We start from the raw sequence: 55,348 nt of genomic DNA, 5'->3' as shown, positions 1-55,348 counted from the left end.
ACAGCACGGTCGTGCCATGGTTGCGCGCCGCGCGGTGCAGGATGTCGATGACGCGCTGGCCGCTTTCGGCATCCAGCGCACTCGTGGGTTCGTCGGCGAACAGCAGCTGCGGCGCCTTGGCCATGGCGCGCGCAATGGCCACGCGCTGCTTTTCGCCGCCCGACAGTTCGGCCGGGCGCATGTGGGCGCGGTGGGACAGGCCGACCTCGTCCAGCGCCTGCTGCGCGCGGCGCAGGGCCTCGTCGCTGCGCAGGCCCATGTAGCCCAGGGGCAGCTGCACCTGCTCGATGGCCGTCAGTGCCGGGAACAGGTTGAAGCCCTGGAAGACGAAGCCCGTGTGGCGCAGGCGAAACTTCTCCAGCGCCCGCGTGCCCAGCTTGCCCAGGTCCTCGCCCAGCGCCATGGCGTAGCCGCTGTCCGGCGCCTGCAGGCCCGACATCAGCGACAGAAGGGTGCTCTTGCCGCAGCCCGAAGGGCCAGAGATCAGGCTCAGTTCGCCCGCGTACAGCGATACCGACAGGCCCTGCAGCACCTGCACGCTGACCATGCCCGACAGGAAGGACTTGCACAGCCGCACGGCTTCCAGGCTGGGCGCCGTGCGGGGCACCGCCGTGGGCGCGGGGGAAGAGGCATTCATCACGTTCATGGTGTCTGGAAGTCTTCAGCGCAGCAGCGTGGCCGGGTCGGCGCGCAGCAGGCTGCGCATGGCGCCCAGGCCCGACAGCAGGGACAGCACGGCCACCAGCACGGCACAGGCCAGCACGGCCGATGCGTTCAGCGCCACGGGCACGCGGTAGGCCGTGGCCACGGCCAGCAGCACGGCGCTGGCCAGCGCGGCCATCACGAAGCCCAGGCCGCCGATCCAGCAGGCCTGCTCCACCACCACGCGGCCCAGGGCCGCGCGGCTCACGCCCAGCGCGTTGAGCACGGCGTACTCGCGCGACGAGGCAGCCACCACGGCCTTGAGCGACTGGCTGGTGACCACCGAGCCCACCAGGCAGACGATGACGGCCATGAACAGCACGCCCGCGCCGGCGCCCGTGTCGAACATCCAGTAGCGCTGCGAGCGCCGCGCGAATTCCTTGGCTGTCCATGCCTCGTAGGGGCCGAAGCTGGGCGTGGACTGGTTCAGGCGCTGCTGGACGGCCTTGGCCGAGGCGCCGGTGCGCACGCGCGCCACGAAGTAGGTGCTGCCCTGGCCCGGGTCACCGGCAATCTCGCGCGCCGTGGCCAGCGAGGCCAGCACGTTCACGCCGCCCAGGCCGCGCAGCCCGTCCACGGCGGCCACCACCTGCACGCGGTGGTTGTTGACCCAGGCCACGCCGCCCTCGCTGGTGCCCAGCGTCTGCAGGTCGGCCCGGTCCACGATCACGGCGCCGGGTTCGCGCAGGCGCTGCCGCTGCCAGGGCTGGAGCACGCGGGAAAACAGCATGGAGGCATCATCGGTGGCAATGCCGGACAGGTAGACCGACACGCCGCCGCCGTGTTCGCTGGCCGCGCCGCCGGCCGGCGTGCTGGAGCGCCAGTCGCCATCGACCCAGACGTAGGGCTCGACGGCAGTGATGTCCGGGTCCATGCGCAGGCGCATGTCCACGTCGCGGCCGATGGTGCGGCCGAAATTCACGCTCTGCGTGCCCGGGTAGCCGATCCACAGATCGGCCGAGGACGCCGTCACATACAGCGCGGCCGATCCGAAGATGCCCAGCACCAGCGCGGCCTGCATGGCCAGCAGCACGCCGGAGAAGCCCACCGCGAAAACGGAGGGAATGAACCGGCGCCACTCGTGCACCAGCGTCTTGCGCGCCAGCGCGATCATGAGGATGCCCCCTGAGCCACGGGCGCAGGGCCGTTGCCGAAATCGTCCTCCGGCCTGTCCTCGACAGGCAGCGGCGCGCCGCCCAGGGCCTTGTACAGCGCCACATAGGCCAGGGCATGGGCGGCCAGGGCGGTGGTCTGCTCGCTGCGCGCCTGCAATGCGGCGCGCCGGGACGCCAGACCACCGAACTCGCTGTCCAGGCCCAGCTTCTGGCGCTGGTGCTGCACGCGTTCGCGCTCGGCCAGCACCTGCTGCGAGTCCTGCAGCGCGGCGATGCGCTGGCGCTGGGCACCGATGGCGGCCAGGGCGGATTCGACCTCGGCCACGCCGTCCAGCACGCTCTGGCGGTAGCCCTGGATGGCAGCCTGCAGCGCCAGCTCGCTGGCATCGGCCTGCGAGCGGCGGCGGCCCCAGTCGAACAGGGGAATGTCGATCTGCGGCCCGAAGGTGGGCGCGTTGTCCTGCGTCGTGCGCAGGTTCTGGGTGATGTTGAACGAATACAGCAGCGAGCCGCCGATCACGAAGCGCGGGTACAGCGCCGCTTGCGCAATGCCCTGCTCGGCTGCGGCGCGTTCCACGCCGGCCTGCGCCACCTGGATGTCGGGGCGCGTGCGCAGCAGGTCGGCCGGAAGGACCGCCACGCCCAGCGCCTGCGGGCCAGGCAGCGGCGCTGTCGCATCGGCCTGCAGCCATTGCGCATCGGGCCGCGTGCGACCCAGCAGTGCGGCCAGCATGTGGGCGCTGCGGGCCTGGGTTTCACGCAGGCCCGCACGCAGGGCAGCGCTCTGGCCGGCCTGCAGCTGCAGCTGGCGCACGGCCTCGGCCGTGCCCAGGCGCTGCTGCTGGCGCACCTGGGCCAGTTGCAGGGCACGCGCATCCAGCTGCGCCTGCTCGTCGATCAGGGCCAGCTGGCGCTGGGCCATGCGGATGTCCAGGTAGCGGTGCACCACGTCGGCCACCAGGGCCACGCGCGCTGCCTGCAGGCGGCCCCGTGCATCGAGCACGGCAGCTGCGGCATTGCGCTCGCCGGCCTCGCGGGCGCCGAACAGGCCCAGGTCCCAGCTCACGTCGATGCTGGCGTGGAAATACGAGTCGATGGCTGCGATGTCCTGCAGCGTGCGCGCACCGGCCGTGAACACGGGCCGGAAGGCAGCGCCGGCCGTGCCCGCCAGCAGCCGCTGCTGGCGCAGGCGCGACTGGGCCTGGGACAGATCGAGGTTGGCGGCCAGCGCCTCCTCGACCAGGGTGTTGAGGGATTCATCGCCCCAGGCCTTCCACCAGCCCTGCAGGTCGGGTGCGGCGGCCGAGCCAGGTGCACCCGGCGCGGCGGCGGGCAGGGGCTGTGTCCACTGCGCAGGCACCGAGCCGTCGAGCTGTGCCGGGGGCGGCGATGAGCAGCCGGCGAGCGCCAGGGCGGCGCCCAGGCACAGGCTGGAGAGGCGTTGCGTCGCGGCGGCGTGGTTCACGGGATGGACAGGCGGGAGGGGATGATCGAGGGAGAGGACCGGGAAAACGAGGCCAGGGAACCATGTCCCCGGATAGCGATTGGACGCGGCCAAGCTTGCGCGAGGTTGCAGGCTTTATGGAGGAAACATGGAGAACGCGGCGCCGTGCGCAAGCCTCTCTTGCCCATCCCGGGCGGGAGTCAGTCGCGGACCGCGCCAGATTCCCGCGGACTCGGATGATTCCGAGTTTATTTTCAGAACACTCCGATTCCAATGCCGCATACAGGTCGGTATATTGACCGGATATCGCGCCCGGTGCCGCCTGTCCCAAGGACATTGATCCATATCTTCCTGGCTGGAGTCCACAGCATGCCTTTCACAGCCATCTTGCGCCATGCATTGGCCATGCCGCTCCTCTTGATTTTCTTCATGGCCCCTATTTCATCCTGGGCCCGTTGTTCCTCCCAGGGCTGGAATGCCCAGTTTCCGGGTTCGGCCAACACCCCCACCATCGTCAACGAAAATTATCCGATTGGCAGCGTTGTCTATTCCAGGACAATGGCTTTGCAAAATACCGGGGCCGGCAGCTACCACATTTCTTGCGACAATGATTTTTATTACATAGAAGGCATTGGAACGGAAAGCAGTGGAATATATTCCACCTCCATTCCCAACCTTGGCATGAGAATCACGTGGGAAAGAGCCGCGCCTTATTCCGGGTCCATGCTGAAACAGGGCATATTCCATTCACTGCCAAGCAACAACATGACCCTCGAGCTCGTGAAAACCGGGGAACTCACATCTGGCGGTTTCCTGAATGGCAGCTTCGCACGAATCTACTCTGGGACCAGCAATGCCCGTGACTTGCTGGCCACGGTATTCTTTTCGAGTGGCATCACCGTCAACGTCAGCAGCCGCCCCAGGCCGCCGACCTGCCGGGTGTCCACGGGCAAGATCGACGTGGCCATGGCCCCCGCCCCGTTCGCCGATTTCAAGGGAATCGGGACCGTCACGGCAGCCAAGGACTTCAGCATCGAGTTGACCTGCGCGGGAGGCGAAGCCAATACACGCCTGACCGCCTTCGTCACGCTGACGGATGCCACCCAGGCGACCAACCGATCGAGCACGCTGACGCTGGCCCAAAACTCCAAGGCCCGGGGTGTCGGCATACAGGTACTGAGAAACAACGTGCCCGTGAGCTTCGGCCCCGACTCCGGCAGCCTGGGCAATGCCAACCAATGGAATGCGGGCCAGGTCGCACAGGGGCAGAACAGCCTGAAGATTCCGCTGAGCGCGCGCCTGGTGCAGACAGCCGGCAGCGTGACACCTGGCGTGGCCTATGGCAGGGCGACCTTCACGATGAGCTACCAATAGCCGCTGATGGGACTGCAGGAAATGAACAGCGCCAGCCTTGCGCGCGATTGCAGACTTCGTGGAGCCAATATGGAGGGCTGCGGCTCGCAGGGCATCGCACCATAATGTGCGCTTGGCCCTGCCAGCTTTCCCATGAACTCCACAGCACAGCCAACGGCAACCACCCCCCTCGTGCTCGTCGTCGAAGACGAGCCCGCCATCGCCAGCATCCTGACGGCCTATCTCGAGCGGGACGGGCTGCGTTCGCGCATGGCCTCGGACGGGCAGGAGGCGCTGCAGCTGTTCCGCCAGCTGCGGCCCGACCTGGTGCTGCTGGACATCCACCTGCCCGGCATGGATGGCATCGACGTGCTGCGCGCCATCCGCGATGACAGCCAGACGCCCGTGATCATGGTCACGGCCCTGGCCGACGATGTGGACAAGCTGCTGGCCCTGCGCCTGGGCGCCGACGACTACGTGGTCAAGCCCTTCAATCCGCCCGAGGTCGTGGCCCGCGTGCGCGCCGTGCTGCGACGCACCCAGGCGCGCAAGAACCCGGCGCCCGCGCCCATCCGCGTGGGCCCCATCGAGATCGATACCGAGGCGCACAGCGCCGTGGTCTACGACAACGAGGGCCGCGCCCTGCCGCTGCCCCTGACGCTGACCGAGTTCCGCCTGCTGGCCTGCCTGGCGGCCCAGCCTCGGCGCTGCTTCTCGCGCTCCCACCTGATCGAGCACTGCCTGCCCGAGAGCGATGCGCTGGAGCGCGTCATCGACTCGCACCTGTCCAAGCTGCGCCGCAAGCTGCAGCTGGCCGGCCAGGAAGGCCTGATCGAAACCGTGCGTGGCATCGGCTACCGGCTATGGCCCTGGGACTGAGGCCCAACCGCATCTGGGTGCGCTTCGGCCTGTGGATCACGGCCACCGTGCTCAGCACCATCGCCCTGCTGGCCATCGGCGTGCTGGTGTTCTCCGAGATCCAGTACCGCGACTTCTACAACAGCCTGCCGCCGGCCGTGCAGATCGAGCTGGACGAACTCAACGCCCAGTCGCTGGAGGACAGCCCGCGCGCCATGCAGATCTATGGCCAGTACTGGACGGGCGATCTGCTGTTCGGCGAGAAATGGTCGCTGGTCATCGGCCTGCTGGTGTGCCTGCCCTTCGGACTGGCCGTGGGCTTTTGGGTGTCTCGCCTGGTGACGCGGCCCCTGGCGTCCATGGTCGAGGTGGCCAAGCGCGTGGAGCTGGGCGACTTCAGCGCGCGCGCCCTGCCCGGCAAGGCCCACGGCGAGATGGCCGAGATGGTGGAGGCCTTCAACCGCATGATCGATTCGCTGGAGACGCTGGAGACCGAGCGCCGCGCCACGGCGGCCTCGATCTCGCATGAGCTGCGCACGCCGCTGACGGTGCTGCAGGCGCGACTGCATGCCATCTGCGATGGCGTCATCGCGGCGGACGACACCGAATTGAACACCCTGCTGTCCCAGGTCGAGCACCTGGGCCGGCTGGTGGACGACCTGCACACGCTGTCCATGGCCGATGCAGGCCAGCTCTCGCTGCAAAAGCAGCGCATGGACCTGACCCTGCTGGTGGCCGAGACGCTGGACCAGCTCCACCCCCAGCTGCAGCAGCACGGCATGCAGCTGGACCTGTCCCTGCCCGGCCCCACCGACGAAGGCATGACCGACATCCGCGCCGATGCCGACCGCATGCGCCAGATCCTCTCCAACCTGGTCAGCAACGCCATGCGCCATGCGGCCAGCGGCGCCTGGCTGGGCGTGGCGCTCACGGTGGAGTCCGATATCGAAGGCCGCGCCTGGACCGTGCTGCGCATCAGCGATGCAGGCCCCGGCCTGCCCAGCGAGCTGCGCGCCCATCCCTTCCAGCGCTTTGCCCAGGTGCCCGGCAAGCGCCGCCGCGAGGGTTCTGGCCTGGGCCTGTCCATCGTCAAGGCGCTGACCCTGTCCCAGGGCGGCAGCGTGGAGGCCGACGATTCCGAGCGGGGCGGCGCCCGCTTCACGCTGCGCTTTCCGCGCATCTGAGTCTCGGGCCCCTGGGCCCTGAGGGACTACGCAGCCTGCGCCTTGCGCAGCAGCGCATGAATGGCCCAGCCCAGCGGCTCGCGCAGTTGCTGCGGCGTCTGCTGCGGCCCCAGCGCCAGCAGCGACTGCGACACCCAGCCATAGGTCATCGTGTGCAGCAGCCGCGCCAGGGGCTGGGCCGGCTCGGGCAACGGCGGATCGCAGTCCTGCAGCGCCATGGCCCACAGCTGCACATAGGCCTGGTAGTGGCGCCGGAAGGGCTCGGGCGCGGACACCTTGCGCTCGAGCATGAACAGCGCAGCCCACATCGGCGCCTCGCGCGCAATGCCGTCCACCAAGGTGTCCAGCAGCCGGTCCACGCGCGTGGCCGGCGCCATGCCGGCGCATCCCTGCAGCGTCTGCAGTCCCTGGGCATGCAGGGCCTGCACCTGGCGGTGGATGCACATGGCCGCCAGCGTGTCCATGTTGCCGAAGTATTCGTAGAAGGTGCCCAGGCCCACGCCGGCCACGGCCGCCACCTCGCGCACCGTGGTGCGCTCGTAGCCCTGCTCGATCACAAGCCGAACAAAGGCGTCCTGCAGCGCCTGCGAGGTGGCCTGCGCGCGCGATTGCAGGGGGCGGCGCCGCACTTTGGGCGGCTGCGGCTGCTGCCTTGAAACCCGAACACCTTTGCTGGGCATTTTTCCTAGACTTTTGCGTTGAGACCCACGATCACGGAGACACGCATGAGCACCGGCCAGACTTTGCAGACACGGCACACCTGGAACACGCACGACGTCCTGAACCAGGTCGACGAACTCACCGACTTCAACCTGCTGGAGGCCGACCCCGCCCTGGCCGAGGCCCTGCAGCGCAGCGGCGCTACGCGCCACATCCCTTCGTTGTCGCGCTATGCGCAGCAGCTGGGCGAGCGCGCCACCTGGGAGCTGGCCGAGCAGGCCAACCGCCACACGCCAGAGCTGCACCGCTTCGACGCACGCGGCCGCATCATCGACGCCGTGGAGTTCCACCCGAGCTGGCATGCGCTGCTGGGACTATACCGGCAGCAGGGGCTGATCTCCCTGCCCTTCGAGGACAGCAGCGCGGGCCGCTGGAGCGCCTGGGCCGCAGGTTTTTACCTGCATGGCCAGGTCGAACAGGGCACGCTGTGCCCGGCCACCATGACCACGGCCGCCATCCCGCTGCTGCAAAAGGAACCGGCGCTGTGGCAGCAGCTGCAGGGCAAGCTGTTCAGCCACGAATACGATCCGCGTGACCTGCCCGTCGCCGACAAGGCATCGATGTGGCTGGGCATGGGCATGACCGAGAAGCAGGGCGGCTCCGACGTGCGCGCCAACACCACGGTGGCCATGCCGGTGCACGCCGGCGGGCGCGGCGGCGAGTACCTGCTGCGCGGCCACAAGTGGTTCTTCTCGGCACCCATGTGCGATGCCCACCTGGTGGTGGCGCGCATGGGGGAAGGCGGTGCGCAGGCCTGCTTCTACGTACCGCGCTGGCGCCCGGACGGCAGCAGGAATGCCGTGCGCGTGCAGCGCCTGAAGGACAAGGTCGGCAACCGCAGCAACTCCAGCAGCGAAGTGGAGTTCGAGGACGCCTGGGGCATCCTGATGGGCGAGGAAGGCCGGGGCATTCCCACCATCATCGAGATGGCCACCTACACGCGCCTGAACTGCGTGCTGGGCAGCGCCGCCATCCTGCGCTCGGCCACGGTGCAGGCCCTGGCCTATGCGCGCCGGCGCAGCGTCTTCGGCAAGCGGCTGGCCGAGCAGCCGCTGATGCGCAGCGTGCTGGCCGATCTGGCGCTGGAGAGCGAGGCCGCGCTGCAGATCGCCATGCGCCTGGCCCAGGCCTATGAGCGTGGAGGCGACGAGGGCGATCCGCTGGAGCGCGCCTGGAAGCGCATCATGACGCCAGCGGCAAAGTTCTGGGTCTGCAAGCGCGGCGTGGAGCTGACGGGCGAGGCCATGGAGGTGCTGGGGGGCAACGGCTATGTGGACACGGGCGTGATGGCGCGCCTGTTCCGCGAGGCGCCCGTGAACTCGATCTGGGAAGGCTCGGGCAACGTCATGTGCCTGGACGTGCTGCGCGCCATCTCGCGCGAGCCCGACGGCGCGCAGCTGCTGCTGCAGGACCTGATCGACACGGCGGCGGGCGAGCCCGCGCTGCTGCAGCAGGCGCAGTCGCTGGCCCGGCGCCTGTCCGGCCCGCCTGACCAGCTCGAGGCCCAGGCACGCCGCCTGGTGCAGGACCTGGTGCTGCTGGCCCAGGCCTGCCTGCTGCGCCGCCATGCGCCGCCCGCCATGGCCGACGGCTTCATCGCCACGCGCCTGGGGGCGCAGCAGGGCGCCATGGTGGCGGGCGCCTTCGACCCGGCAGGCCTGGACATCGCCGCCATCGTGCAGCGCGCGCTGCCCGCCTGAAGCGGCCACCGGCCCACCACACAACAAAGCACAAGGAGACAAGACATGAACCTGCTCGACGCCTTCGACAGCGCCGTGCGCAAGACGCCCGCCAAGGCCTTTCTGCGCGACCGCGGCGCCTCCATCAGCTATGCCGACATGCAGCGGCGTTCGCAGCGCGCTGCCGCCGTCCTCCAGGCCCAGGGCGTGGGCCGGGGCGATACCGTGGCCCTGATGTGCCTGAACACGCCGGGCTTTGTCGAAGCCCTGTTCGGCGCCTGGCGCCTGGGCGCCGCGCTGGTGCCCGTCAACCACAAGCTGCAGGCGCCCGAGCTGCAGTACATCCTCGGCCACGCGCAGTGCAAGGCCCTGGTGTTTGACGCCGCACTCGCGCCCGTGGTCGCCGCCGCGCCACACCCCTGCGCCCGACTTGTGACCGAGGCGCAAGAGGCCGTCCCGGGTGTCCAGGACTGGGACACGCTGGTGGCGGCCGCCAGGCCCATGGAAGGCGCGCGGCCCGCCGATGGCGACATCGCCCAGGTGCTCTACACCTCCGGCACCACGGGCCGGCCCAAGGGCTGCCTGCTGAGCCACCGCGCCGTCACGCTGGCGGCGATCACGGCCGCGCTGGGCCTGTCCATCACGCGCGAGGAACGCACGCTGATGGCCATGCCCATCTGGCATTCCTCGCCGCTCAACAACTGGTTTGGCGGCACGCTGTACATGGGCGGCACCGTGGTGCTGCTGCGCGAGTACCACCCGCAGCATTTCCTGCAGGCCGTGCAGGACGAGGGCGTGACGCTGTACTTCGGCGCCCCCGTCTCCTACTTCGCGCCGCTGCAGATGCTGCCCGACTTTGCCCGCTACGACCTGAGCAGCGTGCGAGCCTGGGTCTACGGCGGCGGCCCCATCGGCGCCGAGATGGCTCGCAAGCTGGCCACGGCCTACCGCAGCGACCGCTTCTACCAGGTCTACGGCATGACCGAGACCGGCCCCACGGGCACCACGCTCTACCCCGAGGAGCAGGTGGAGCGCGCAGGCTCCATAGGCCGCGTGGCCTTGCCCGGCGTGGACATGCGCCTGGTGCGCGACGACGGCGAGGATGCCGGCCCGGGCGACACCGGCGAGATCTGGCTGCGCACCGGCAGCGTGATGGACGGCTACCTGCACGACGCCCAGGCCACGGCCGCCGCCTTCGCGCCCGGCGGCTGGTACCGCACGGGCGATCTTGCGCGCCTGGACGACGCGGGCTATCTCTTCATCGTGGACCGGACCAAGGACATGGTCATCACAGGGGGCGAGAACGTTTATTCCAAGGAGGTGGAGGACGCGATCTCGGCCCATCCCCAGGTCGCCGACGTCGCCGTCGTGGGCCGGCCCCACCCCGAATGGGGCGAGACCGTCGTCGCCCACGTGGTGACGCGCGGCGAGGCCGCGCCGGAGGCCGAGGCACTGCAGCAGTTCCTGGCCGACAGGCTGGCGCGCTACAAGATCCCGCGTGAATTCGTCTTTGCGGCCAGCCTGCCGCGCACGCCCACAGGCAAGCTGCAGAAGTTTCTGCTGCGTCAGGAGCGCAGCGCCCCCTGAGGCGCCGGCCTCCTGCGTGGCCTGCTTCGCGGCCTACTTGGCGGCCTACTTCGCGGCCTTGAAATCCGACTCGCTCATGCCGCGCCGCCAATAGGCCACGACCAGCTGCTCGTGCTTTTCCAGACCGCGCTCCTCGCGCGCCCACTGGCGCACGGCCTGGGCGGTGTCGAACTCGCCAGCGGCCCAGACGAAGCGGCTGGCGGGATGACCGGCCAACGCATCCGGCCAGCGCACGGCGCGCAGCGCGTCGATCAGCAGCGTGGTGGTCCCGGCCTCGGCAGCGCCGCGGTGCAGCCAGTGCCATTGCAGGCCTGCGGGCGCCTGCACGGGCTGCTCGTCCTGCGGGCCCTGGACTTCGGCGAAGACATGGCCGCGCGTGTGCGCGGGCAGGGCGGCCGCAATGCGCAGCATGGCCGGCAGGCCGGTGTCGTCGCCGGCCAGCAGCATCCAGTCGGCCGGGGTGGCCGTGCGCCCGCCGGGGCCGGTCATGCCGATGCGCTGGCCCGGCTGGGCGCGCGCGGCCCAGGCCGACCCGGGGCCGGCGTCCTCGTGCAGCACGAAGTCCACGTCGATCCATCCGTTGGCGCCGCCCGCCTCGCTGTCCACGCCATCCACACCCATCGCACGCATGGTGTACGTGCGCATGTCCAGGCGCATGTCACCCTCGGGCAGGCGCAGCAGGCCGCTGGCCGACAGCGTGGGCCATTCGGGCTCGGTCACGCCGGGCTGGGGGAACAGCAGCTTGACGTGGATGTGGGTGTCCTGCGCATAGCGCGCCATGTCGTCGCAGGCAAAGCGCACGCGGCGCATGTGCGGCGTGAGATCGCGCACGGCCAGCACCCGCAGCTCGCGGAAGGCCGGCTGGCGCTGCAGCGCGGCGCCGTCACCCTCCCAGGCCAGGGAGCCGTCGGCGGCGCCCGTGGCCTCCAGCAGCAGGTGGGCCAGCATGAGCTTCATGTCCTGCAGCAGTTCCACGCCGGGCGCGGCCACCTCGGCATGCACCTGCCGGCCCTCCAGCCACAGCTGGCCCCGGCCGCCTTCGTAGTCGGCCACCCAGCGCGAGCCTTCGCGGCGCACGGTGATGTCGTGCTCCTGCATGTGCCCGACGATGGCGGCAATGGCTTCGTCGGGCCTGTCCATGTGCACCGAGGTGCGCGCCTGCAGCTGTGTCATTCGCGTATGTCCTTTCTTTTGCCAGATTGCAGCACCGCCTGGCGCAAGCAGGCTTTGCGGCAGGCCTGCCGATGTTTGCGCCACGCGCCAAAGACGCCCGCCGGGCGTCAGACCCGGGCACGCACCAGCTTGGGAGAGATGCCGAAGCGGCGCTTGAAGGCCGTGGAAAAGTTGGCCGCGCTGGAATAGCCGGCCCCATGTGCGACCTCGGCCACGCTGCAGCCCGTCTGCTCCAGCGCGGCCCAGGCGCGCGCCAGCCGCTGCTCGCGCCGGTACTCGTCGATGCTGGAGCCATAGGCCAGGCGGAACTGGCGCTGCAGCGCACTGGCGCTCAGGCCCACTTCGCGTGCGATCTCGGCCAGCGTGCGGCAGCCGTCGCCGCCGCTGTCCAGCAGGGCCTTGAGGCGCGCCATGCGCCGGTGCTCGCGTACGCCCAGCACGCCCGGCACGGTCTGCGCCGGATCGGGCTCGGGCGCCTCGAGGGACTGCACGGCCTCGTGCACCAGCTCCAGCGTGCGGCTGGCCAGCAGCAAGGGCGCCGAGCCCTCGCGTGCCAGCTGGATGATCTGCTCGGCCACCGCCACGGCGCGCGGCGAGGGCTGCCAGGGCCGTATGGCCAGCAATTGCTGCTCCATCCAGTGCTGCAGCAGCGGCGGCGCCGCCATGGGCAGGGTCTGTGCGGCAAACCACTGCGGCTGCACGGTGATGCTGAGCTTGCGCTCGAACTTGCCGCGCCGCCACTGCCGCATGAACATGTCGCCGGGCCGCGTGTGGATGACGGCCCCGCAGGCCTGCACATGGGCACCGGCGGCGCTGGCGGGCGCCACCTGCAGCTGCAGGCCCTGGTTGCCGAAGGCCACGTCCACGCACCCCTCCAGCAGCACGACCATGTGCAGGCCCGGCACGGCCGGCGAACGCGTGCTCATGGTGCGCAGGTCGCGGGCTTCCACGCCATGCAGCCACAGGCCGGGCTGGACCTGCCAGGCCTGCAGGTGCCCGGCCAGCAGCGCATCCTGCGCCGTGACCTCGGCATCGAGGATGCGGTAGTCGGGCCCGCTGAAGTCACAGGCACGCAGCGTGCCCCGCCCCAGCCAGCGCGGAGGGCGTGCAGGTGTTTGGACAGAGGAGAAAGCCATGGCCAGCCGGAGCGGTGCGCGCCCCACAGACAAGAATGATTCTTATTTTATGAAAGCCCCCTGCACCACGCTGGCTGCGGGGAATCCATTGCATGGCCTGGCGCGCGCAGGCCCGCGTGTGCGCCACAATGCGCCATGCTCAGCCTCCAAGACATCCAGAACGCCGCCGGCCGCCTGCGCGGCGCCGTGCTCGAAACGCCCTGCGTGGAATCGCGCACGCTGTCCCAGATCACGGGCGCGCAGGTGTATCTCAAGTTCGAGAACCTGCAGTTCACGGCCTCGTTCAAGGAACGCGGCGCCCTCAACAAGCTGGCCCAGCTCTCGCCCGAGGAGCGCGCACGCGGCGTGGTCGCCATGAGCGCCGGCAACCATGCACAGGGCGTGGCCTACCACGCGCAGCGCCTGGGGGTGCGTGCCGTCATCGTCATGCCGCGCTTCACGCCGGGGGTGAAGGTGGAGCGCACGCGCGGCTTCGGCGCCGAGGTCGTGCTGCACGGCGACTCCCTGGCCGAGGCGCGCCAGCACGCCTACGCGCTGGCCGAGCAGCAGGGCCTGTGCTTTGTCCATCCCTATGACGACGAGCAGATCGCGGCGGGCCAGGGCACCCTGGCGCTGGAAATGCTGGCCGAACAGCCGGATCTGGACCTGCTGGTCGTGGCCATTGGCGGCGGCGGCCTGATCGCGGGCGTGGCCACGGCGGCCAAGGGGCTGAACCCGGACATCGAAATCATCGGCGTGCAGACCCAGCGCTTTCCGTCCATGTTCAATGCCGTGCGCCAGGCCGAGCTGCCGATGGGCACCTCGACCATCGCCGAAGGCATTGCCGTCACCCAGCCCGGCGCGATCACGCAGGAAGTCGTGGCACGCCTGGTGGACGACATGCTGCTGGTCGATGAGGGCGACATCGAGCAGGCCGTGCTCATGCTGCTGGAGATCGAGAAGACCCTGGTCGAGGGCGCGGGCGCCGCAGGCCTGGCCGCGCTGCTGCGCCATCCGCAGCGCTTTGCGGGCAAGAAGGTGGGAATGATCCTGTCGGGCGGCAATATCGATCCGCTGCTGCTGGCGGCCATCATCGGGCGCGGAATGGTGCGCTCCGGGCGGCTGGCACGCATCAAGGTCAGCGCGCGCGACGTGCCCGGCGTGCTGGCGCGCATCACGGCCACAGTGGCTGCAGCGGGCGCCAATATCGAGGAAGTCCACCACCAGCGCGCCTTCACCATGCTGGCCGCGCAGAGCGTGGAAATCGAGCTGGTGCTGCAGACGCGCAACAAGGCCCATATCGACGAGGTCATAGCCGCCCTTCAGGCCGAAGGCATGCAGGTCAATGCCGTCTAGCAGGCCCGGTGTCATGGCTTTCCCCGAAGGCGCCAGGGGACAGGCCTGCCTAGAATCAGGCATCCCCATTGGCAAGCCAGGAGCTTTTGCATGACGCACGATCCCGCAGCGCACCACGGCGAGCAGCCGGCCCCCGAAGACGCCACCGAGGCCGTCGTCCCCTACATGCCTGTCATCCTGCCCCTGGCAGGCGCCGTGCTGATGTTTCTGCTGGCCTTCATTGCCGTCAACATGGCCTGATTCCGGCCCTCCTGCCCCTGCACCAGGCCCCGCTTTGCGGGGCTTTTTGCTTGCCTTTTCAACAGGCAATTTCATCGTTCATATTGCATACTTCAATGCATAGAATGCATAGTTTTTGCCATTCGTTTGCTGACAAATTCGTGACCGCTCCCTAGAATCGAATCCCCAGCCGGTGCGCCGCCAGCTTCCGCCAGCGCCGCTTCGCCGCCCAGAGAAGAGCTTCCTTCGCGCGCCGACTGAACGAGAGCCCGTTTCTCAAAGTTGGCGCGGTGCAGCAGGCGCGTCCCCTTTGAAAAACTGGTTTTTTCAATTGAAGGAAGCTCCGCGATGAACGCACCCGTCATGCAAGGCCTGAACATCCAGGCCCCCGCCTATGTCAAGAACAGCCGCCTGATCGCCTGGGTGGCCGAGATGGCCGCACTGTGCAAGCCCGCCAAAATCCATTGGTGCGATGGCTCGCAGGAGGAATACGAGCAGCTGTGCCAGCAGCTCGTCGATGCCGGCACCTTCAAGAAGCTCGATCCCGTCAAGCGCCCCGGCAGCTACCTGGCCTGGTCCGATCCGTCCGACGTGGCGCGCGTCGAGGACCGCACCTACATCTGCTCGGCCAACAAGGAAGACGCAGGCCCGACCAACAACTGGATGGCCCCGAACGAGATGCGCGCCACGCTGCAGCCGCTGTTCGACGGCTGCATGGCCGGCCGCACCATGTATGTGGTGCCTTTCTCCATGGGCCCGCTGGGCTCGCCCATCGCCCACGTGGGCGTGGAGCTGTCCGACAGCGCCTATGTGGCCGTCAACATGAAGATCATGACCCGCATGGGCCGTGCCGTGTATGACGTGATCGGCGTGGAAGGCGAGTTCGTTCCCTGCGTGCACACCGTGGGCGCGCCCCTGGCCGAAGGCGAGAAGGACCAGACCAGCTGGCCCTGCAACAAGACCAAGTACATCGTCCACTACCCCGAGACGCGCGAAATCTGGAGCTATGGCTCGGGCTACGGCGGCAACGCCCTGCTGGGCAAGAAGTGCTTTGCGCTGCGCATCGCCTCCACCATGGGCCGCGACCAGGGCTGGCTGGCCGAGCACATGCTCATCCTGGGCGTGACCAACCCCGAAGGCAAGAAGTACCACGTGGCTGCGGCCTTCCCCAGCGCCTGCGGCAAGACCAACTTCTCCATGCTGGTGCCGCCCAAGGTCTTCGAAGGCTGGAAGGTCACCACCATCGGCGACGACATCGCCTGGATCAAGCCCCAGGCCGACGGCTCGCTGCGCGCCATCAACCCCGAAGCCGGCTATTTCGGCGTGGCCCCGGGCACGAACTACCACACCAACCCCAACTGCATGGCCAGCCTCGACAAGAACGTGATCTTCACGAACGTCGCGCTGACCGACGACAACGACGTGTGGTGGGAAGGCATGGACAAGGACACCGGCAAGCTGCCCGATCACCTGATCGACTGGCAAGGCAAGGACTGGACGCCCCAGATCGCCCGCGAGACCGGCGCCAAGGCCGCCCACCCCAACGCCCGCTTCACCGTGGCCGCGACCAACAACCCCGCGCTGGACGAAGCCTGGGACGATCCCAAGGGCGTGAAGATCGACGCCATCATCTTCGGCGGCCGCCGCTCCACCACCGTGCCGCTGGTGACCGAGGCCCGCAACTGGACCGAAGGCGTCTACATGGCCGCCACCATGGGCTCGGAAACCACGGCCGCCGCCTTCGGCGCCCAGGGCGTGGTGCGCCGCGACCCCTTCGCCATGCTGCCGTTTGCCGGCTACAACATGAGCGACTACTTCCAGCACTGGCTCACGCTGGGCGCCAAGATCCAGGCCCAGGGCGCGGCCCTGCCCAAGATCTTCACCACCAACTGGTTCCGCAAGAATGCCGACGGCAAGTTCGTCTGGCCCGGCTACGGCGAGAACATGCGCGTACTCAAGTGGATGATCGACCGCCTCGAAGGCCAGGCACAGGGCGAGCAGACCGCCTTCGGCATTGCGCCCCAGTACGCCGAGATCAACTGGACCGGCCTGGACTTCTCCGCCGACCAGTTCGCCAGCGTGACCAGCATCGACAAGGCCGCCTGGGCCGAGGAAATGCAGCTGCACACCGAGCACTTCGACAAGCTGGCCCACAAGCTGCCCCAGGAGCTGCTGGTGACCAAGGCCGAACTGGAAAAGCGCCTGGGGACATAAAGCTCCCCCTGAGCGGCTACGCCGCTTCCCCCTCTCGCTTCGCGGGGGGGGGGGGACGGCACCTTCGGTGCGGGGCGGCCCTTCCTCGGTGCCCCTTGCTTTGGGCAGCGCCCGTTTCATGGACTGTGGAAGATGCACAGAACAATGAATCCCTGAGTAGCTCTCGACCCATGGAAAAAGCCTCGCACTGCGAGGCCTTTTTTGTGGCGTTTCAACGACGCCCCCAGACAACAAAAAAGCCGCGCCTTGTGGCAGCGGCTTTTTTTGGAGGAGCGCCGCAAGGCGCCCCAGGCAGAGATCAGCTACCTTGCCTATCCATGGCGCGGGCCAGGTCGGCCATCAGGCGGGCGTCCTGCAGGGCGGCGTTCCAGATGCGCTCGTCAGCGGCGGCCTGCTGGCGGCTCTCGGTCCAGGCGCGGTAGCCGGCACGGGCCATCATGGCGGCGCGGCGGGCGGGGGCGGAGAACAGGGCCAAGCCCATGAAGGCGGCAACCCACAGCACGACCCAGGCGCCCAGCATGTGGCCGTCGGTCCAGTTGTGGGCCACCTCGTTGACCACCACCATCAGCGCGGCCACCAGGGCAGCGAGCAGCAGGGCGCTGGCGCCGCGCTTGCCGGAGAAACGCTTGACGGCGCTCTTGCGGTCGTCGGCGGCTTGATAGACATGCACCACACCAGGGTGCTCGACACAGTAGGAGTTGTAAATGAAGTTGCTCATGGCAGATAAACCCAGTTAAATGGCCGCTTTTGACGGCGTGGCGGGCGACTAGGTGTAACTATAGGGTTTACCCTAGAGTTCTTCAAATTTATATCTTGAATCTGTAGCATTCACACCAGTGATGACTCAGCGCTCGCTGCCACGGCCATGTCCGCCCTGAACTTCCGAACACTGGATCTGAACCTGCTGCGCGTCTTCGACGAGGTGATGGCGGAGCGCAGCCTCACGCGGGCGGCCCACAAGCTGGCCATCACCCAGCCGGCCGTGAGCAATGCGCTGCGCCGCCTGCGCGAGGCGCTGGGCGACGAGCTCCTGGTGCGCCAGGGCCAGGGCGTGGAGCCCACGCCGCGCGCGCTGGCGCTGTGGCCCGTGATCCGCGAGGCGCTGCAGCAACTGCAGGACACGCTGACGCCAGGCGAATTCCACCCCTCCACCGCCACCGCCACCTTTGTGCTGGCCATGGCCGACGCCACGGCCGCCACGCTGATTCCTCCCATGTTCAGCCTGCTGGAGCGCGAGGCGCCCGGCATCGGCATCCGCGTGCTGCCGCTGACCACGCGCGACCCGCGCAGCCTGCTGGAGGCCGGCGAGGCCGACATGGCCGTGGGCTACTTCCCCGCCGCGCTGGCCGACCTGACGGCGCGCGCGCAGTCGGGCGCCCTGGTGGCCTTCGACAGCCGGCGCCTGTATGAAGGCGAGTACCTGTGCGTGATGCGCCAGGGCCATCCGCTGGCCGATGTGCCGCTGACGCTGGACAACTACTGCGCGGCGCGCCACATGCTGGTGAGCTTCTCGGGCCGCTCCTTCGGCTTCATCGACGAGGCCCTGGCCTCGCTGGGCCGCACGCGCCAGGTGGTGCTTACCGTCAACCAGTTCTTCACGGCCGGGCGCGTGGTCATGACCTCCAACCTGCTGACCATATTGCCGCGCCACTTCGTGCCCGTGACCGGCATGGCCGACAAGCTGGTGCTGCGCGAGCTGCCCTTCGACGTGCAGCCCGTGCACGTGGACGCGCTGTGGCGCCGGCGCGGCCAGCATCCTCAGGCCTACGACTGGCTGCTGCGCACGCTCACGCGCTCTGCAGAGGCGACCTTCCCGCACACCTGAGCGCCGTTTGCGGGGCGCCCGCGCCAGCGCAGGTTCTACACTTGGCCGCATGAAGATCCAGCTGCTGTCCGACCTGCACCTCGAGGCCCATCCGCATTTCATCGCCGAGCCCGCACCCGATGCCGACGTGCTGGTGCTGGCCGGCGACATAGGCTCCTACCAGAGCGGCAGCCTGCTGCCGGGCCAGGATTTCGGGCTGGAGCGCTTCTCTCCCCTGCCCCAGTACGCGGGCTGGCCCTGCCCCGTGATCTTCGTGCCGGGCAACCATGAGTACGACATGCAGGACTTCGACGCCGCCCACGCCCGCCTGCGTGCCACCTGCGAGCGCATGGGCATGGTCTGGCTGGAGCGCGAGACGGCCGTGCTGGACGGCGTGCGCTTCGTGGGCACCACGCTGTGGAGCGACTACGACGCCATGTCCATGCATGAAGGCGTGACCGATCTGGCCCGGCTGCTCAAACTGCGCGAGAAGGCCTTTCGCGCCGCCAATTTCTACCTGCAAAAGACCGGCGGCACGCGCGACGGCGAGCCCTTCCTGGCCGAGCCCATGCGCGAGCAGTCGCTGGTCTGCCAGCAATGGCTGCGCCAGGCGCTGGCCAGGCCCTTCGATGGCCCCACGGTGGCCGTCACGCATTTCGCGCCCAGCCTGCGCAGCGCCGACCCGCGCTACGGCCTGGTGCCGGGCACGGCCGGCTTTTGCAACGTGCTGGATGAACTGCTGCCCTTTGCCGATCTGTGGCTGCACGGCCACCTGCATTCGCCCAGCGACTATGTGGCCGAGGGCCTGCGCGGCGATGGCAGCGCCTGGCGCTGCCGCGTGGTGGCCAACCCGCTGGGCTACGCGCGCAAGGGCGAGCAGGAGGGGTTTTCGCCGCGCTCTACCATCGAGTTGCCGGTGCATGCGACCGCAGGGGCGGCAGAGGCACCGGCCCGTGCTTGACCTGGATCAAGCACTCCACCCTGGCTTGGGCTTAGTCTCGGGCCATATCCAAGGAGGACCTTCATGAACATCCTGCTCGCTGTCGATGGCAGCCCCTACACCCAGAAGATGCTGGCCTACCTGACCTCGCACCCGGAGATCCTGGGTTCGGCCCACAGCTACAGCGCCATCACCGTCCAGCCCCAGCTGCCGGCCCGCGCGCGCGCCGCCCTGGGCAAGGACGTGGTGGACGAGTACTACGCCGAGGAGTCGACCAAGGTGCTGGACCCCGTGTGCAGCTACCTGGCCGAGCACGGCGTGCAGGCAGCCCGCCTGAGCAAGGTCGGCCCGATTGCCGACTCCATCATCAAGGCGGCCGAAGAAGGCAAGTTCGACCTGCTGGTCATGGGCACGCATGGCCACGGCACGCTGGGCCGCCTGGTCATGGGCTCGGTCAGCACCCAGGTGCTGGCCGGCAGCCAAGTGCCTGTGCTGCTGATCCGCTGATCGACCGCGCGATACGCTGCCCCGTGCACACGCAGCGCCCATAACCAGAAAAAGCAAAGCGCGGGCATCACGGCGCAATGAGGCAAGGACGGCTCCCTTGAGGGAGCCGTCTTTTTTTGCATGGTGCCTTCCCACCATCCTGCGGGCCTGCCGTCACCGGGCTGTCACAGCCGCCTCTTACAGTCGCGCGATTTGTCACACAGGGGGATGGTGAGCATGCGCGCGAGTACTTTGGATTGGCGGCACAAGGCGATTGCAACGGCCTGCCTGGCCCTTTGTGGCGCTGCATGGTCCGCGCCCTTCACCCCGGGCAACCTGGTGGCCTACCGCGTGGGCACGGGCACAGGCGCGCTGCCCGTGTTCCTGGATGAGTACCGCGTGGACGGCACCCTGGTGCAATCGCTGCCGCTGTCAGGCGGAGCGACGCCGCTGACGGCCAGCAGCAAGGGCTCGGAAGGCCTGCTCAACCGCTCGGACAATGGCCTGTGCCTGGTGGTTCCCGGCTATGCCGTGGCCACCGGCGGCACCGAGCCCAACGGCGTCACGGCAGCGGCGGCCCCGCGCGCCGTGGCCGTGGTGGGGTTCGACTCCGACGTGAAAAGCCTGCGCGCGCTCGGCACCACGGCCTTCAGCAAGGACACCATCCGCGGTGCAGCCAGCAGCGACTGCGGCGCCGTCTGGGCCAGCGGCAAGGGTACGGCCACGGCCAACAATGGCATCTGGCACGTGGCTGCCGACGGCACGGGCATCTCCCAACTGAACAGCAGCAATGTCCAGGGCCTGGCGGTCGCCGGCGGCCAGTTGATCGCCGCCATCAACGGCGGCTCGCTCAACCAGATCGGCACGAATTTGCCGACCACGGGCATCCAGACGGCCCTGCCCCTGGCGGGCCTGACGCCCTCCACCTACCGCGGCATCGCCTTCCTGCAACTCGATGGCGGCCCCGCCCTGGCGAACACCGTCTACGTGGCGGACAACGATACCGGCGCCATCCGGAAATTCCGCCTCTCGATGGACGGCACCAGCTGGCAGCCCGCAGGCTCCATTGCCGGCCTGTCCAAGGTCCACGGCCTGGCCGCCTTCGATACCGGCGGCGGCAATGTGATGCTGATGGCCACCGACACCACGGGCCGCCTGTACCGCGCCTTCGATCACGGCGGCTACGCCGGCACGCTGTCGGGCACGGCCGAGTCCATCGCCGCGCCGCAGGACGGCGTGTTCTATGGCGTGGCCTGGGCTCCGCTGGAGACCGTGCCGGCGACCGTGCCCGCCGCCCCCTCCAACCTGGCGGCCACCCCGGCCGGCAACCGCGTGACGGCCGCCTGGGACGCCGTGCCGGGCGCCGCCTACTACGTGGTGGAGCTGTCGCAGGACAGCTTTGCATCGGTAGCCTCCACGGCCGTGGCCCTGGGCAACAGCCAGGCGCTGGAAGGCCTGCAGCCCGGCAGCTATACGCTGCGCGTGCGCGCCGTCAACGGCCTCGGCGGGAGCACGGCTGCAGTGAGCGTGCCTTTCATGGCCTCGGCCCCGCCGACGGCCTCGCTGCCCGAACTGACCGCGTTTTCCGGCGTGGTCGGCGACGCCAACGACCCGCTGGCCTCGGCAGGCATCGGCTTCACGGTGCAGGATGCGGGGGGCGCTGGCGGCGTACAGGTCACTGCGCGTTCGAGCAACCAGGCCGTGGTGGCCGACGCCGGCCTGGCCGCGTCCAACCAGGCCGGCAGCGCCGTGCTCAGGATCACGCCCACGGGCGTGGGCTATGCCGACATCACCGTCACGCTGATCAACGCGGGCGGCGCCTCCGTCAGCCGCACCATCAAGTACGCGGCCTCGGCCAACACCGCAGCCAACACCAGCCCGCGCTGGCTGGCCGGGCGCTCGGACGCATCGACGGCCATCGTCATCGATGCCGCCACCATGCTGGTGGGCGACGACGAGGCGCCTGCCCAGGATGCCTCGGGCAATGCGCTGCCGGCCGGCAACTCCTTCTCGGCCTATGGCCCGGCCGGCGGGCTGCCCGTCAAGCCGCTGATGCTGGACAGGACCGCCCTGGGCCTGGCCGATGCCGCCGCCTGCACCGCCCCCGGCCTCACGGGCCTGGACAGCTGCAAGAGCGACGAGGAAATGGACATCGAGGCCAGCTTTGCCCTGGGCAGCCGCGTGTACGTGGCGGGCTCGCACTCCAACAACAAGAGCGGCAAGTCGCGCACCGACCGCTGGCGCCTGGCGGCGATGGATGTGACCGGCTCCGGCGCCTCCACGGCGCTGACCGCCAGTGGCTACTACCGCTGGCTGCGCGAGGACCTGCGCAGCTGGGACGCGGCCGCGCATGACGGCCTTGCCGCCAACTATCTGGGCCTGGTGGCCAGCTCGGACGGCGGCGCCACCAAGGCGCCCGAGGCCGAGACGATGAGCGGTTTTTCCATCGAAGGCATGTCCACCAGCCCCGACGACGGCGCCGCATGGCTGGGCTTTCGCGCGCCGCTGGTGCCGGCGCCGGGCGCGCCCGCCGTCACGGCCGACGACGCCACGGGCCGCACGCATGCGCTGATCGTGCCCGTGACCAACTTCGCGGCCCTGCCTGCGGCCGATGGCGGCAGCAAGGGCAGCGCGTCCATGGGCCCGCCGATTCGCCTGGACCTGGGCGGCCGCGGCATCCGCGAAATCCGCAAGAACGCAGCCGGCGAGTACCTGATCATTGCCGGTCCCTCGGCCAGCGCCACGGGCACCGCGCCGCGCAACTTCCAGCTCTATTCCTGGGATGGCCGCGTGAACAGCGCAGGCCTGGCCCTGAACCTGCGTCCGCGCGCTGCCGACCTGGCCGCCATCACCGCGCCCCACACCGCCTGCTCGGCCGAAGGCATAGGCGCCATGCCCGCCAGCCTGGACGCGGGCGGCAGCGTGGACATCCTCAGCGACTGCGGCGATGCCGATTTCTACGGCGATGGCACCGTGGCCAAGGACCTGCCCCATGCCGCCTGGAAAAAGGCGCGCCTGGACAGCCTGGCGGTGCCGGCGCTGTCCACCGTGGCCCTGTCCGCCCAGGCTGTGGACCAGACATCGGCCGTGGTCCAGGCCACGCCCAGTGTGGGCGGCAGCCTGCGCGCCGTGGCCCTGCCCGCCAACGCCCCCGTCCCCAGCTGGGAACAGGTCATGGCCGGCCTGGATGCCGCCGGCCTGCCGGCCCCTGCCAGCAACACGGTCAGCACCGCGGCCAACACGGCCGCCACGCTGTCCTTCACCGGCCTGGACCCCGCCGTGAGCTACCGCGCGCATGCGGTCAACCTGCCGGCCTCGGGCACGGCCAGCGCGCCGGCTGTGCTGGCCCTGAGCAAGCCCGTTCCCATCGGCACGCAGATCGGCACGGGCAGCAACACGGCGGGCGTGAGCAACGGCACCGGCAACGTGGGTGCAGACCAGTGGCAGTTCGCCTCGAACTCGGCAGGCTTTCAGCCTGCGCCCTCGCAAAGCCCGCTGCCGGGCGGCCTGCGCATGCCCTACGGCAGCCTGAGCTTCGTGCTCATGGGCGGCACGCCGGGCTCCATGGCCACCATCCGCATGGACCTGCCTGAAGCCGCACCCGCCCAGGCCACGCTCTGGAAGTACGGCCCCACGGCCGCCACGCCCACGGCGCACTGGTATGAGCTGGCCGCATCGGCCTACCGCTTCGCACCCGACCGCCGCTCGGTGAGCTTCGACATCACCGACGGGCAGACGGGAGACAGCGACCTGGCCGCCAACGGCGTCATCGTGGACCCCGTGGCGGTGGCCGCGCCTGCGGCCCTGCCGCCCGGCGCCACGGCCACCCCCGTCCCCGGCCTGTCCGCGCTGGCCCAGGCGCTGCTGGCGCTGGCCCTGGGCGGCTTGGCCGCACTGCGCCGCCGCCGCGGCTGACGCCAGCACCGGCCAGCCCTCCGCCAACACCGGCAGCGCCCGGTGCCCCTTCAAGCCCCTGCACGGTTCGCCGCGCAGGGGCTTTTTGCTGCGGCCTGGGAAAACCCTGAATCCACCGTGTTGACGGGGCTTGTTGCAAAAACAATAATTACCACGTTAACTAAATCCACACCATGCAGATTCAGCCCTTTCTCCTGGATGACGGCCTTGCGCTGGGCACGGTCTACGGCACGCTGCTCAACCAGCAGGCCACCGTGCAGCGCCTGTCGCCGCAGTTCGACAGCGCGCCCTACAAGGCCGCTCCGCGCGCTCCCGTGCTCTATCTCAAGCCGCGCAACACCTGGGCACGCGATGGCGCTGCGGTGGCCGTGCCGGCCGATCCCGGCGAGGTCCGCGTCGATGCCAGCATCGGCCTGGTGATCGGCCGCAGCGCCACGCGCGTCAGCGAAGCAACGGCCCTGGACCATGTGGCCGGCTGGCTGATCGCCAGCGACCTCACGCTGCCGCACGAGAACTACTACCGCCCCGCCATCCGCCAGCGCTGCCGCGACGGTTTCTGCCCGCTGGGCACGCTGGTGCGCGGCGCAGGCTTCGATGCGCAAGCGGCAGAACTCACGGTGTCCATCAATGGTGAACAGGTCTGGCAGCGCGGCTTTGCCGACCTGGTGCGCCCGCCCGCAAGGCTGCTGGCCGACGTGACCGAATTCATGACGCTGTCGCCCGGCGACGTGCTGCTGCTGGGCCCGGGCGAAGGCGCGCCGCTGGCGCGGCCCGGGGACCGCGTGGTCATCGAGGTGCCCGGCCTGGGCCGGCTCACGCATTCGGTGGCGGCAGAACAGGGAGCAGCAGCATGAAGCACGGACGCGTCATCCTCGAAGGACAGACCCTGCAGGTCACCGAAGGCCCGCACGGACAGGTGCAGCTGCCCGATGGCCGCCTGGTGGCGGAGACCGCCGTGCAGTGGCTGCCGCCGCTGCAGTTCGGCACCGTCTTCGCGCTGGGCCTGAACTATGCGGACCATGCCAAGGAAATCGCCTTCAACAAGGCGCCCGAGGAGCCGCTGGTCTTCCTCAAGGGCCCGAACACGCTGAACGGCCACCGCGGCCACACGTACCGGCCCGCCGACGTGGCCTACATGCACTTCGAGTGCGAGCTGGGCGTGGTCATAGGCAAGACCTGCCGCAACGTGCGCCGCGAGGACGCCTACGGCGTGGTCGCCGGCTACTGCACGGCCAACGACTACGCCATACGCGACTACCTGGAGAACTTCTACCGGCCCAACCTGCGCGTGAAGAACCGCGACGGCGCCACGCCCGTGGGCCCGTGGTTCGTCGATGCGGCCGATGTGCCCGACCCCATGAACCTGCGCCTGCGCAGCTGGGTCAACGGCGAGCTCGAGCAGGACGGCAGCACGCGCGACATGGTGCATGACATCCCCTCGCTGATCGCCCACCTGTCGGGCTTCATGACGCTGAACCCCGGCGATCTCATCCTCACCGGCACGCCCGACGGCGTGGCCGACTCCCGCGTGGGCGACGAGATCGTCACCGAGATCGAAGGCCTGGGCCGCCTGGTCAACACCATCGTCGGCGACGCGCCGGCCGCCTCCTGAACCCACCGCATACGCCAAGGAACTCCCATGCGCATTGACCACCTGATCGACGGCAAGGCCGTCGCCGGCAAGGACTATTTCGAGACCGTCAACCCCGCCACCCAGGAGGTGCTGGCCGAGGTTGCCGCAGGCGGCGAGGCCGAGGTGCAGGCCGCCGTCGCCGCCGCGAAGAACGCCTTCCCGAAATGGGCCAACACGCCCGCCACCGAACGCGCCAAGCTCGTGCGCAAGCTGGGCGACCTGATCGCCCGCCATGTGCCCGAGATCGCGCAGACCGAGACCAACGACTGCGGCCAGGTCATCGCCCAGACCGGCAAGCAACTGGTGCCGCGCGCGGCCGACAACTTCTACTACTTTGCCGAGATGTGCACGCGCGTGGACGGCCACACCTATCCCACGCCCACGCACCTGAACTACACCCTGTTCCACCCCGTGGGCGTGTGCGCGCTGATCTCGCCCTGGAACGTGCCCTTCATGACGGCCACCTGGAAGGTGGCGCCCTGCCTGGCCTTCGGCAACACGGCCGTGCTCAAGATGAGCGAGCTGTCGCCCATGACGGCCGCGCGCCTGGGCGAGCTGGCGCTGGAGGCCGGCATTCCGCCCGGCGTGCTCAACCTGGTGCACGGCTACGGCAAGGACGCGGGCGAGCCCCTGGTGCGCCACCGCGATGTGCGCGCCGTCTCGTTCACGGGCTCGACCCAGACCGGCAACCGCATCGTGCAGGCCGCCGGCCTCAAGAAGTTCAGCATGGAGCTGGGCGGCAAGAGCCCCTTCGTGATCTTTGACGACGCCGACTTCGAGCGCGCGCTGGATGCGGCCGTGTTCATGATCTTCTCCAACAACGGCGAGCGCTGCACGGCCGGCAGCCGCATCCTGGTGCAAAAGGGCATCTACGCGAAGTTCGTGGACCGCTTCGTGGAGCGCGCCAGGAAGATCACCGTGGGCGACCCGCTGGACGAATCCACCATCGTCGGCCCCATGATCAGCGCCAGCCACCTGGCCAAGGTGCGCCACTACATCGAACTGGGCCAGAAGGAAGGCGCCAGCATGCTGTGCGGCGGCCTGGATGCGCCCGTGCTGCCCGAGCGCGTGCGCAAGGGCAACTACGTGCTGCCCACGGTGTTTGCCGACGTGGACAACCGCATGCAGATCGCCCAGGACGAGATCTTCGGCCCCGTGGCCTGCATCATCCCCTTCAGCGACGAGGCCGAAGCCGTGCGCCTGGCCAACGATATCCAGTACGGCCTGTCCAGCTACGTCTGGACCGAGAGCGTGGGCCGCGCCCACCGCGTGGCCGCCGCCATCGAGGCCGGCATGTGCTTCGTCAACAGCCAGAACGTGCGCGACCTGCGCCAGCCCTTCGGCGGCACCAAGGCCTCGGGCACGGGCCGCGAGGGCGGCAGCTGGAGCTACGAGGTCTTCTGCGAGCCCAAGAACGTGGCCGTCTCGCTGGGCTCGCACCATATTCCGCACTGGGGCGTCTGAACGGGCGACCAGCGACAACGACAAAGAGAACCGAGGAGACAAGACATGCAACGCCGCCATTTCCTGCAATCCACCGCAGCCACCACGGCCGCAGCGCTGATGCTCCCGGGCCTTTCCCAGGCCCAGCCCGGTAGCCCGGCCGGCACCTGGCCCGCAAAGCCGCTGCGCATCATCGTGCCCTTCACGCCGGGCGGCACCACCGACCTGGTGGCGCGCCTGGTGGGCACCGAGCTGGGCAAGTCCCTGGGCCAGCCTGTGATCGTGGAGAACAAGCCCGGCGCGGGCACGGTGATCGGCGTGGACTATGTGTCCAAGCAGCCGGCCGACGGCTACACCCTGGTGTGCGTGGCCAACAGCTTCACGGCCAACAAGACGCTGGTGAAGAACCTGCCCTACGACACCACGCGCGACCTCAAGCCCGTGGCGCTGATGGGCCTGTCCGAGCATGTGCTGGCCACCCACCCGGGCAGCGGCCTGAAGACGCTGGCCGACCTGCGCAGCCGCGCCAAGGCCAGGCCCGGCGAGCTCAGCTATGCCTCGTTCGGCAACGGCACCTCGGCCCATCTGTCGGGCGCGCTGCTGTGCCAGGAGATGGGCATCGAGATGGTCCACATCCCCTACAAGGGCCAGGGCCCGGCGCTGGCCGACCTGCTGGGCGGCCAGGTGGACGTGATGTTCGGCAACTGGCCCGAGTTCCGTGGCCATGTGCAAAGCGGCAAGCTGGTGGCACTGGGCATGGCCACGCGCCAGCGCTCGCAGTTCGCTCCCCAGGTGCCCACGCTGGCCGAGCAGGGCGTGGCGCTGGAATCCAACTCCTGGCAGGGTCTGCTGGCACCGGGCGCCACGCCCGATGCGCTGGTGCAGCGCATCAATGCCGCCGTGGTCAAGGCCCTGGCCGAGCCCGCCGTGGTGGACGCCTTCGCGCGCGGCGGCATCGTCTCGCAGGCCGGCACGGCGCAGCAGTTCGCAGCCTTCGTCACCAGCGAAATCGCCAAGTACGAAGCCATCATCCGCCGCGCCAACATCACGCTGGGCTGAGGCCGACACCGGGAGCCGCCATGAGCCTGTACACCATGCAGAAATTCCTGTTCCAGCTCAACCGCGAGCCCGAGGTGCAGCGGCGCTTCGCCGAGGACCGCGCCGCGCTGCTGGCCGAGTACGCGCTGGAGCCCGAGGAGTACGAAGCCATGTTCCATGGCGACATCGGCAAGCTCTACGTGCTGGGCTGCAACGGCCAGCTGCTGATGCACTTCGCGCCGCTGCTGGGCATGCCCTGGGCCGACTACCTGCAAGCCATGCGCGATGGCGTGCAAAAGCACGGACCGGTGCGCGCGGGCGTCTACGCGATGACGACAGCCACCAACGAAAAGATCGCAGGAGTTTGAGATGAGTCTGGTATTTGCAGGCGTTTGCAGCCATGCGCCCGGCATCACGGGCCGCGCACACCTGGCCGATCCGGCCACCAAGGATGCCTTCCATGCCGCCTTCCGCGACATGGGCGCACGGCTGGAGGCGGCGCGGCCCGATGCGCTGATCGTCATCGCGGCCGAGCACTTCGCCAACTTCTTCATGAACAACATGCCGGCCTATGCCATCGGCATGGCGGACCACTACGAAGGGCCCATCGAGGACCCGGCCTGGCTGGGCATAGAGCGCCACCGCATTCCCGGCAATGCCGAGCTGTCGCGGCGCCTGATCACCGAGGTCATGCAGACCGTGGACGTGGCCTTTGCCGAGGAGTGGAAGTTCGACCACGGCATCATGGTGCCGCTGCACTTTCTGACGCCGGCCTATGACAAGGACATCATCCCCGTCAACATCAACTGCCAGGGCCCGCCGCTGACGCCGCTGCACCGCGCCTGGGCCTTTGGCGAGGCCCTGCGCCGCGCCTGCGACAAGGCGCCCGAGCGCATCGCCATCGTGGGCACGGGCGGCATCTCGCACTGGCCGGCCACGCCCGACTCGGGCAAGGTCAACTGGGAATGGGACCAGCAGTTCATGGACCGCTGGTGCCGCAACGACCGGGACGCGCTGCTGTCGTACACCGACGCCGAGACCTACCGCGACGGCGGCCAGGGCGGCTTCGAGATCCGCAGCTTCATCGCCGTGGCCGCCGCCGCGCGCGGCGCGGGCCAGGTGCTGTACTGCCAGCCCATTCCCATCTTCGCCGTGAGCTGCACGGCCGCCACCATGGAGGTGGCCTGAATGCCGCACGTGGTCATCCTCTACACGGCCAGCCTGGACGCGCACACCGACATGACGCAGCTGTGCCGCGCCCTGGCCGACACCATGCTCACCGTGCGCGCCGAAGACGGCGCCCAGGTCTTTCCCACGGGCGGCACGCGCGTGCTGGCCTACCCCGCGCCGCACAGCGCCGTGGCCGATGGCGGGGCTGCGGGCCGCGCAGCGGGCGGCGATGGCGACTACGGCTTCATCTACATCAACCTGCGCATGGGCCGGGGCCGCACGGCCGCCGTGCAGCAGCAAGCGGGCGACGCCCTGCTGGCCTGCGCGCGCCGCCATCTGCAGCCGCTGTTCGCGCAGCGCCACCTGGGCCTGACCGTGCAGGTCGATGAAAGCCCGGGCCAGGTCTACGACGGCAAGCACAGCACCCTCCACCCTCTCTTTTCCAGGCCTTGAAATGTTTTCCCAAGAACTGTTGACCCAACTGGCCCAGGAGCTGGACCGCAGCGAGAAGACGCGCGTGCAGGTCGAGCATTTCTCCAAGCGCTTTCCCGGCATGACCGTGGAGGATGGCTACCGCGTCTCGCGCGAATGGGTGCACCTGCAGATCGCGGCGGGGCGCAAGGTGATCGGCCACAAGATCGGCCTGACCTCGCGCGCCATGCAGATATCGAGCCAGATCGACGAGCCCGACTACGGCACCCTGCTCGACAGCATGCTCTACCGCTGCACGCCGGGCCAGGTGCTGGACATCCCGGCCGCCCACTTCATCGCGCCGCGCGTGGAGGTGGAGCTGGCCTTCGTGCTCAAGGCGCCGCTGCGCGGCCCCGGCCTGCCCGGCGGCAAGGAGATCACGCTGCAGGACGTGCTGGACGCCACCGACCATGTGACGCCGGCCATCGAGATCATCGACGCGCGCATCGAGCAGTTCGACCGCCACACCAAGGCCATGCGCAAGGTCTACGACACCATCAGCGACAACGCAGCCAATGCAGGCATCGTCACCGGCGCCGGCCGCGCTGACCCCCAGGTGATAGACCTGCCCTGGTGCGGCGCCATACTGCGCTGCAACGGCGTGGTCGAGGAGACCGGCCTGGCTGCCGGCGTGCAGGGCCATCCCGCCATCGGCGTGGCCTGGCTGGCCAACAAGCTCTCGCCCTGGGGCGAGGCCCTGGAGGCCGGCCAGACCGTGCTGGCCGGCTCGTTCACGCGCCCCGTGGCGGCCAGGGCCGGCGACCTGTTCGATGCCGACTACGGCCCGCTGGGCCGCCTGCAATTCCGTTTTGTCTAGGCGCCGTCGTCCCGACGCCTGCCCCGCCCTTATTGGAGATTTCCCATGCCGCTTGCACTGCGCGACCCCAGCCTGCTCAAGAACCTCTGCCTGATCGACGGCCAATGGCTGGCCGCCGACGATGGCAGCCGCATCGACGTCCACAACCCCGCTACGGGCGAAGCCGTCGGCCATGTGCCCCGCATGGGCGAGGCCGAGACGCAGCGCGCCATCGCCGCCGCCGAGCGCGCCTTCACCCTCTGGAAGCAGCAGACCGCCGAGGCCCGCGCGCGCCTGCTGCAGCGCTGGTTCGAGCTGATGATGGAGAACCAGGAGGACCTGGCGCTGATCATGACCAGCGAGCAGGGCAAGCCCCTGGCCGAGTCGCGCGGCGAGATCGCCTATGCGGCCTCCTACGTGCAGTGGTTTGCCGAGGAAGCGCGCCGCATCTACGGCTCCACCGTGCCGGCGCCCTGGGCCGACAAGCGCATCATCGTGACCAAGGAGCCCGTGGGGGTCTGCGCCGCGATCACGCCCTGGAACTTCCCGGCCGCCATGATCACGCGCAAGGTCGCGCCCGCCCTGGCGGCGGGCTGCACCATCATCGTCAAGCCCGCGCAGCAGACACCGCTGTCGGCCCTGGCCATGGCCGAGCTGGCCCAGCGCGCCGGCATTCCCGAGGGCGTGTTCAGCGTGATCACGGGCTCCTCGCGCGCCATCGGCGGCGTGCTCACGGCCAGCATGGCCGTGCGCAAGCTGACCTTCACGGGCTCCACCGAAGTGGGCCGCGTGCTGGCCGAGCAATGCGCGCCCACGCTCAAGAAGATGTCTCTGGAGCTGGGCGGCAACGCGCCCTTCATCGTCTTCGATGACGCGGACCTGGATGCCGCCGTGGAAGGCGCCATGGCCTCCAAGTACCGCAACACCGGCCAGACCTGCGTGTGCGCCAACCGCCTGCTGGTGCAGGACGGCGTGTACGACGCCTTCATGGCCAGGCTCAAGGTCGCCGTGCAGGCCCTCAAGGTGGGCAACGGCCTGGAGGCCGGCGTGGGCCAGGGCCCGCTGATCGACCAGGCCGCCGTGGACAAGGTCGAGGAACTGGTGGCCGATGCCGTGAAGAACGGCGCCGAGGTCGTGCTGGGCGGCAAGCGCCACGCGCTGGGCGGCACCTTCTACGAGCCCACCATCCTGGCCAACGCCACGGACCGCATGCGCATCGCCAGGGAAGAGGTCTTCGGCCCCGTGGCGCCCGTGTTCCGCTTCAAGACCGAGGAAGAGGCCATCCGCATGGCCAACGACACCGAGTACGGCCTGGCCGCCTACTTCTACGCCCGCGACGTGGGCCGCGTGTGGCGCGTGGGCGAGGCGCTGGAGTACGGCATGGTGGGCATCAACAGCGGCATCATCAGCACGGCCGTGGCGCCGTTTGGCGGCGTCAAGCAGTCGGGCATGGGCCGCGAGGGCGGCGCCGCCGGCATAGAGGAATACCTGAGCACCAAGTACCTGTGCATGGGCCACTGAGGCCCGGACAATCACACCATGCAGACACCTGTGAACCGCTTCAAGGCCGCCATTGCGGCCGACCAACCCCAGATCGGCCTGTGGCTGGGCCTGGCCGACGCCTATTCGGCGGAAATCTGCGCGGGCGCCGGCTTCGACTGGCTCCTGATCGACGGCGAGCATTCGCCCAACGACACGCGCACCCTGCTGGCGCAGCTGCAGGCCATCGCGGCCTATCCCGACAGCCATGCCATTGCCCGCGTGCCCATGGGACACGGCGAGGTCGGCGAGATGCTGATCAAGCAGTACCTGGACATCGGCGTGCAGACCCTGCTCGTGCCCATGGTGGACACGGCCGAGCAGGCCGCACGCATCGTGCGCGCCGCGCGCTATCCGCAGGCCGACGGCCAGGGCGGCATCCGCGGCATGGGCGGCGCACGCGCCTCGGCCTGGGGCCGGCGCGCCAACTACGCCCATGAAGCCAACGCCCAGGTCTGCGTGCTGGTGCAGGTGGAGACGCGCCAGGCGCTGGCCCACCTGGACGCCATTGCCGCCACCGAGGGCGTGGACGGCGTCTTCATCGGCCCGGCCGACCTGTCGGCCTCCATGGGCCACATCGGCAACCCCGGCCATCCCGAGGTGCAGGAGGCGATTGCCGACGCCATCGCGCGCATACGCCGCGCCGGCAAGGCGCCCGGCATCCTCACGCCCAACGAGGCCCTGGCGCGCAAGTACCTGGAGCTGGGCTGCACCTTCACGGCCGTGGGCCTGGACACCAGCGTGCTGGTGCAGGCCACCAGCGCCCTGGCTGCGCGCTTCAAGCAGGCAGCGGCCCCCGCGCCGAAAAGCCAGACCTATTGAGGCCCCGGCCTGACAAGGCGCGCGCAACGCCGCTCCGGGGAGGGAGCGGCGGCTGCATAGAATCCAGCCGACAGATGCTGCCGAACATGCCCCAGACCACGACCTCTTTTGCCCCCGAGCCGCTGCGCGCCTTCTCGCGCTCCCTGCCCATGGCGCTGCTGCGCGCACGCGAATCGGTCATGGTGCGCTTTCGGCCCATGCTGCGCGCCCATGGCCTGACCGAACAGCAGTGGCGCGTGCTGCGCGCCATGGCGGCGGTCACGCACAGGCTGCGGCCCATGGAGCTGTCGCAGGCCACCTACATCAGCATGCCCAGCCTCTCGCGCCTGCTCAAGACGCTGGAAGGCCGGCAGCTGGTGGAGCGCTCGCGCCACGCCAGCGACATGCGCGGCGCCGAGTTCGAGCTCACGGCGGCCGGCCACGCCATCGTGGCCGAGATCGCGCCACATTCCTCCGAGACCTATGCCGAGATCGAGCGCCTGGTGGGCCATGAAGAGATCGAGCAGCTCTACGCCCTGCTCGACCAGGTCGTGCAGCGCCTGGGCGCGGCCGACGGCAGCCAGGCCGAGGAATAGCCGCCCCGGCACGCCGGTCGGGCACTGCCGGGCACAATCGCCCCATGCCGCAGCCGATTGCCGTCATCGACTTTGAAACCACGGGCATGGCGCCCGCCCAGGGCGCGCGTGCCACCGAGGTCGCCATCGTGCTGATCGAGGGCGGCCAGGTCGTGGACCGCTTCCAGAGCCTGATGCGCACGGGCGCCTGGATACCGCCCTTCATCACGCGGCTGACCGGCATCACCAATGCCATGGTCGCAGCCGCGCCGCCCGCCGAGGACGTGATGCGCGATGCCGCCCGCTTCGTGGGCAGCGCGCCCATGGTGGCGCACAACGCGGCCTTCGACAGCAAGTTCTGGCAGTCCGAACTGGCCCTGGCCGGCGAGGCCGCGCCCCAGCCCTTTGCCTGCACCGTGCTGCTGTCGCGCCGCATCTACCCGGAGGCGCCCAGCCACAGCCTGAGCCGGCTCACCGCCCACCTGGGCCTGCCCGTGGCCGAGCGTGCCCACCGGGCGCTGGCCGATGCCGAAATGGCCGCCGCCCTGCTGGCGCGCATGCAGCAGGACCTGTGCCGGCGCTATGCGCTGGCCTGGCCCGAGCATGCACTGCTGATGCGGCTGCAGCGCTGCGCGCGCGCCCGCATGTCAGGCTGGCTGCAGGAGAACGCCGCGCCCGCCCAGATGCGCATGGCGCTGTGAGCCGGCACGGCGCACGCAAGGCAAAGACCTCCCTGGCCAAATCCCCATCGGCCGCATCTGCCGGCATCCGCACCCATAATGCACGGTTGCTGCCCGGCTACGGGCGCCCGTCCCAAACGCGGCAGCCCTGCTGCCGCCTTGCTGCCGCCTGGTTCTTGCACCCGTGAATTCCGCCCTGCCTCCTGCCGCCATGGCCAACCTGGCCCCTCAGGCCCCGTTCTCGTCGCGCGAGTTCCGCGACGCGCTGGGCCAGTTCGCCACGGGCGTGACCATCGTCACCGCGCGCAGCCCGCAGGGCCATCCGGTGGGCGTCACCGTGAGCTCGTTCAACTCGGTCTCGCTCACACCGCCGCTGGTGCTGTGGAGCATGGCGCTGTCGGCGGCCTCGCTGCCCGTGTTCCAGCATTGCTCGCACTACGCCATCCATGTGCTGTCGGCCTCGCAAAAGCCCCTGGCCGAGCTGTTCGCGCGCAAGGGCGTGGACCGCTTCGCCAACACCGCCTGGCGCAGCTCGGCCCAGGGCGTGCCGCTGCTGACCGAAGCCACCACCGTCTTCGAGTGCCGCAACCGCCATCGCCATGAAGAGGGCGACCATGTGATCTTCATCGGCGAGGTCGAGCAGTGCAGCCACCAGGCCGGCCACACGCCGCTGCTGTACCACGCAGGCCGCATGCACACGGGCGGCCTGGGCTGAGCCCGGGCCCGCGGCAGCACTCCCGTCGTCTCTCTCGGCAGCTCCCCCATTCCCGTTCCTTCCCGCCTCCGGGTAATCCCCGGTCCGGGAAATCGGTGTCTGCGCATATTGTATATACAGGATTATACATCTGAGCACAGACCCATCCGCAGGCCGATGAAGCCCGTGGATGCGGCGGCCATTTCACCAATGACGGGGGGAGACAGCACATGAGTTCACCATCTGCAGGCAGCCTGCACCGAGGGCTGTCGGCCCGCCATATCCGCTTCATGGCACTGGGCTCGGCCATAGGCACGGGGCTGTTCTACGGCTCGGCCAAGGCCATACAGCAGGCGGGGCCCTCGGTGCTGATCGCCTACCTGCTGGCGGGCGCGGCGGTCTACATGGTGATGCGCGCGCTGGGCGAGATGGCCGTGCACAACCCCGTGCCCGGGTCCTTCGGCCAGTACGCCAGCGACTACCTGGGCCCGTTCGCCGGCTTCGTCACGGGCTGGACCTATACCTTCGAGATGGTCATCGTCTGCCTGGCCGACGTGACGGCCTTCGGCATCTACATGGGGTTCTGGTTTCCCGAGGTGCCGCGCTGGATCTGGGTGCTGTCCATCGTCTGCTTCATCGGCGCGCTCAACCTGTGCTCGGTCAAGGTGTTCGGCGAGATGGAGTTCTGGCTGTCCCTGCTCAAGGTGGCGGCCATCATCGCCATGATCGGCGGCGGCCTGGGCATCATGGTGTTCGGCTTCGGCATGGCGGCCGGCCAGGCGCCCACCGGCGTGCAGAACCTGTGGGTGCACGGCGGCTTCATGCCCCATGGCGTCTCGGGCCTGATCGCCTCGCTGGTGGTGGTGGTGTTCGCCTTCGGCGGCATCGAGATCATCGGCATCTCGGCCGGCGAGGCCAAGGACCCGGCGCGCGTGATCCCGCGCGCCATCAACGCCGTGCCGCTGCGCATCCTGCTGTTCTACGTGCTCACGCTGTTCGTGCTGATGAGCATCTTCCCCTGGCCGCAGATCGGCAGCCAGGGCAGCCCCTTCGTGCAGATCTTCAGCGGCCTGGGCATTTCCTCGGCCGCCACCATCCTCAACATCGTGGTGATCTCGGCGGCCGTGTCGGCCATCAACAGCGACATCTTCGGCGCCGGCCGCATGCTGTACGGCATGGCGCACCAGGGCCAGGCCCCCGCCGGCTTCGGCCGCGTCTCGCGCCATGGCGTGCCCTGGATGACGGTGGTGGTGATGGCCGTGGCGCTGCTGGCCGGCGTGGTGCTGAACTACCTGATCCCCGAGGACGTGTTCCTGCTGATCGCCTCCATCGCCACCTTCGCCACGGTCTGGGTCTGGCTGATGATCCTGCTGTCGCAGTTCGCGGCGCGCCGCCGCATGAGCCCGCAGCAGGTGGCCGCGCTGAAGTTCCCGGTCCCGCTGTGGCCCGCCGCGCCGCTGGCCGCCATCGGCTTCATGCTGCTGGTGCTGGGCGTGCTCGGCTACTTCCCCCACACCCGTGCAGCCCTGGTCGTGGGCGGCCTGTGGATCGTGCTGCTGGGCGCCGCCTACCTGCTGTGGGTGCGCCCCGCCGCCGCGCGTGCGCAGAGCGAGGCGATGCGGCCTGCGGCGAACGCGAACCCTTAGTCGAACTCGACCTCGGTGGCCACCACCATCGCGCCATCGACCGAGAGCCGGCCCTTGACCTCGACCACGCGCCCCACGGCAATTTGGGCAGCGCTGCCATCCTCGAAGCGCGCATTGCGATAGTCCACGCGCACGCCGCGCAGCTCGAAGATGCCGGCCAGGCTGTCGACAGCGGTGATGCGCCCCTCGATCTCGAAGCCATCGTCACTGTCCAGCCGCAGCTTGCGCTCGACCTCGGAGGCGCGAAGCACCCCGTCCTGGAACATGCCTTCGACCTCGACCAGGTCGCCCACGGCAAGGCCTGCGGGCAGGCGTGCGGCGCTGCCCGCATCCACGCTCAGGCCGTCCACGACGAAGCGGGTCGGCGAGTCCATGCGGGTGATATGGCCGGTGACGTCGGCCTCCACGCCTGCCTGTTCGGGCAGCGTGGGACGCTGCACCGACAGTGCGGTGGCCACCCACAGGCCGGCGGCATCGGGCTGGCGCGCCAGGCGCAGGCTGACCACGTCGCCGGCAGCCAGCGCGGCGGCAACCTGCACGCCGCTCCAGTTGACGACGGCCTCGCCGATGCGCAGGGTGCGGCGCGACATGTCAACGGCATCCACAGGCGCGCGCAGGCGCCAGGGCTCGTCGGCGTCATCCTCGATCTCGATGCGGCTGGCAAGAATGCGGCCCTGCGCATCGCGCAGGCCGTGGACTTCCAGCACACGGCCGACCTGCAGCGCCGCCGCGCGGCCGTCCTCGAACACCGTGGCCGCATCGACGACCACGGTCTGGCCCAGTACGGTCAGCCGGTCGCCCACGACCGCGCTCAACGGACCTTCCAGATCGCTGCGCACAAGAATCTGGCGGGCCATGGCGCGCGCCACACCATCGCTGCCGGTGGTCACGGGGTCAGCGGTGACATGGACCGCCATGCCCAGCTTGAGCGCATCGCTGGCCAGCAGGACGCCATCGCCATCGGTGATCCGGGCCTGGCGCTCGTCATACCGCACCCCATTGACCAGGATGGAGCCGAAGCCGTCAATGGTGCCCGACGCATAGCTGGCGCTGGGAGTGACCGGCGTGGGGGCGGGCTTGTCAGCCCCGCCGCCGCCACCGCCGCAGGCGGCCAGCAGCACGGACAGCGAGAGCGCGCCAGCGCCCAGGACCCGGGGCAATGGCGGGGCGGAGCGGGAAAAGCGAAGAAAATGCATGGTGTTCGATGCCAGAAAGAAACAGATGAAAAGGCACCGCGGCGGGGCCATCGGTGCAACCGCCTGCAGTGTCGGCAAAGGCGCCTAAACCGCGCATGAATGGCGCGTTCATGCACTGTTTAAGAACGTGCACATAAGATGCGTGGCCGTGAAACTCCGCCTCGCACTTGCTGCCTTGCTGGCCCTGCCGCTGGCGCCCGCCTCTGCCACCACGCCAGCGGAGCATGAAAGCGTGCGCCGCGAGGTGCAGTCCAAGCGCCTGCGGCCCTTGGCGGAAATCCTCCAGGACGTGCAGCAGCGCCACAAAGGGCGCGTCATCGACATCGAACTCGAGCGCGGCGCCGACGGCCGGCGCTGGTACGAAATCAAGCTCGCCAATGGCCAGCGCACGGAGATCTATATCGATGCAGTCACGGGACAGGACATCCCCCGGCCGGGCGCGACCACCGCCGTGCTGATACCCATGTCCGCCGTGGCGGCAGCCGTCACCCGCTTGCATCCCGGCACCGTGCTGCAGATCGAGCTGGAGGAAACGCGCAGCCCCAGGCCCTACTACGAGATCCAGCTGCTCACGCGCGAAGGCCGTGAGCAGCTGCTGCGCGCCGACGCCCAGACGGGCCGCATCCTGGCGGAGCCTGTCCTGAGCCGGGAGCAGGCCGCCACGCTGCAACCGCTGCCGCGCATTCTTGAGGAACTGGAGCGCAAGTACCAGGCCCGCGCCACAGAGGCCGAGCTCAAGATCGACGTCCGGCAGCGCGCCTACTACGAGGTCGAGTTGCAGCTGAGCGCCGGCCGCAGCATCGAAGTGCATGTGGATGCGTACAGCGGCCAGCCCATCGAAGAGGACGGACTGCGCTGATGCGGGTGCTCATCGTCGAAGACGACGCCGATCTTGCTGCAGGCCTGCAGGCCATCCTGCAGGAGGCCGGCATGCTGGCCGAGTGCTGCGCGGACGGCCGCCTCGCCCAGGAACTGGGCAGCGTCGAACACTATGACGCCGCCTTGCTGGACCTGGGGCTGCCAGGACAGGACGGCGTCTCGGTGCTGCGCCATTGGCGCGAGCAGGGCCGCTCCTTTCCCGTGCTGGTGCTCACGGCCCGCAACCGCTGGAGCGACAAGCTCACGGCTTTCCAGGCCGGCGCGGACGACTACCTGACCAAGCCCTTTCTGCACGAGGAGGTCGTCACGCGGCTGCGCGTGCTGCACCGGCGCGCAGCAGGCGGCAGCCGGCCCCTGGTGCAGATAGGCCCGCTGGCCTACGACACCATGGCAGACCGCTTCACGCTCGAAGGTCGGCCGCTTGCGCTGACCGCGCAGGAGCAACGCATCCTGAGCTTTCTGACCGACCGGCATGGACAGCTCGTCAGCCGCGCCGACATCAGCGAGCATGTCTACGCACGCGACCTGGACCCGGACTCCAACACCGTGGACGTGCTGGTCGGCCGCATCCGCCGCAAACTGTCCCCGCATGGCCTGATCCATACCGAGCGCGGACGGGGCTTTCGCCTGCAGCAGGCCAGCGGCGACCATGCGTCCTAGGCACTGGGGCCTGTCGGAGCGCCTGCTGGCACTGAGCCTGGTGGCCACGCTGGCCTGCGGCACGGCCGCCAGCTGGCTGCTGCGCGAGCAGTTGCACGATGCGGTGCTACGCAGCTTCAAGGCCGGCCTGCAGGACCGTGCCGAGCGGCTGCAGGCCGAGCTGCAGTCCCCTGGGCCCCTGACCGGACAGGGCGCGCGGCTCAATCGCGGCGAGTTCGGCCGCATTTTCTCGGGCTGGTACTGGACACTGGAGCAGGACGGGCGGCTGCAGCAGTCGCGCTCTGTCTGGGACGACAGCCTGGAGCTGGACGACGCCCGTCCCTGGCCCCGGCACAAGGGCAGCGAGACGCTGCTGTCGCTGCGCGGGCCGCAGGGGCGCGAACTGCTGGGCCTGCGCCGCAGCTTCGATGTCGCGGGCCGGCGCGTGCAGCTGCATGTCTTCGGCCCGCTGGACGGTACGCGCCAGGAATGGCGCCGCATCGACCGCATCCTGCTGGTCACCGAACTGGGCCTGGTCGCCGCGCTGCTGCTGTGCACGGTGGCGCTGGTGCGCCTGGGATTGCAGCCGCTGCGCAGCCTGCAGCAGGCGCTGCAGGACATGGAAGACGGCACACGCACGCAGCTGGGGCGGCACTTCGGCCCCGACCTGGACCCGATTGCCGAGGCCGTGGACCAGGTGCTGCAGCGCAATGCCCAGGTCGTGGAGCGCGCGCGCCACCAGGCGGCCGACCTGAGCCATGCGCTCAAGAAGCCGCTGGCCGTGCTCGGCATCCAGGCACGCGGCCATCAGGTCGATGGCCCGTGGCTGCGTGACCAGGTACAGGCCATGTCCCACACCATCGACCGCCATCTGGCGCGCTTCGCCAGCGGCGCCGGCAGCGCCGGCAGCGTGGCGCTGGATGAGGTGCTGGCCCGGCTGCTGGATGCCATGCGCCAGATCCACGCCCAGCGGCGCCTGTCCTGGTCCATCCAGACCTCCACGCCGCTGCCCGGCCATGGGCAGCGCTGGCGCGGCGCGGCCTCGGACCTGGAGGAGATGGCGGGAAACCTGCTGGACAACGCCGGCAAGTGGGCACGCAGCCGCGTCACGCTGGCCGTGTGCCAGGATGGCACGACGACGCTGCTGCAGATCGATGACGACGGCCCAGGCCTGGCACCGGAGCATCTCGCGCAGGCCATGGAGCGCGGTGTCCGCTTCGACGAACAGGCCCAGGGCCACGGCCTGGGCCTGGCCATCGTGCGCGACATCGCCGAGACCTATGGTGGATCGCTGGAGATGGGGCCAAGCCCGCTGGGCGGGTTGCGCTGCACGCTGCGCCTGGGCTGAGCACGGCGCCGGGCGGCGCTCAGCGCGAGGCGTCGGGCAGTTCGATCTTGACTTCGAGCACTTCCAGGTTTTCCTGGCGCTCCAGGTGCACCTTGATGTCGTTGACGTCGATGTCCACGTACTTGGAGATCACCGCCATCAGCTCCTTTTGCAGCGCAGGCAGGTAGTCGGGGCCACCGCCGTTGCCGCCCACGCGTTCGCGCGCGAGGATGATCTGCAGGCGCTCCTTGGCCACCGAGGCCGTTTTCTTCTTTTCTCCGAGCAGGAAAGAGAGCATGGACATGGCCGCTTACCTCCCCCCGAACATGCGTTTGAAGAAGCCGGGCTTTTGCGCTTCGGTGAAGCGCATGGGCTTTTCCTCGCCCAGGAAGCGCGCGACCACGTCCTGGTAGGCCTCGGCCACGTCCGAGCCCTGCATGTGCACGGCGGGGATGCCCTGGTTGGAGGCCTGCAGCACGGTTTCGGACTCGGGCACGACGCCGATCAGCTCGATGCGCAGGATGTCCTGGATGTCCTCCAGCGACAGCATCTGGCCGTCCTGCACGCGGTTGGGGTTGTAGCGCGTGATCAGCAGGTGTTCCTTGACGCTCTCGCCCGCTATGGCGCGCGCGGTCTTGGAGCTGAGCATGCCCAGGATGCGGTCGGAGTCGCGCACGGAGGAGACTTCGGGGTTGGTCACGACCAGGGCCTCGTCGGCGAAGTGCATGGCGATCAGCGCACCGCTTTCGATGCCGGCCGGCGAGTCGCAGACGATGTACTCGAAGTCCATGCCCGCCAGGTCGTCCAGGATCTTCTTGACGCCGTCCTGCGTCAGCGCATCCTTGTCACGCGTCTGGGAGGCGGCCAGCACGAAGAGGTTGTCGCACTGCTTGTCCTTGATCAGGGCCTGGTTGAGGTTGGCCTCGCCCTGGATGACGTTGATCAGGTCGTAGACCACGCGGCGCTCGCAGCCCATGATCAGGTCCAGGTTGCGCAGGCCCACGTCGAAATCGATGACGGCGGTCTTGTGCCCGCGCAATGCGAGGCCCGATGCGAAGCTGGCGCTGGTGGTGGTCTTGCCCACGCCACCCTTGCCGGAGGTCACGACGACTATTTTGGCCATGTTTGCACGGTTCCTTAAAGACTGGAGAGCAAAGAAGAAGGGTCCGGTGTCATACCGGCTCGATGAGGATTTTCTCGCCGTCGAGACGCACCTTGGCGGGCCTGGCGGCCACATCCGCGGGGAGATCGGTCTCGATTGTGCGATAGATGCCGGCAATCGACAGCAGCTGTGCTTCCATGCAGGTGCTGAAGATGCGCGCCTCGGTGTTGCCGCGCGCCCCGGCGATGGCCCTGCCGCGCAGCGGCGCGTAGACATGGACGTTGCCGTCGGCGATGACTTCGGCACCATAGCTGACCATGGCCAGCACCACGATGTCGGTGCCGCGTGCATAGACGCGCTGACCCGAGCGCAGCGGCTTGTCCACGATGAGGGCGTCGGCCTGGGGAGCAGGCACCTCGCGCACCACCTCGACCTCGCGCACGACTTCCTGGATCTCGATCTCGGGCACCGTGGGCCGCACGGGTGCGGCCTCGGGCGCGGGCGCCAGGCCTGCGGCACGCGCCGCCTCCATCTGCGCCGGGCTGCCGCCGCGCACGGCCACGGGCACGGTGCGGTGAAAGCGCAGCGCCTCCACGAGCACGGCGAAGTCGATGGCCTCCTCGGCCTCGCGCACATGGGCCAGGTCGATCAGCACGGGGTCGTTGTCGAAGAAATCCGGGTCGTCGGCCAGGCGCTGGGCCAGGTCGGCCACGAGCGCACGTACGTCGGTATCCCGCAGGGTCACGGCCACCACGGGCAGTTGCGCGCTCTTGAGGTCGAAGCTGGGGCGGGCAGTACTCGTCGTTTCAACGGCCATGGGACTGGGAGTGCGGTGGATGGGAGAGTTGCCTCTCGACGCGCAAAGTGTACTGTGTGCGCAGTACATGGGCGCCCACTCCCGCCGGGAGGTCGGCACCGGGGAGTGTCCATTTGTGTTGTGTCACACACGGCCCATGCCCCCGTGGCGGGGGCCGGGCGGGCCCGGTCACTGAAACCGGGGCTTACGCTTCTCCACGAAGGCCATCACGGCCTCGCGGTGGTCGGCGGTCTTGTGCGCCAGGGCCTGGTAGCCGGCGGACAGCTCCAGCAGCGACTCCAGCGTGCTGTGCTCGCCCTCGCGCAGCAGGCGCTTGGTCATGCGCATCACGGCGCCGGGGTTGGCGGCGATCTTGTCGGCCAGCGCGCGCGCCGTGGCCAGCAGCTGGTCGGCGGGCACGACGCGGCTGACCAGGCCGCAGGCCAGGGCCTGCTGCGCGTCGATGGCCTCGCCCGTGAACGCCATCTCGGCCGCCTTGGCGCGGCCCACGGCGCGCGGCAACAGCCAGGCGCCGCCGTCCCCGGGGACGATGCCCACGCGCACGAAGCTCTCGGCAAAGGTGGCCGTCTCGCTGGCGATGCGGATGTCGCACATGCAGGTCAGGTCCAGCCCCGCGCCGATGGCCGGGCCGTTGATGGCGCAGATCACGGGCACGTCCAGCTGGTTGAGGGCGCGCGGAATGCGCTGTATGCCCTGGCGGTACTCCTCGCGGATGGCGTCGGGCGTGAGCGCGTCGTCGAAGAAGCGCTGCATGTCCTTGACGTTGCCGCCCGAGCTGAAGATGGGGCCGGCGCCCGTGAGGATGACGGCCTTGACCGAGGCGTCGCGCCGGATCTCGTCGCAGACCTGCACGAATTCCTCCACGGCCGTGTTGCCCGTGAGCGCATTGCGCGTCTCGGGCTGGTTCATGGTGAGGGTCCAGATGGCGCCGTCGCGGGCGATGTTCAGAAAGGACATGGAGAAGACTCCTTGAGCAAGGGTTTATTCGGTGATGTCGATGGTCGAACGGATCAGGTCCAGCGTGCTGCCCGCGTGGCCATGGACCAGCGCGGCGCCTGCCACACCGTGCCAGTACGACTCGGAGCCCGCCGTCTGGCGCCAGGCATGCAGGCGGCGCGTGAGCAGTTGCAGGTCGTATTCCTCGGTGAAGCCCATGGCGCCGTGGATGGCGTGGGCCGCCTCGGCCACGGCCAGCGCGGCCTGGCTGCAGCGCGCCTTGGCCACGGCCACGCGCAGCCGATCGGGGAAGATGCCCTGCCCCGCGCAGCCCAGCCGGGCCGCCATGCGCGCGGCGAAGACATGCTCGCTCATCACCGCCAGCTGGTGCTGTATGGCCTGGAACTTGCCGATGGGGCGGCCGAACTGCTGGCGCTCGTTCGCGTACTGCAGCGTGCGCTGGAACACCTCCATGAGCGCGCCCGCCAGCTGCGCCGCCACCAGGCCGGCCTGCAGCGTGCGCAGGTCCAGCCCATCCGGCAGGGCGATATCGGGAGCAGGTGCTGCGCGGACCTGATCGGCGCTCCAGCGCAGGTTCACGTCCAGGCAGAAGGCCGCCGGCTCGGACTGCGCCTGCGCCACGGGCAGCAGGCTCCAGCCCTGCGCATGCTGCACCAGCGCGCTGTCCGCCACCGCGCCCAGGCGCACGGGTGCGCAGTGCAGGCTGCCATCCGGCTGGAGCAGGCCTTGCGCCAACGCGATGGCGCCTGGTGGACGCTCCGCCCCCGCGCCAGCCAGCAGCGCGCGCGCCAGCATGGTCTCGCCCAGCGGCACGGGCAGCGCATGGGCGCCGGCCAGCGACCACACATCGAACAGCTGCGCCAGCGCCAGCCCCGCGCCGCCCGCGTGCTCAGGCACCAGGGCATCGGCAAAGCCGGCCTGCTCCAGCGATTGCCACAGCGCCCGGGGCGAGCCCCCGGCCTCGATGGCGCGCACCCGCGCGGGCGTGCTCTCGCCCTGCAGCAGCTGGCGTGCGGCATCGGCAAACAAATCGTCTTCCATGTCTCTCTCCATTCATGACACATGACGCCAGGCCTTGGGCGTTCCGTTTGAAACTGGCGCGCCCCAACTCAGGGGGAACCTTATTCAACGCAGGCCGAGGCCACGCGCGATCATTCCGCGCAGGATGTCGCGCGTGCCGCCGCGCAGCGAGTACGAAGGTGCCACCTCCGTCACGTAGTTGAGGGTGCGCAGCAGCTCCAGCGGAACCTCGGACGCCTCGCGTGCGAACAGGTCGTCGGCAATGGCGGCGGGAATGGACTGCTCCAGCGTCGTGCCCAGCTCCTTGACCAGGGCCGCCTCGACGATGGGGCTTTCGCCGCGCACCAGCTTGTCCTGCACGGCCACCGACATGGCGCGCAGCGGGGCCAGCTCGGTGAACACGCGGCCGGCCAGGCGCAGCGCGCCTTCGCTGCGCTCGCCCGTTGCACGCAGCCAGGCCAGCCATTCGTCGAACAGCACGATGCTGGAGAACAGCCGCTCGGGCCCGCTGCGTTCGAAGGCCAGCTCGGCCGTGACCTGCTCCCAGCCCTGGCCTTCCTGGCCGATCAGGGCGTCGGGCGGCAGCTGCACGTTGTCGAAGAAGACTTCGCAGAAATGGCTGTCGCCCGAGAGGTCGGTGATGGGCCGCACGGTCACGCCCGGCAGCGACAGGTCCACGATGACCTGGGACAGCCCCTTGTGCCGGTCACCCGCCTCGCCCGAGGTGCGCACCAGGGCAATCATGTAGTGGCAGTGGTGGGCGTTGGTGGTCCAGATTTTCTGGCCGTTGAGCACGAAACCCTTGCCGTTCGGCACGGCGCGCGTCTTCACGCTGGCCAGGTCCGAGCCCGCGCCGGGCTCGCTCATGCCGATGCAAAAGAAGGCCTCGCCCCGGCAGATGCGCGGCAGGTAGAACTGCTTTTGCGCCTCGGTGCCGTACTTGAGGATCAGCGGGCCGCTCTGGCGGTCGGCAATCCAGTGCGAGCCCACGGGCGCGCCGCAGGCCAGGTATTCCTCCACCAGCACGTATCGCGTGAAGGCGCTGCGCCCGCCACCGCCGTACTCGCGCGGCAGGGTGACGCCTATCCAGCCCTTTTCGCCCAGTTGCCGGCTCAATTCGGCGCTGTAGCCGCCCCAGGAGCGCGCGCGCACATGGGGCGGCAGGCCGCTTATGGCCTGGGCGAGGAAGGCGCGCACCTCGGCGCGCAGGGCTTCGTCCTCGGCGGGGATGCGGGTCAGGGCAAGGGAATCAAGCACGCTCATTGCAGGGCTCCATGGTTGGACCCCACTCTAGGCAGCCGGTCTGTCGCAGTCCAATATTAAAAACCGAGCCACTGATACCGTTTGAATATCAGGCGGCCTGTGCCTTGGCATGCTGCGCCGCAAAGCCCACATACCAGTCCAGGCAGCCCGGGTTGGCCATGGCCTCCTTGTTGACCACCTTGTCCAGCGGCTGGCCCAGCATCAGCTTCTTGATGGGCAGCTCCTGCTTCTTGCCGCTGAGCGTGCGCGGGATTTCGGCCACCTGCACGATCTCGTCGGGCACGAAGCGCGGCGACAGGGCCTGGCGGATGGCGCCCTGCAGGCGCGCGCGCAGGGCGTCGTCCAGATCCACGCCCGGGCGCAGCACCACGAACAGCGGCATGTAGCTTTCGCGGCCCAGGTATTCGAGGTCCACGACCATGGAGTCCAGCACTTCGGGCAGGGCCTCGACGGCGCTGTAGATCTCGCTGGTGCCCATGCGCAGGCCGTGGCGGTTGATGGTGGCGTCGCTGCGGCCGTAGATGATGCAGCCGCCGTCCGGGAGGATGCGTATCCAGTCGCCGTGGCGCCAGACCGGGCCCATGGCGGCGGGGCCGTCACCGCCGCCGGGCGCGCGGCCGTGGCCGGCCGGGTACATGTCGAAGTAGCTGGACAGGTAGCGCTTGCCGTCCGCATCGCCCCACAGGTACAGCGGCATGGAGGGGATGGGCTGGGTGCAGACCAGCTCGCCCACCTCGTCGATGACGGGCTGGCCCTGCTCGTTCCAGGCCTCCACGGCCGCGCCCAGCTGGCGGCACTGCATGATGCCCGGCTGCTGGGGCAGCTCGCGGTGGCCGCCGATGAAGGCGCCCGCGAAGTCGGTGCCCCCCGAGATGTTGTTCCACCAGATGTCAGGCCGCCCCATGCCTGCGAACTGCGCCGTGCCCCAGCTTTGCACCTCGGGCGACAGCGGCGAGCCCGTGGTGCCCAGGCTGCGGATGCGCGACAGGTCGCCGCACTGGGCCAGGTCCACGCCGGCCTTCATGCAGTTGGCGTAGAAGGCCGCGCCCGAGCCGAAGCTGGTCACGCCGGTCTCGGCCGCGAAGCGCCACAGCACGCCCCAGTCGGGCCTGTCCTTGCTGCCGCCGGGGCTGCCGTCGAAGATCACGCAGGTGGTGCCGCCCAGCAGGCCCGAGACCTGGGCGTTCCACATCACCCAGCCCGTGGAGCTGTACCAGTGGTAGCGCTCGCCCCAGCTGTTGGGGTGGTAGCTGCAGCCCACGTCGTTGTGCAGGGCCTTGAGCTGCAGGGCCACCAGCACCATGCCGCCATGGCCGTGGACGATGGGCTTGGGCAGGCCGGTGGTGCCGCTGGAGTAGACGATCCACAGCGGGTGGTCGAAGGGCAGCCATTCGGGCTCGAAGGCCGCCGTGGCCGCGTCGTCGCGCGCCGTGACCTGGCCGTAGTCGGCGGCATCGGCCAGCCTGGCCTGCAGGTCCAGGTTGGGCACAAGGACCACATGCTCCACGCTGGGCAGGCCTGCGCGCAGCTCCGCCAGCACGGCCATGCGGTCGATATCGCGCCCGGCGTAGTGCACGCCATCGACGGCGATCAGCGCCTTGGGCGCGATCTGGCGAAAGCGGTCCAGCACCGCGTTGGTGCCCATGTCGGGCGCGCAGATGCTCCAGACGGCGCCCAGGCTGGCCGTGGCCAGCAGGGCGACCATGGCCTCGGGGATGTTGGGCAGGTAGGCAGCCACGCGGTCGCCGCGGCCCACGCCCTGGGCCTTCAGGTGCAGGGCCAGGGCGGCGACCTGGCGGCGCAGGTCGGGCCAGGACAGTTCGCGGTGGCGGCCCGTCTCGTTGCGGCTGACCACGGCGGGCATGCCGGCCGCATGGGCGGCATCCACATGGCGCAGCGCCTGGCGCGTGTAGTTGATCTGGGCACCCGGAAACCACTGGGCGCCGGGCATGGTGTTGCGCTCCAGCACGGCCGTGTGCGGCGTGGGCGACTGCAGCGCGTTGTAGTCCCAGATGCTTTGCCAGAAGGCGTCCAGGTCGGTCACCGACCAGCGCCACAGCGCGTCGTAGCTGTCGAACTGCAGGCCGTGGCGCTCGCGCAGCCAGTCCTGGTACAGGCGGATCTGGGGGATGAAGGCAGGGGTGTGGCTCATGACCGGCCACGGTACGCGCGCGCTGCCCGCGAGCCCAGACGGGAAAGCCATTAGCCTGGCACCTGGGCGACAAAGTCTGCGGGCCGGATCGCGTATCTGCGCACAAACACTGGGAAAAAATTTCCGCTCGCCCCCTCCTGCCAGAAAACAAATGCCTCTAATATCGCGCCAATTTTTACAAGGAGCGATGCCACATGGGCCTTTTCCAATGGACGGAGAAATCCGCCGACCAGCTGCAACGGGGAGGCGTGATCGGCCCCGATGAGCGCCTGCCCTGGCCCCAGACCGGGCTGATGGGCATACAGCACGTGATCGCCATGTTCGGCTCCACCGTGCTGGCGCCCATCCTCATGGGGTTCGACCCCAACGTGGCCGTGCTCATGAGCGGCATCGGCACGCTGATCTTCTTCCTGATCACGGGCGGCAAGGTGCCCAGCTACCTGGGTTCGTCCTTTGCCTTCATCGGCGTGGTGATCGCAGCCACGGCCTATGGCGGCAAGGGCGCCAACGGCAACATCGGCGTGGCGCTGGGCGGCATCATTGCCTGCGGCGCGGTCTATGCGCTGATCGGCCTGGTGGTGCAGCTGGTGGGCACGCGCTGGATCGAGCGCTTCATGCCGCCCGTGGTCACGGGCGCCGTGGTGGCCGTGATCGGGCTGAACCTGGCGGCCATACCCGTCAAGAACATGGCGGCCAACAACTTCGAGTCGTGGATGCAGGCCCTGACCTTCGTCTGCGTGGGCCTGGTGGCCGTGTTCACGCGCGGCATGGTGCAGCGCCTGCTGATCCTGGTGGGCCTGATCGCCGCCAGCGTGCTGTACGGCCTGTTCACCAATGTGCTGGGCATGGGCAAGCCCGTGGACCTGTCGGGCGTGGCCAATGCCGCCTGGTTCGGCCTGCCCCAGTTCCACGCGCCCGTGTTCAGCGGCCCGGCCATGGTGCTCATCGTGCCCGTGGTCATCATCCTGGTGGCCGAGAACCTGGGCCACATCAAGGCCGTGACCGCCATGACGGGCAAGAACCTGGACCAGTACATGGGCCGGGCCTTCATCGGCGACGGCGTGGCCACCATGGTCAGCGGCGCGGCCGGCGGCACCGGCGTGACCACCTATGCCGAGAACATCGGCGTGATGGCCGCCACGCGCATCTACTCGACGGCCGTGTTCTTCGTGGCCGCCGTCCTGGCCGTGCTGCTGGGCTTCTCGCCCAAGTTCGGCGCGCTGATCCAGGCGATCCCGCTGCCCGTGATGGGCGGCGTGTCCATCGTGGTGTTCGGCCTGATCGCCGTGGCCGGCGCCAAGATCTGGGTGGACAACCGCGTGGACTTCTCGCAGAACAAGAACCTGATCGTGGCGGCCATCACCCTGATCCTGGGCACGGGCGACTTCACGCTCAAGTTCGGCGACTTCGCGCTGGGCGGCATCGGGACCGCGACTTTCGGCGCCATCATCCTGTACGCGCTGCTGGATCACGCACGCGACGATCAGCCACTGATTCATTGAATGTGAGCACACGCAAACATTCTTTGAGCCTTTGACTGCGCGGCAGGGCCTTTACGGGGAAACCCGAGGGCCGCTGCCAGCGCTGCTACCATCGGTTTCCGGAGATATACCGCCCTTGCGTTCTTGCATGGGGCGGTTTTTTTTAGGCTTGCAAGCCAGCGCTGCGGCACCCTGCCGGCTGGCGCGAGCCGTCAGCCGGAGCCATAGATGTCCCTCGCAGACCGCGTACGTTTCCCAGAATTCCTTTCGCGCACCATGACGGCCGAGCAGGCCGCCGCCCTGATCCCCCACGGCGTCAACGTCGGCATGAGCGGGTTCACGGGCGCGGGCTACCCCAAGGCCCTGCCCCAGGCCATCGCCCAGCACGCCAAGAGCGAACACGCGGCCGGCCGGCCCTACAAGATCAATGTCTGGACCGGCGCCTCCACGGCCGCCGAGATGGACGGCGCCCTGGCCGAGGCCGGCGCACTGGGCCAGCGCCTGCCCTTCAACACCGACCCCACCTGCCGCGCCAGGATCAATGCCGGCGAGATCGACTTCATCGACATGCACCTGTCCCACGTGGCCCAGCATGCGTGGTTCGGCTTCCTGGGCCCCATGAGCGTGGCCGTGGTCGAGGTGCTGGGCGTGACCGAGGACGGACGCCTCATCCCCTCCACCGCCGTGGGCAACAACAAGACCTGGCTGGAGATCGCCGACAAGGTGATCCTGGAGGTCAACACCAAGCCGCCGGCCAAGATGGAAGGCATGCACGACATCTACTACGGCACGGCCATCCCGCCGCGCCGCGTGCCCATTGCCCTGACCCATGCCGATGACCGCATCGGCGAGCCCTACCTGCGCGTGGACCCGGCCAAGGTGGTCGCCGTGGTCGAGACCCACAAGGGCGACCGCGACAACGTCTTTGCCCAGCCCGACGCCAACTCCAACCTGATCGCCGCGTCCATCATCGACTTCCTCGCGCACGAGATGAAGATGGGCCGCCTGCCCAAGGAGATGCTGCCCATCCAGTCGGGCGTGGGCAACGTGGCCAACGCCGTGCTGGCCGGCCTGCTGACGGGGCCGTTCGAGAACCTGCTGGGCTTCACCGAGGTCCTGCAGGACGGCATGCTGGACCTGCTGCGCGCAGGCAAGATGAGCCGCGCCTCGGCCACCTCGATCTCGCTGTCCGGCAGCGCCTACAGGGACTTCGAGGAGAACATCGACTTCTACCGCGACCGCATCATCCTGCGCCCCCAGGAGATCAGCAACCACCCCGAGCTGGTGCGCCGGCTGGGCGTGATCGCCATGAACTCCATGATCGAGGCCGACATCTACGGCAACATCAACTCCACCCACGTCATGGGCACGGGGATGATGAACGGCATCGGCGGCTCGGGCGACTTCGCGCGCAACGGCTACCTGTCCTTCTTCGTCACGCCCTCGGTGGCCAAGGGCGGCAAGATCAGCTGCATCGTGCCCATGTGCTCGCACGTGGACCATACCGAGCACGACACGCAGATCATCGTCACCGAGCAGGGCCTGGCCGACCTGCGCGGCCTGTCGCCGCGCAAGCGCGCCCAGGTCATCATCGACCGCTGCGCCCATCCCGACTTCCGCCCCCAGTTGCAGGACTACTTCGACCGCGCCCAGCGCCAGGGCGCGCTGCACACGCCGCACATCCTGGGCGAAGCGCTGAGCTGGCACCAGCGCTTTGTCGAAACGGGCGACATGCGCGCCTGACCCGCACAAGCGCGCCAGCGCGCAGTCTCCTGGGCTACAGGCAGCCATCGGCATGGCTGCCTGGACTGGCGTAGCATGCAAGGACGGCCCACGGGGCCGTCTTTTTCGTTGCACCCACAGGACTTCTCCCATGCCGATCTGGAAGCGCAGCTTCACCCTTGAAGACATCACCTCGCTGAGCGCCGACACGGCCGTCTCGCACCTGGGCATCGAGTTCACCGAGATCGGTGACGACTTCCTGCGCGGCCGCGTGCACGTGGACCAGCGCACCTGCCAGCCCTACGGCATCCTGCACGGCGGCGTGAACGTGGTGCTGGCCGAGACCCTGGGCTCGGTGGCCGCGGCCTGCTCCATCCCCGATGGCTGGCGCAGCGTGGGCCTGAACGTCTCGGCCAACCATGTGCGCGCCGCGCGCCAGGGCTGGGTCACGGGCACGGCCCGCCCCGTGCACCTGGGCCAGACCACCCATGTCTGGGCCATCGAACTGCATGACGAAACCGGCCGCCTGACCTGCACCTGCAGCCTGACCATGGCGCTGCTGCCGCCCACGCATGCGCAGAACGTCAAGCTCGCGGCGCAGCCGCCGGTGGCGGCCCAGCCCTGATCAAACCCCCAGCAACTCCGACAGGCGCTCCGGCTCCGCCAGCAGCTCCCGCGAATCGGCCTGCAGCGCCAGCCGGCCCTTGGTCATGACGACGGCGCGGTCGGTGTGGGCCAGGACCTTTTTGTAGTCGCGGTCCACGATCAGGGTGGAGATGCCGGTGCTGCGGATGGCGGCGATCACGCGCCAGATTTCGGCGACGACCAGGGGGGCCAGGCCTTCGGTGGCTTCGTCGAGGATGAGCAGGCGCGGGTGCGTCATCAGCGCGCGGCCTATGGACAGCATCTGCTGCTCGCCGCCAGAGAGCTGGTCGCCGCCGTTGGCCAGGCGCTCCGCGAGCCGGGGGAAGGTGTCGAGCACGCGCTCCAGCGTCCAGTGGCGCTCGCCCTGCAGGCCGGGGCGGGCGCTCATGACCAGGTTCTCGCGCACGCTGAGGTTGGGGAAGATGCCGCGCCCCTCTGGCACATAGCCAATGCCCAGCCGCGCCATGCGCTCGGGCGGCGCGCCCGTGCAGTCGCGGCCATCGGCGCGCAGGCGGCCACGGCGCGCGGGCACATAGCCCATGAGCGTGCGGATCAGCGTGGTCTTGCCCATGCCGTTGCGCCCCAGCAGGCCCACGGCCTGGCCCGCGCCCAGCGCCAGGCTCACGCCCTGCAGGATGTGGCTGTCGCCGTAGTAGGTATGCAGCTCGTCGATGGCGAACATGGGCTCAGTCATCGTCTTCTCCCAAGTAGGCTGTACGCACGACCGGATCGACACGGATCTGCGCGGGCGTGCCCGTGGCCACCACGCTGCCGTTGACCATCACGGTGATGCGGTCGGCGATGCGGAACACGGCGTCCATGTCGTGCTCGACCAGCAGTACCGCATGGCCGCGCTTGAGCTCCTGCAGCAGGGCCAGCATGCGCTCGGTCTCCTCGGCGCCCATGCCGGCCAGCGGTTCGTCCAGCAGCAGCACGCGCGGGCCGGTGGCCAGGCACATGGCCACTTCCAGCTGGCGCTTGGCGCCGTGGCTCAGCGTGCCGGCCACGGCCTGGGCCTGCCCGGCCAGGCCCGCACGCTCCAGGGCCGCATGGGCCTGGCGCAGGCTGGCCGCGCAGCGCTGTGCGGACAGGCCCAGTTGCCAGGGCCTGAGCGCCATCTGCGCCTGGGCCGCGAGCCGGCAGTTCTCCAGCGCCGAGAACTCGGGAAAGATGGTGGTGCGCTGGTAGCTGCGGCCCACGCCGGCACGCGCACGCCGGGGCTGGGGCATGCGCGTGACGTCCTGGCCGGCGAGCGCAATGCGCCCCGCGCTGGCCGCCAGTTCGCCCGAGAGCATGTTGACCAGGGTGGACTTGCCCGCGCCGTTGGTGCCGATCACGGCGTGGACCTCACCCTCGTGCAGGTCCAGGTCCACGCCGCCCACGGCCGTGAGCCCGCCGAAGCGGCGCGTGAGGCCGCGCACCGAAAGCAGTGCCGCATCAGCCATGTCCGGCCTCCTTGTGGTGGACCTCGTTGTGTACTCCGGCGCGTTGCCGTGCAAGGCCCGCCAGCCCGATCAGCCCCATCAGTCCTTTCGGCAGCAGGGCCACGAGCACGATGATGGCCAGGCCCAGGCTCAGCTGCCAGTGGTCGGCCATGGGGCCGACGATGGCATGCGTGGACAGCACCTCCTTGAGCGCGACGAAGGCCACCGTGCCCAGCACGGCGCCGCGCAGCGAGCCCAGGCCGCCGAGGATGACCATCAGCAGCACCTCGCCCGAGTGGTGCCAGGACAGCAGCTCGGGGTTGACCACGGCATCGCGCACCGCCAGCAGAAAGCCTGCCACGCCAGCCAGCATGCCGGCCAGCACGAAGGCCGCGAGCTTGTACCCGTAGGTGGTAAAGCCGGCCGCACGCATGCGCTGTTCGTTGACGCGTATGCCCGCCAGCGCCGCGCCGAAGCGCGACTGGCGCAGCCCGGCCAGGAAGGCATAGACCAGCACCAGGGCGGCCAGCACCACGTAGTACTGCACGCGCGGGATTTCCATGTCGATGGCGCCCAGCGCGGGCCGGGCCATCAGGTAGATGCCATCGCTGCCGCCGCCGATGCCCGTGTCGTGGACCACGAAGTAGGCCATCTGTGCGAAGGCCAGCGTCACCATGATGAAGTAGATGCCGCGCGTGCGCAGGCTCAGCAGGCCCACCAGCAGCGCATAGCCACCCGAGGCCAGCAGCGCCCAGCCCAGCATGGCCGGCAGGCTGCCGCCCTCGTTGCCTGCGGACAGCACGGCGGCATAGGCGCCCAGGCCCATGAAGGCCGCATGCCCCAGGCTCACCAGGCCCGTGCCGCCCACCAGCAGCTGCAGGCTGAGCGCGAAGATGGCCAGGATCATGGTCTTGACCACCAGTCCCGACAGATAGTCCGACCACCAGGGGCCGGCCAGCGCCAGCAGCGCCACGCAGGCCAGCGGCACGGCGCAGGCCTGCCATCGGCAGGCGCGCTGCGGCATCTCTACGGGCTGCACAGGCTGCAGGGGCTGCACGGCAGCTGCCAGCAGCGCCGGAGAAGGATTGGATACGGCCATTGTTCAGCTCCTTTGCCCCATCAGGCCCTGGGGCCGCCACACCAGCACCACCGCCATCAGCAGGTAGACGCTCATGCCGCTGAGCTCCTGGAAGAACAGCTTGCCGAAGGTATCGACAAAGCCCACCAGCAGCGAGGCCAGCAGCGCGCCCGTGATCGAGCCGATGCCGCCGATCACCACCACCACGAAGCAGATGATGAGCACGTTGCCGCCCATGCCCGGATAGACCGAACTCATGGGCGCGGCGATCATGCCCGCCAGTGCCGCCAGCGCCACGCCGATGGCGAAGACGATGCGGTACAGGCGCTTCACGTCGATGCCCAGGCCGCGCACCATGTCGCGGTTGCTGGCGCCCGCGCGCACCATCATTCCCAGGCGCGTGCGGTGGACCACCCAGTACAGCGCCAGCGCCACCAGCAGGCACACGCCCGAGGCGAACAGCCGGTACCACGGATAGCTCATGAGCCCGCCCAGCGAGAAGCTGCCCGACAGCCAGCCGGGCAGCGGCACGCCATGCACGTCGTTGCCCGCCAGCAGCGAGCGCAGCTCCTCGAACACCAGGATCAGCCCGAAGGTCATCAGCACCTGCTGCAGGTGCTCGCGCTCGTAGAGGTAGCTGAAGAAGGCCCACTCCAGCGCATAGCCCAGCACCACGGTCAGCGCCACGCCGGCCAGCAGCATGGTGATGAAGTGCTGGCCCAGCAGCGGGGACAGCGCAAAGGCCATGTAGGCGCCGATCATGTAGAAGCTGCCATGGGCCAGGTTGATCACGCCCATGATCCCGAAGATCAGCGTCAGGCCGGAGGCCAGCAGGAACAGCAGCAGCCCGTACTGGACGGCGTTCAGGCACTGCACGAGAAAGGTGGCAAGGTCCATGGCGATGTCCGTATGCGTCCGTATATGAGTGCGCCCCGCGCCTCACATGCGGCAGCCGCGGCCGGTATCGCCCAGGGCCTTGATGGCCACGCCCATGCGCTGGTTCTCCTTGCCCACGACCTTGCGCAGGTACATGTCCTGCACGGGGTTGTGCGACTTGCTGATGGTGAAGTCACCGCGCGGGCTGGGGATGGTGGCCTTCTCGATGGCCTGGCGGAACTCGGCCTTCTTCGCGATGTCGCCGCCCGCCGCCTTCAGGCCCACGCCCAGCATCTGGGCGGCGTCGTAGCCCTGCACGGCATACACATCGGGCATCAGCTTGTAGGCCTGGGCATAGGCGGAGCGAAAGCGCCGGTCGCGCTCCGTGCCCAGCTCGTCGGCGTAGTGCAGCGTGGTCAG

The 55,348-nt window shown here is 69.1% G+C and carries 52 protein-coding genes and 1 pseudogene (2 of these 53 only partly in view); 32 read left to right on the top strand and 21 right to left on the bottom strand.

The annotated features are described in order from the left end of the window. The 3 genes in view from ACF8NF_RS14710 to ACF8NF_RS14700 are tightly spaced (at most 15 nt apart) and all read right to left on the bottom strand, a layout consistent with a single transcriptional unit that may run on beyond the window. Positions 1-646, bottom strand: partial view of an ABC transporter ATP-binding protein gene (locus ACF8NF_RS14710; RefSeq protein ID WP_016447362.1) — the 5' portion only. 113 nt of this gene lie to the left of the window's left edge; 646 of the gene's 759 nt are visible here — the first part of the coding sequence; its start codon is at positions 644-646; its stop codon lies off the left edge, out of view. A gap of 15 nt (positions 647-661) precedes the next feature. Next, on the bottom strand, positions 662-1,816 hold the full coding sequence (locus ACF8NF_RS14705; RefSeq protein ID WP_392450776.1) for an ABC transporter permease: 1,155 nt from the start codon (positions 1,814-1,816) through the stop codon (positions 662-664). Next, entirely contained in the window at positions 1,813-3,282 is a 1,470-nt protein-coding gene (locus ACF8NF_RS14700; RefSeq protein ID WP_392450775.1) for an efflux transporter outer membrane subunit, read from the bottom strand. Before ACF8NF_RS14700 ends, ACF8NF_RS14705 begins: the two co-directional genes overlap by 4 nt. Positions 3,283-3,630: 348 nt before the next feature. On the opposite strand from ACF8NF_RS14700, the gene ACF8NF_RS14695 reads away from it, so the two are divergent. The 3 genes from ACF8NF_RS14695 (at position 3,631) to ACF8NF_RS14685 (ending at position 6,656) form a co-directional block, all read left to right on the top strand. Beyond that, a complete protein-coding gene (locus tag ACF8NF_RS14695; protein WP_392450774.1) occupies positions 3,631-4,635 on the top strand; it encodes a fimbrial protein in 1,005 nt (334 codons plus the stop codon). A gap of 132 nt (positions 4,636-4,767) precedes the next feature. Beyond that, positions 4,768-5,493 (top strand): response regulator, encoded by a 726-nt coding sequence (locus ACF8NF_RS14690; RefSeq protein ID WP_016447358.1) that lies wholly within the window; start codon positions 4,768-4,770, stop codon positions 5,491-5,493. Then, positions 5,478-6,656, top strand: coding sequence for a cell wall metabolism sensor histidine kinase WalK (locus ACF8NF_RS14685; RefSeq protein ID WP_016447357.1), 1,179 nt, complete (start codon positions 5,478-5,480; stop codon positions 6,654-6,656). Before ACF8NF_RS14690 ends, ACF8NF_RS14685 begins: the two co-directional genes overlap by 16 nt. Before the next feature lie 26 nt (positions 6,657-6,682). Here ACF8NF_RS14685 and ACF8NF_RS14680 read toward each other — a convergent pair whose 3' ends face one another. After that, positions 6,683-7,336, bottom strand: coding sequence for a TetR/AcrR family transcriptional regulator (locus ACF8NF_RS14680; protein WP_016452241.1), 654 nt, complete (start codon positions 7,334-7,336; stop codon positions 6,683-6,685). Positions 7,337-7,381: 45 nt separating this feature from the next. On the opposite strand from ACF8NF_RS14680, the gene ACF8NF_RS14675 reads away from it, so the two are divergent. Together ACF8NF_RS14675 and ACF8NF_RS14670 are read left to right on the top strand one after the other, a co-directional pair. Next, positions 7,382-9,076, top strand: a complete 1,695-nt coding sequence (locus ACF8NF_RS14675; protein ID WP_392450772.1) for an acyl-CoA dehydrogenase family protein — start codon at positions 7,382-7,384, stop codon at positions 9,074-9,076. A 45-nt stretch (positions 9,077-9,121) separates the two neighbouring features. Further along, the gene (locus tag ACF8NF_RS14670) at positions 9,122-10,642 is read left to right on the top strand and encodes a class I adenylate-forming enzyme family protein (protein ID WP_392450771.1); all 1,521 of its coding nucleotides are present in this window, start codon (positions 9,122-9,124) and stop codon (positions 10,640-10,642) included. A gap of 45 nt (positions 10,643-10,687) precedes the next feature. Here ACF8NF_RS14670 and ACF8NF_RS14665 read toward each other — a convergent pair whose 3' ends face one another. After that, positions 10,688-11,815: a siderophore-interacting protein gene (locus tag ACF8NF_RS14665; protein WP_392450770.1), complete on the bottom strand. Its 1,128-nt coding sequence runs from the start codon at positions 11,813-11,815 to the stop codon at positions 10,688-10,690. Between the two features lie 107 nt (positions 11,816-11,922). Continuing rightward, the gene (locus ACF8NF_RS14660) at positions 11,923-12,951 is read right to left on the bottom strand and encodes an AraC family transcriptional regulator (RefSeq protein ID WP_046240613.1); all 1,029 of its coding nucleotides are present in this window, start codon (positions 12,949-12,951) and stop codon (positions 11,923-11,925) included. A 135-nt stretch (positions 12,952-13,086) separates the two neighbouring features. Here ACF8NF_RS14660 and ACF8NF_RS14655 point away from each other — a divergent pair, with 135 nt between their 5' ends. Next, a complete protein-coding gene (locus ACF8NF_RS14655) occupies positions 13,087-14,286 on the top strand; it encodes a threonine ammonia-lyase (RefSeq protein WP_016447351.1) in 1,200 nt (399 codons plus the stop codon). Positions 14,287-14,376: 90 nt separating this feature from the next. Further along, positions 14,377-14,526, top strand: a complete 150-nt coding sequence (locus ACF8NF_RS14650; protein ID WP_016447350.1) for a hypothetical protein — start codon at positions 14,377-14,379, stop codon at positions 14,524-14,526. Between the two features lie 92 nt (positions 14,527-14,618). On the opposite strand, the gene ACF8NF_RS14645 is transcribed toward ACF8NF_RS14650, so the two are convergent. Further along, positions 14,619-14,870 carry a hypothetical protein gene (locus ACF8NF_RS14645; RefSeq protein WP_126311565.1) on the bottom strand — a complete coding sequence of 84 codons (252 nt, stop codon included), beginning with the start codon at positions 14,868-14,870 and terminating at the stop codon, positions 14,619-14,621. On the opposite strand from ACF8NF_RS14645, the gene ACF8NF_RS14640 reads away from it, so the two are divergent. Further along, the gene (locus ACF8NF_RS14640; RefSeq protein WP_016447349.1) at positions 14,854-16,719 is read left to right on the top strand and encodes a phosphoenolpyruvate carboxykinase (GTP); all 1,866 of its coding nucleotides are present in this window, start codon (positions 14,854-14,856) and stop codon (positions 16,717-16,719) included. The genes ACF8NF_RS14645 and ACF8NF_RS14640 overlap by 17 nt on opposite strands. Positions 16,720-17,017: 298 nt before the next feature. Here the strand turns inward: ACF8NF_RS14640 and ACF8NF_RS14635 are convergent, their stop codons facing one another. Then, positions 17,018-17,437 (bottom strand): hypothetical protein, encoded by a 420-nt coding sequence (locus ACF8NF_RS14635; RefSeq protein WP_016447348.1) that lies wholly within the window; start codon positions 17,435-17,437, stop codon positions 17,018-17,020. Between the two features lie 147 nt (positions 17,438-17,584). Here ACF8NF_RS14635 and ACF8NF_RS14630 point away from each other — a divergent pair, with 147 nt between their 5' ends. The 18 genes and pseudogenes from ACF8NF_RS14630 to ACF8NF_RS14545 all read left to right on the top strand — a co-directional run bounded on the left by ACF8NF_RS14630 (position 17,585) and on the right by ACF8NF_RS14545 (position 36,350). Beyond that, a complete protein-coding gene (locus ACF8NF_RS14630) occupies positions 17,585-18,544 on the top strand; it encodes a LysR family transcriptional regulator (RefSeq protein WP_016452246.1) in 960 nt (319 codons plus the stop codon). 49 nt (positions 18,545-18,593) lie between these two features. Then, entirely contained in the window at positions 18,594-19,484 is an 891-nt protein-coding gene (locus tag ACF8NF_RS14625; RefSeq protein ID WP_034365844.1) for a metallophosphoesterase, read from the top strand. A gap of 63 nt (positions 19,485-19,547) precedes the next feature. After that, positions 19,548-19,970: a universal stress protein gene (locus tag ACF8NF_RS14620; RefSeq protein WP_016447345.1), complete on the top strand. Its 423-nt coding sequence runs from the start codon at positions 19,548-19,550 to the stop codon at positions 19,968-19,970. A gap of 216 nt (positions 19,971-20,186) precedes the next feature. Beyond that, the gene (locus ACF8NF_RS14615) at positions 20,187-23,864 is read left to right on the top strand and encodes an IPTL-CTERM sorting domain-containing protein (protein WP_392450769.1); all 3,678 of its coding nucleotides are present in this window, start codon (positions 20,187-20,189) and stop codon (positions 23,862-23,864) included. Between the two features lie 173 nt (positions 23,865-24,037). Beyond that, a complete protein-coding gene (locus ACF8NF_RS14610; protein WP_016447343.1) occupies positions 24,038-24,718 on the top strand; it encodes a fumarylacetoacetate hydrolase family protein in 681 nt (226 codons plus the stop codon). Then, a complete protein-coding gene (locus ACF8NF_RS14605) occupies positions 24,715-25,476 on the top strand; it encodes a fumarylacetoacetate hydrolase family protein (RefSeq protein WP_392450768.1) in 762 nt (253 codons plus the stop codon). Before ACF8NF_RS14610 ends, ACF8NF_RS14605 begins: the two co-directional genes overlap by 4 nt. A 27-nt stretch (positions 25,477-25,503) precedes the next feature. Beyond that, positions 25,504-26,961 (top strand): 5-carboxymethyl-2-hydroxymuconate semialdehyde dehydrogenase, encoded by a 1,458-nt coding sequence (gene hpaE / locus ACF8NF_RS14600; RefSeq protein WP_017405675.1) that lies wholly within the window; start codon positions 25,504-25,506, stop codon positions 26,959-26,961. 42 nt (positions 26,962-27,003) lie between these two features. Next, positions 27,004-27,999 (top strand): annotated as a pseudogene (locus tag ACF8NF_RS14595) (tripartite tricarboxylate transporter substrate binding protein); the annotation flags it as partial. A 20-nt stretch (positions 28,000-28,019) separates the two neighbouring features. Beyond that, a complete protein-coding gene (locus ACF8NF_RS14590) occupies positions 28,020-28,346 on the top strand; it encodes an aromatic ring-opening dioxygenase subunit LigA (RefSeq protein WP_012202043.1) in 327 nt (108 codons plus the stop codon). Between the two features lies 1 nt (position 28,347). Continuing rightward, a complete protein-coding gene (locus ACF8NF_RS14585; RefSeq protein ID WP_016452251.1) occupies positions 28,348-29,166 on the top strand; it encodes a 2,3-dihydroxyphenylpropionate 1,2-dioxygenase in 819 nt (272 codons plus the stop codon). After that, a complete protein-coding gene (locus ACF8NF_RS14580) occupies positions 29,167-29,601 on the top strand; it encodes a 5-carboxymethyl-2-hydroxymuconate Delta-isomerase (RefSeq protein WP_016447338.1) in 435 nt (144 codons plus the stop codon). A gap of 1 nt (position 29,602) precedes the next feature. Further along, entirely contained in the window at positions 29,603-30,436 is an 834-nt protein-coding gene (hpaH, locus tag ACF8NF_RS14575; RefSeq protein WP_392450767.1) for a 2-oxo-hept-4-ene-1,7-dioate hydratase, read from the top strand. 45 nt (positions 30,437-30,481) lie between these two features. Then, the gene (locus tag ACF8NF_RS14570; protein WP_180318469.1) at positions 30,482-31,936 is read left to right on the top strand and encodes an NAD-dependent succinate-semialdehyde dehydrogenase; all 1,455 of its coding nucleotides are present in this window, start codon (positions 30,482-30,484) and stop codon (positions 31,934-31,936) included. 18 nt (positions 31,937-31,954) lie between these two features. Next, the gene (locus ACF8NF_RS14565; protein WP_012202038.1) at positions 31,955-32,776 is read left to right on the top strand and encodes an aldolase/citrate lyase family protein; all 822 of its coding nucleotides are present in this window, start codon (positions 31,955-31,957) and stop codon (positions 32,774-32,776) included. A gap of 86 nt (positions 32,777-32,862) precedes the next feature. Then, entirely contained in the window at positions 32,863-33,351 is a 489-nt protein-coding gene (hpaR, locus tag ACF8NF_RS14560) for a homoprotocatechuate degradation operon regulator HpaR (RefSeq protein WP_016447335.1), read from the top strand. 44 nt (positions 33,352-33,395) lie between these two features. Beyond that, entirely contained in the window at positions 33,396-34,031 is a 636-nt protein-coding gene (locus tag ACF8NF_RS14555) for a PolC-type DNA polymerase III (RefSeq protein WP_074921177.1), read from the top strand. Positions 34,032-34,221: 190 nt separating this feature from the next. Continuing rightward, entirely contained in the window at positions 34,222-34,725 is a 504-nt protein-coding gene (locus ACF8NF_RS14550; RefSeq protein WP_016452255.1) for a flavin reductase family protein, read from the top strand. Between the two features lie 209 nt (positions 34,726-34,934). Beyond that, positions 34,935-36,350 (top strand): amino acid permease, encoded by a 1,416-nt coding sequence (locus ACF8NF_RS14545; protein WP_392450766.1) that lies wholly within the window; start codon positions 34,935-34,937, stop codon positions 36,348-36,350. Here ACF8NF_RS14545 and ACF8NF_RS14540 read toward each other — a convergent pair. After that, a complete protein-coding gene (locus ACF8NF_RS14540; RefSeq protein WP_026062458.1) occupies positions 36,347-37,546 on the bottom strand; it encodes a DUF5666 domain-containing protein in 1,200 nt (399 codons plus the stop codon). The genes ACF8NF_RS14545 and ACF8NF_RS14540 overlap by 4 nt on opposite strands. Positions 37,547-37,694: 148 nt before the next feature. Between ACF8NF_RS14540 and ACF8NF_RS14535 the strand changes: the two genes are divergently transcribed. From ACF8NF_RS14535 to ACF8NF_RS14525, 3 genes are read left to right on the top strand one after another with little or no spacing between them, the layout of a single operon-like run. Beyond that, positions 37,695-38,405 carry a PepSY domain-containing protein gene (locus ACF8NF_RS14535; protein WP_223275184.1) on the top strand — a complete coding sequence of 237 codons (711 nt, stop codon included), beginning with the start codon at positions 37,695-37,697 and terminating at the stop codon, positions 38,403-38,405. Continuing rightward, positions 38,405-39,085, top strand: a complete 681-nt coding sequence (locus tag ACF8NF_RS14530; RefSeq protein WP_392450765.1) for a response regulator transcription factor — start codon at positions 38,405-38,407, stop codon at positions 39,083-39,085. The genes ACF8NF_RS14535 and ACF8NF_RS14530 overlap by 1 nt, the downstream gene beginning before the upstream one ends. Further along, the gene (locus ACF8NF_RS14525) at positions 39,075-40,412 is read left to right on the top strand and encodes a sensor histidine kinase (RefSeq protein WP_392450764.1); all 1,338 of its coding nucleotides are present in this window, start codon (positions 39,075-39,077) and stop codon (positions 40,410-40,412) included. The genes ACF8NF_RS14530 and ACF8NF_RS14525 overlap by 11 nt, the downstream gene beginning before the upstream one ends. A gap of 19 nt (positions 40,413-40,431) precedes the next feature. Here ACF8NF_RS14525 and minE read toward each other — a convergent pair whose 3' ends face one another. The 7 genes from minE to ACF8NF_RS14490 all read right to left on the bottom strand — a co-directional run bounded on the left by minE (position 40,432) and on the right by ACF8NF_RS14490 (position 47,702). Beyond that, positions 40,432-40,695, bottom strand: coding sequence for a cell division topological specificity factor MinE (minE, locus tag ACF8NF_RS14520; RefSeq protein ID WP_012202033.1), 264 nt, complete (start codon positions 40,693-40,695; stop codon positions 40,432-40,434). Positions 40,696-40,701: 6 nt separating this feature from the next. Next, positions 40,702-41,514: a septum site-determining protein MinD gene (gene minD, locus ACF8NF_RS14515; protein ID WP_016452260.1), complete on the bottom strand. Its 813-nt coding sequence runs from the start codon at positions 41,512-41,514 to the stop codon at positions 40,702-40,704. Between the two features lie 49 nt (positions 41,515-41,563). After that, positions 41,564-42,310, bottom strand: coding sequence for a septum site-determining protein MinC (gene minC, locus ACF8NF_RS14510; RefSeq protein ID WP_017405687.1), 747 nt, complete (start codon positions 42,308-42,310; stop codon positions 41,564-41,566). 168 nt (positions 42,311-42,478) lie between these two features. Further along, the gene (locus ACF8NF_RS14505) at positions 42,479-43,267 is read right to left on the bottom strand and encodes a crotonase/enoyl-CoA hydratase family protein (protein ID WP_392450763.1); all 789 of its coding nucleotides are present in this window, start codon (positions 43,265-43,267) and stop codon (positions 42,479-42,481) included. Between the two features lie 24 nt (positions 43,268-43,291). Next, positions 43,292-44,308: an acyl-CoA dehydrogenase family protein gene (locus tag ACF8NF_RS14500; RefSeq protein WP_392450762.1), complete on the bottom strand. Its 1,017-nt coding sequence runs from the start codon at positions 44,306-44,308 to the stop codon at positions 43,292-43,294. Positions 44,309-44,392: 84 nt separating this feature from the next. Beyond that, the gene (locus tag ACF8NF_RS14495; protein WP_392416001.1) at positions 44,393-45,550 is read right to left on the bottom strand and encodes an acyl-CoA dehydrogenase family protein; all 1,158 of its coding nucleotides are present in this window, start codon (positions 45,548-45,550) and stop codon (positions 44,393-44,395) included. 88 nt (positions 45,551-45,638) lie between these two features. Further along, positions 45,639-47,702, bottom strand: a complete 2,064-nt coding sequence (locus ACF8NF_RS14490) for an acetoacetate--CoA ligase (RefSeq protein WP_338499241.1) — start codon at positions 47,700-47,702, stop codon at positions 45,639-45,641. Positions 47,703-47,896: 194 nt separating this feature from the next. Here ACF8NF_RS14490 and ACF8NF_RS14485 point away from each other — a divergent pair, with 194 nt between their 5' ends. From ACF8NF_RS14485 to ACF8NF_RS14475, 3 genes are all read left to right on the top strand, one after another. Beyond that, entirely contained in the window at positions 47,897-49,204 is a 1,308-nt protein-coding gene (locus tag ACF8NF_RS14485; protein WP_046239355.1) for a solute carrier family 23 protein, read from the top strand. A gap of 207 nt (positions 49,205-49,411) precedes the next feature. Beyond that, positions 49,412-50,926 (top strand): acetyl-CoA hydrolase/transferase family protein, encoded by a 1,515-nt coding sequence (locus ACF8NF_RS14480; protein WP_043789488.1) that lies wholly within the window; start codon positions 49,412-49,414, stop codon positions 50,924-50,926. A gap of 130 nt (positions 50,927-51,056) precedes the next feature. Beyond that, the gene (locus tag ACF8NF_RS14475) at positions 51,057-51,530 is read left to right on the top strand and encodes a hotdog fold thioesterase (protein WP_017405693.1); all 474 of its coding nucleotides are present in this window, start codon (positions 51,057-51,059) and stop codon (positions 51,528-51,530) included. Here ACF8NF_RS14475 and ACF8NF_RS14470 read toward each other — a convergent pair whose 3' ends face one another. The 5 genes in view from ACF8NF_RS14470 to ACF8NF_RS14450 are tightly spaced (at most 42 nt apart) and all read right to left on the bottom strand, a layout consistent with a single transcriptional unit that may run on beyond the window. Continuing rightward, positions 51,531-52,244: an ABC transporter ATP-binding protein gene (locus ACF8NF_RS14470; protein ID WP_392450761.1), complete on the bottom strand. Its 714-nt coding sequence runs from the start codon at positions 52,242-52,244 to the stop codon at positions 51,531-51,533. It abuts the gene before it with no gap. Then, on the bottom strand, positions 52,237-52,995 hold the full coding sequence (locus tag ACF8NF_RS14465; protein WP_071953933.1) for an ABC transporter ATP-binding protein: 759 nt from the start codon (positions 52,993-52,995) through the stop codon (positions 52,237-52,239). Before ACF8NF_RS14465 ends, ACF8NF_RS14470 begins: the two co-directional genes overlap by 8 nt. Beyond that, entirely contained in the window at positions 52,988-54,073 is a 1,086-nt protein-coding gene (locus ACF8NF_RS14460) for a branched-chain amino acid ABC transporter permease (protein WP_099732585.1), read from the bottom strand. The genes ACF8NF_RS14465 and ACF8NF_RS14460 overlap by 8 nt, the downstream gene beginning before the upstream one ends. A gap of 3 nt (positions 54,074-54,076) precedes the next feature. Further along, on the bottom strand, positions 54,077-54,949 hold the full coding sequence (locus tag ACF8NF_RS14455) for a branched-chain amino acid ABC transporter permease (protein WP_017405698.1): 873 nt from the start codon (positions 54,947-54,949) through the stop codon (positions 54,077-54,079). A 42-nt stretch (positions 54,950-54,991) separates the two neighbouring features. Next, on the bottom strand, positions 54,992-55,348 hold the 3' portion of the coding sequence (locus ACF8NF_RS14450) for an ABC transporter substrate-binding protein (RefSeq protein WP_392450760.1). The gene runs 807 nt beyond the window's last position; 357 of the gene's 1,164 nt are visible here — the last part of the coding sequence; its start codon lies off the right edge, out of view; it ends in the stop codon at positions 54,992-54,994.

This window comes from Delftia sp. WSY_22 (assembly GCF_043104185.1).
Lineage (GTDB): Bacteria > Pseudomonadota > Gammaproteobacteria > Burkholderiales > Burkholderiaceae_C > Comamonas > Comamonas tsuruhatensis.
The sequence above is the reverse complement of the archived record's forward strand: the minus strand, read 5'-3'. Positions and strand labels throughout refer to the sequence as shown.

Bases quoted from the DNA above. Each gene is read 5' to 3' on its own strand.
- ACF8NF_RS14645 (WP_126311565.1), bottom strand. From the start codon at position 14,870: ATGACGGGTGCGTTCATCGCGGAGCTTCCTTCAATTGAAAAAACCAGT.
- ACF8NF_RS14525 (WP_392450764.1), top strand. From the start codon at position 39,075: ATGCGTCCTAGGCACTGGGGCCTGTCGGAGCGCCTGCTGGCACTGAGC.
- ACF8NF_RS14680 (WP_016452241.1), bottom strand. From the start codon at position 7,336: ATGCCCAGCAAAGGTGTTCGGGTTTCAAGGCAGCAGCCGCAGCCGCCC.
- ACF8NF_RS14565 (WP_012202038.1), top strand. From the start codon at position 31,955: ATGCAGACACCTGTGAACCGCTTCAAGGCCGCCATTGCGGCCGACCAA.
- ACF8NF_RS14650 (WP_016447350.1), top strand. From the start codon at position 14,377: ATGACGCACGATCCCGCAGCGCACCACGGCGAGCAGCCGGCCCCCGAA.
- ACF8NF_RS14490 (WP_338499241.1), bottom strand. From the start codon at position 47,702: ATGAGCCACACCCCTGCCTTCATCCCCCAGATCCGCCTGTACCAGGAC.
- ACF8NF_RS14655 (WP_016447351.1), top strand. From the start codon at position 13,087: ATGCTCAGCCTCCAAGACATCCAGAACGCCGCCGGCCGCCTGCGCGGC.
- ACF8NF_RS14530 (WP_392450765.1), top strand. From the start codon at position 38,405: ATGCGGGTGCTCATCGTCGAAGACGACGCCGATCTTGCTGCAGGCCTG.
- ACF8NF_RS14605 (WP_392450768.1), top strand. From the start codon at position 24,715: ATGAAGCACGGACGCGTCATCCTCGAAGGACAGACCCTGCAGGTCACC.
- ACF8NF_RS14615 (WP_392450769.1), top strand. From the start codon at position 20,187: ATGCGCGCGAGTACTTTGGATTGGCGGCACAAGGCGATTGCAACGGCC.
- minD (WP_016452260.1), bottom strand. From the start codon at position 41,514: ATGGCCAAAATAGTCGTCGTGACCTCCGGCAAGGGTGGCGTGGGCAAG.
- ACF8NF_RS14590 (WP_012202043.1), top strand. From the start codon at position 28,020: ATGAGCCTGTACACCATGCAGAAATTCCTGTTCCAGCTCAACCGCGAG.
- minE (WP_012202033.1), bottom strand. From the start codon at position 40,695: ATGTCCATGCTCTCTTTCCTGCTCGGAGAAAAGAAGAAAACGGCCTCG.
- ACF8NF_RS14500 (WP_392450762.1), bottom strand. From the start codon at position 44,308: ATGGAAGACGATTTGTTTGCCGATGCCGCACGCCAGCTGCTGCAGGGC.
- ACF8NF_RS14455 (WP_017405698.1), bottom strand. From the start codon at position 54,949: ATGGACCTTGCCACCTTTCTCGTGCAGTGCCTGAACGCCGTCCAGTAC.
- ACF8NF_RS14620 (WP_016447345.1), top strand. From the start codon at position 19,548: ATGAACATCCTGCTCGCTGTCGATGGCAGCCCCTACACCCAGAAGATG.
- ACF8NF_RS14580 (WP_016447338.1), top strand. From the start codon at position 29,167: ATGCCGCACGTGGTCATCCTCTACACGGCCAGCCTGGACGCGCACACC.
- ACF8NF_RS14630 (WP_016452246.1), top strand. From the start codon at position 17,585: ATGTCCGCCCTGAACTTCCGAACACTGGATCTGAACCTGCTGCGCGTC.
- hpaR (WP_016447335.1), top strand. From the start codon at position 32,863: ATGCCCCAGACCACGACCTCTTTTGCCCCCGAGCCGCTGCGCGCCTTC.
- ACF8NF_RS14585 (WP_016452251.1), top strand. From the start codon at position 28,348: ATGAGTCTGGTATTTGCAGGCGTTTGCAGCCATGCGCCCGGCATCACG.
- hpaE (WP_017405675.1), top strand. From the start codon at position 25,504: ATGCGCATTGACCACCTGATCGACGGCAAGGCCGTCGCCGGCAAGGAC.
- ACF8NF_RS14550 (WP_016452255.1), top strand. From the start codon at position 34,222: ATGGCCAACCTGGCCCCTCAGGCCCCGTTCTCGTCGCGCGAGTTCCGC.
- ACF8NF_RS14685 (WP_016447357.1), top strand. From the start codon at position 5,478: ATGGCCCTGGGACTGAGGCCCAACCGCATCTGGGTGCGCTTCGGCCTG.
- minC (WP_017405687.1), bottom strand. From the start codon at position 42,310: ATGGCCGTTGAAACGACGAGTACTGCCCGCCCCAGCTTCGACCTCAAG.
- ACF8NF_RS14545 (WP_392450766.1), top strand. From the start codon at position 34,935: ATGAGTTCACCATCTGCAGGCAGCCTGCACCGAGGGCTGTCGGCCCGC.
- ACF8NF_RS14640 (WP_016447349.1), top strand. From the start codon at position 14,854: ATGAACGCACCCGTCATGCAAGGCCTGAACATCCAGGCCCCCGCCTAT.
- ACF8NF_RS14635 (WP_016447348.1), bottom strand. From the start codon at position 17,437: ATGAGCAACTTCATTTACAACTCCTACTGTGTCGAGCACCCTGGTGTG.
- ACF8NF_RS14675 (WP_392450772.1), top strand. From the start codon at position 7,382: ATGAGCACCGGCCAGACTTTGCAGACACGGCACACCTGGAACACGCAC.
- ACF8NF_RS14570 (WP_180318469.1), top strand. From the start codon at position 30,482: ATGCCGCTTGCACTGCGCGACCCCAGCCTGCTCAAGAACCTCTGCCTG.
- ACF8NF_RS14705 (WP_392450776.1), bottom strand. From the start codon at position 1,816: ATGATCGCGCTGGCGCGCAAGACGCTGGTGCACGAGTGGCGCCGGTTC.
- ACF8NF_RS14465 (WP_071953933.1), bottom strand. From the start codon at position 52,995: ATGGCTGATGCGGCACTGCTTTCGGTGCGCGGCCTCACGCGCCGCTTC.
- ACF8NF_RS14470 (WP_392450761.1), bottom strand. From the start codon at position 52,244: ATGACTGAGCCCATGTTCGCCATCGACGAGCTGCATACCTACTACGGC.
- ACF8NF_RS14695 (WP_392450774.1), top strand. From the start codon at position 3,631: ATGCCTTTCACAGCCATCTTGCGCCATGCATTGGCCATGCCGCTCCTC.
- ACF8NF_RS14625 (WP_034365844.1), top strand. From the start codon at position 18,594: ATGAAGATCCAGCTGCTGTCCGACCTGCACCTCGAGGCCCATCCGCAT.
- ACF8NF_RS14485 (WP_046239355.1), top strand. From the start codon at position 47,897: ATGGGCCTTTTCCAATGGACGGAGAAATCCGCCGACCAGCTGCAACGG.
- ACF8NF_RS14670 (WP_392450771.1), top strand. From the start codon at position 9,122: ATGAACCTGCTCGACGCCTTCGACAGCGCCGTGCGCAAGACGCCCGCC.
- ACF8NF_RS14480 (WP_043789488.1), top strand. From the start codon at position 49,412: ATGTCCCTCGCAGACCGCGTACGTTTCCCAGAATTCCTTTCGCGCACC.
- ACF8NF_RS14660 (WP_046240613.1), bottom strand. From the start codon at position 12,951: ATGGCTTTCTCCTCTGTCCAAACACCTGCACGCCCTCCGCGCTGGCTG.
- ACF8NF_RS14475 (WP_017405693.1), top strand. From the start codon at position 51,057: ATGCCGATCTGGAAGCGCAGCTTCACCCTTGAAGACATCACCTCGCTG.
- ACF8NF_RS14505 (WP_392450763.1), bottom strand. From the start codon at position 43,267: ATGTCCTTTCTGAACATCGCCCGCGACGGCGCCATCTGGACCCTCACC.
- ACF8NF_RS14495 (WP_392416001.1), bottom strand. From the start codon at position 45,550: ATGAGCGTGCTTGATTCCCTTGCCCTGACCCGCATCCCCGCCGAGGAC.
- ACF8NF_RS14540 (WP_026062458.1), bottom strand. From the start codon at position 37,546: ATGCATTTTCTTCGCTTTTCCCGCTCCGCCCCGCCATTGCCCCGGGTC.
- ACF8NF_RS14460 (WP_099732585.1), bottom strand. From the start codon at position 54,073: ATGGCCGTATCCAATCCTTCTCCGGCGCTGCTGGCAGCTGCCGTGCAG.
- ACF8NF_RS14610 (WP_016447343.1), top strand. From the start codon at position 24,038: ATGCAGATTCAGCCCTTTCTCCTGGATGACGGCCTTGCGCTGGGCACG.
- ACF8NF_RS14555 (WP_074921177.1), top strand. From the start codon at position 33,396: ATGCCGCAGCCGATTGCCGTCATCGACTTTGAAACCACGGGCATGGCG.
- ACF8NF_RS14665 (WP_392450770.1), bottom strand. From the start codon at position 11,815: ATGACACAGCTGCAGGCGCGCACCTCGGTGCACATGGACAGGCCCGAC.
- hpaH (WP_392450767.1), top strand. From the start codon at position 29,603: ATGTTTTCCCAAGAACTGTTGACCCAACTGGCCCAGGAGCTGGACCGC.
- ACF8NF_RS14690 (WP_016447358.1), top strand. From the start codon at position 4,768: ATGAACTCCACAGCACAGCCAACGGCAACCACCCCCCTCGTGCTCGTC.